The 54,213-nt window shown below is 58.3% G+C and carries 56 protein-coding genes and 6 pseudogenes (2 of these 62 running past the window's edge); 31 read left to right on the top strand and 31 right to left on the bottom strand.

All coding sequences use genetic code 11. The annotated features are described in order from the left end of the window. The 4 genes from ACYZTX_RS20140 to ACYZTX_RS20125 all read right to left on the bottom strand — a co-directional run. Positions 1 to 769 carry the 5' portion of a putative selenate ABC transporter substrate-binding protein gene (locus ACYZTX_RS20140; RefSeq protein ID WP_462035561.1) on the bottom strand. It extends 83 nt beyond the left edge of the window, so only the first 769 of its 852 coding nucleotides appear in the window; its start codon is at positions 767 to 769; the stop codon falls past the left edge of the window. A 176-nt stretch (positions 770 to 945) separates the two neighbouring features. Beyond that, a complete protein-coding gene (locus ACYZTX_RS20135; RefSeq protein ID WP_462035560.1) occupies positions 946 to 2,661 on the bottom strand; it encodes an amidase in 1,716 nt (571 codons plus the stop codon). Between the two features lie 152 nt (positions 2,662 to 2,813). Continuing rightward, on the bottom strand, positions 2,814 to 3,242 hold the full coding sequence (locus tag ACYZTX_RS20130) for a nuclear transport factor 2 family protein (RefSeq protein WP_462035559.1): 429 nt from the start codon (positions 3,240 to 3,242) through the stop codon (positions 2,814 to 2,816). A gap of 35 nt (positions 3,243 to 3,277) precedes the next feature. Then, a complete protein-coding gene (locus tag ACYZTX_RS20125) occupies positions 3,278 to 3,850 on the bottom strand; it encodes a chorismate mutase (protein WP_462035558.1) in 573 nt (190 codons plus the stop codon). 271 nt (positions 3,851 to 4,121) lie between these two features. Between ACYZTX_RS20125 and ACYZTX_RS20120 the strand changes: the two genes are divergently transcribed. Further along, a complete protein-coding gene (locus ACYZTX_RS20120) occupies positions 4,122 to 5,795 on the top strand; it encodes a tetratricopeptide repeat protein (RefSeq protein WP_462035557.1) in 1,674 nt (557 codons plus the stop codon). A 132-nt stretch (positions 5,796 to 5,927) separates the two neighbouring features. On the opposite strand, the gene ACYZTX_RS20115 is transcribed toward ACYZTX_RS20120, so the two are convergent. The 4 genes and pseudogenes from ACYZTX_RS20115 to ACYZTX_RS20100 all read right to left on the bottom strand — a co-directional run. After that, on the bottom strand, positions 5,928 to 6,428 hold the full coding sequence (locus ACYZTX_RS20115) for a GNAT family N-acetyltransferase (RefSeq protein WP_462035556.1): 501 nt from the start codon (positions 6,426 to 6,428) through the stop codon (positions 5,928 to 5,930). Positions 6,429 to 6,519: 91 nt separating this feature from the next. Continuing rightward, on the bottom strand, positions 6,520 to 7,047 hold the full coding sequence (locus tag ACYZTX_RS20110; RefSeq protein WP_462035555.1) for a GrpB family protein: 528 nt from the start codon (positions 7,045 to 7,047) through the stop codon (positions 6,520 to 6,522). A 78-nt stretch (positions 7,048 to 7,125) separates the two neighbouring features. Continuing rightward, positions 7,126 to 7,631: pseudogene (locus ACYZTX_RS20105) on the bottom strand (PaaI family thioesterase). Between the two features lie 55 nt (positions 7,632 to 7,686). Beyond that, positions 7,687 to 8,270, bottom strand: a pseudogene (locus tag ACYZTX_RS20100) (tetratricopeptide repeat protein); the annotation flags it as partial. Positions 8,271 to 8,273: 3 nt separating this feature from the next. Here ACYZTX_RS20100 and ACYZTX_RS20095 point away from each other — a divergent pair. Beyond that, positions 8,274 to 8,678: pseudogene (locus ACYZTX_RS20095) on the top strand (MFS transporter); the annotation flags it as partial. Here the strand turns inward: ACYZTX_RS20095 and ACYZTX_RS20090 are convergent. Then, positions 8,565 to 8,792, bottom strand: coding sequence for a hypothetical protein (locus ACYZTX_RS20090; RefSeq protein WP_462037139.1), 228 nt, complete (start codon positions 8,790 to 8,792; stop codon positions 8,565 to 8,567). The pseudogene ACYZTX_RS20095 and the gene ACYZTX_RS20090 overlap by 114 nt on opposite strands. Beyond that, on the bottom strand, positions 8,789 to 9,112 hold the full coding sequence (locus ACYZTX_RS20085) for a hypothetical protein (RefSeq protein WP_462035554.1): 324 nt from the start codon (positions 9,110 to 9,112) through the stop codon (positions 8,789 to 8,791). Before ACYZTX_RS20085 ends, ACYZTX_RS20090 begins: the two co-directional genes overlap by 4 nt. Positions 9,113 to 9,326: 214 nt before the next feature. On the opposite strand from ACYZTX_RS20085, the pseudogene ACYZTX_RS20080 reads away from it, so the two are divergent. The 3 genes and pseudogenes from ACYZTX_RS20080 to ACYZTX_RS20070 all read left to right on the top strand — a co-directional run. Then, positions 9,327 to 9,593 (top strand): annotated as a pseudogene (locus tag ACYZTX_RS20080) (DUF2235 domain-containing protein); the annotation flags it as partial. 40 nt (positions 9,594 to 9,633) lie between these two features. Next, positions 9,634 to 10,290: a DUF2931 family protein gene (locus ACYZTX_RS20075; protein WP_462037082.1), complete on the top strand. Its 657-nt coding sequence runs from the start codon at positions 9,634 to 9,636 to the stop codon at positions 10,288 to 10,290. Positions 10,291 to 10,517: 227 nt separating this feature from the next. After that, positions 10,518 to 11,174 carry a DUF2931 family protein gene (locus ACYZTX_RS20070; RefSeq protein WP_462037081.1) on the top strand — a complete coding sequence of 219 codons (657 nt, stop codon included), beginning with the start codon at positions 10,518 to 10,520 and terminating at the stop codon, positions 11,172 to 11,174. Positions 11,175 to 11,238: 64 nt separating this feature from the next. Here ACYZTX_RS20070 and ACYZTX_RS20065 read toward each other — a convergent pair whose 3' ends face one another. Together ACYZTX_RS20065 and ACYZTX_RS20060 are read right to left on the bottom strand one after the other, a co-directional pair. Then, positions 11,239 to 11,931, bottom strand: a complete 693-nt coding sequence (locus ACYZTX_RS20065; RefSeq protein ID WP_462035553.1) for an RES family NAD+ phosphorylase — start codon at positions 11,929 to 11,931, stop codon at positions 11,239 to 11,241. After that, complete coding sequence (locus tag ACYZTX_RS20060; protein ID WP_462035552.1) at positions 11,925 to 12,329, bottom strand: antitoxin Xre-like helix-turn-helix domain-containing protein; 405 nt, start codon at positions 12,327 to 12,329, stop codon at positions 11,925 to 11,927. The genes ACYZTX_RS20065 and ACYZTX_RS20060 overlap by 7 nt, the downstream gene beginning before the upstream one ends. 264 nt (positions 12,330 to 12,593) lie before the next feature. On the opposite strand from ACYZTX_RS20060, the gene ACYZTX_RS20055 reads away from it, so the two are divergent. Both ACYZTX_RS20055 and ACYZTX_RS20050 read left to right on the top strand, forming a co-directional pair. Continuing rightward, entirely contained in the window at positions 12,594 to 13,064 is a 471-nt protein-coding gene (locus tag ACYZTX_RS20055; protein ID WP_462035551.1) for an anti-virulence regulator CigR family protein, read from the top strand. Between the two features lie 172 nt (positions 13,065 to 13,236). After that, positions 13,237 to 13,743 carry a hypothetical protein gene (locus ACYZTX_RS20050; RefSeq protein ID WP_462035550.1) on the top strand — a complete coding sequence of 169 codons (507 nt, stop codon included), beginning with the start codon at positions 13,237 to 13,239 and terminating at the stop codon, positions 13,741 to 13,743. A 116-nt stretch (positions 13,744 to 13,859) separates the two neighbouring features. Here the strand turns inward: ACYZTX_RS20050 and ACYZTX_RS20045 are convergent. From ACYZTX_RS20045 to ACYZTX_RS20025, 5 genes and pseudogenes are all read right to left on the bottom strand, one after another. Then, positions 13,860 to 14,878: pseudogene (locus tag ACYZTX_RS20045) on the bottom strand (methyl-accepting chemotaxis protein); the annotation flags it as partial. Between the two features lie 331 nt (positions 14,879 to 15,209). Next, a pseudogene (locus tag ACYZTX_RS20040) lies at positions 15,210 to 15,374 on the bottom strand (phage infection protein); the annotation flags it as partial. A gap of 208 nt (positions 15,375 to 15,582) precedes the next feature. Beyond that, positions 15,583 to 16,143 carry a lipid-binding SYLF domain-containing protein gene (locus tag ACYZTX_RS20035; protein ID WP_462035549.1) on the bottom strand — a complete coding sequence of 187 codons (561 nt, stop codon included), beginning with the start codon at positions 16,141 to 16,143 and terminating at the stop codon, positions 15,583 to 15,585. A 320-nt stretch (positions 16,144 to 16,463) separates the two neighbouring features. Continuing rightward, complete coding sequence (locus ACYZTX_RS20030) at positions 16,464 to 16,898, bottom strand: GFA family protein (protein WP_462035548.1); 435 nt, start codon at positions 16,896 to 16,898, stop codon at positions 16,464 to 16,466. A gap of 72 nt (positions 16,899 to 16,970) precedes the next feature. Further along, entirely contained in the window at positions 16,971 to 17,912 is a 942-nt protein-coding gene (locus ACYZTX_RS20025) for a carbon-nitrogen hydrolase family protein (RefSeq protein WP_462035547.1), read from the bottom strand. 104 nt (positions 17,913 to 18,016) lie between these two features. Here ACYZTX_RS20025 and ACYZTX_RS20020 point away from each other — a divergent pair, with 104 nt between their 5' ends. Continuing rightward, the gene (locus ACYZTX_RS20020) at positions 18,017 to 18,706 is read left to right on the top strand and encodes a winged helix-turn-helix transcriptional regulator (RefSeq protein ID WP_462037080.1); all 690 of its coding nucleotides are present in this window, start codon (positions 18,017 to 18,019) and stop codon (positions 18,704 to 18,706) included. A 12-nt stretch (positions 18,707 to 18,718) separates the two neighbouring features. Here the strand turns inward: ACYZTX_RS20020 and ACYZTX_RS20015 are convergent, their stop codons facing one another. The 5 genes from ACYZTX_RS20015 to ACYZTX_RS19995 all read right to left on the bottom strand — a co-directional run bounded on the left by ACYZTX_RS20015 (position 18,719) and on the right by ACYZTX_RS19995 (position 22,357). Further along, positions 18,719 to 18,856, bottom strand: coding sequence for a hypothetical protein (locus ACYZTX_RS20015; protein WP_462035546.1), 138 nt, complete (start codon positions 18,854 to 18,856; stop codon positions 18,719 to 18,721). Between the two features lie 51 nt (positions 18,857 to 18,907). Then, the gene (locus tag ACYZTX_RS20010; RefSeq protein ID WP_462037079.1) at positions 18,908 to 19,630 is read right to left on the bottom strand and encodes a nuclease-related domain-containing protein; all 723 of its coding nucleotides are present in this window, start codon (positions 19,628 to 19,630) and stop codon (positions 18,908 to 18,910) included. A gap of 238 nt (positions 19,631 to 19,868) precedes the next feature. Further along, on the bottom strand, positions 19,869 to 21,062 hold the full coding sequence (locus ACYZTX_RS20005) for a Fic family protein (protein WP_462035545.1): 1,194 nt from the start codon (positions 21,060 to 21,062) through the stop codon (positions 19,869 to 19,871). 244 nt (positions 21,063 to 21,306) lie between these two features. After that, positions 21,307 to 21,579, bottom strand: a complete 273-nt coding sequence (locus tag ACYZTX_RS20000) for a hypothetical protein (RefSeq protein ID WP_462035544.1) — start codon at positions 21,577 to 21,579, stop codon at positions 21,307 to 21,309. A 439-nt stretch (positions 21,580 to 22,018) separates the two neighbouring features. After that, positions 22,019 to 22,357 (bottom strand): hypothetical protein, encoded by a 339-nt coding sequence (locus ACYZTX_RS19995; protein ID WP_322177094.1) that lies wholly within the window; start codon positions 22,355 to 22,357, stop codon positions 22,019 to 22,021. Positions 22,358 to 22,738: 381 nt separating this feature from the next. Here ACYZTX_RS19995 and ACYZTX_RS19990 point away from each other — a divergent pair, with 381 nt between their 5' ends. Beyond that, positions 22,739 to 23,047 carry a hypothetical protein gene (locus ACYZTX_RS19990; protein WP_462035543.1) on the top strand — a complete coding sequence of 103 codons (309 nt, stop codon included), beginning with the start codon at positions 22,739 to 22,741 and terminating at the stop codon, positions 23,045 to 23,047. 325 nt (positions 23,048 to 23,372) lie between these two features. Here the strand turns inward: ACYZTX_RS19990 and ACYZTX_RS19985 are convergent, their stop codons facing one another. Further along, complete coding sequence (locus ACYZTX_RS19985) at positions 23,373 to 23,690, bottom strand: DUF6966 domain-containing protein (RefSeq protein ID WP_462035542.1); 318 nt, start codon at positions 23,688 to 23,690, stop codon at positions 23,373 to 23,375. Positions 23,691 to 23,989: 299 nt separating this feature from the next. Between ACYZTX_RS19985 and ACYZTX_RS19980 the strand changes: the two genes are divergently transcribed. The 4 genes from ACYZTX_RS19980 (at position 23,990) to ACYZTX_RS19965 (ending at position 28,007) form a co-directional block, all read left to right on the top strand. Next, complete coding sequence (locus ACYZTX_RS19980; RefSeq protein ID WP_462035541.1) at positions 23,990 to 25,348, top strand: MATE family efflux transporter; 1,359 nt, start codon at positions 23,990 to 23,992, stop codon at positions 25,346 to 25,348. A 26-nt stretch (positions 25,349 to 25,374) separates the two neighbouring features. Then, entirely contained in the window at positions 25,375 to 25,818 is a 444-nt protein-coding gene (arsN2, locus tag ACYZTX_RS19975) for an arsenic resistance N-acetyltransferase ArsN2 (protein ID WP_462037078.1), read from the top strand. A 608-nt stretch (positions 25,819 to 26,426) separates the two neighbouring features. Then, on the top strand, positions 26,427 to 27,074 hold the full coding sequence (locus ACYZTX_RS19970; protein WP_462035540.1) for a hypothetical protein: 648 nt from the start codon (positions 26,427 to 26,429) through the stop codon (positions 27,072 to 27,074). Positions 27,075 to 27,317: 243 nt separating this feature from the next. Further along, entirely contained in the window at positions 27,318 to 28,007 is a 690-nt protein-coding gene (locus ACYZTX_RS19965) for a phosphoribosyltransferase (RefSeq protein WP_462035539.1), read from the top strand. Between the two features lie 4 nt (positions 28,008 to 28,011). Here ACYZTX_RS19965 and ACYZTX_RS19960 read toward each other — a convergent pair whose 3' ends face one another. Beyond that, the gene (locus tag ACYZTX_RS19960) at positions 28,012 to 28,767 is read right to left on the bottom strand and encodes an SDR family oxidoreductase (protein ID WP_462035538.1); all 756 of its coding nucleotides are present in this window, start codon (positions 28,765 to 28,767) and stop codon (positions 28,012 to 28,014) included. A gap of 206 nt (positions 28,768 to 28,973) precedes the next feature. Here ACYZTX_RS19960 and ACYZTX_RS19955 point away from each other — a divergent pair, with 206 nt between their 5' ends. After that, positions 28,974 to 29,543, top strand: a complete 570-nt coding sequence (locus ACYZTX_RS19955; RefSeq protein ID WP_462035537.1) for a YceI family protein — start codon at positions 28,974 to 28,976, stop codon at positions 29,541 to 29,543. A gap of 205 nt (positions 29,544 to 29,748) precedes the next feature. Further along, on the top strand, positions 29,749 to 30,471 hold the full coding sequence (locus ACYZTX_RS19950) for a GNAT family N-acetyltransferase (protein WP_462035536.1): 723 nt from the start codon (positions 29,749 to 29,751) through the stop codon (positions 30,469 to 30,471). 264 nt (positions 30,472 to 30,735) lie between these two features. Here the strand turns inward: ACYZTX_RS19950 and ACYZTX_RS19945 are convergent, their stop codons facing one another. Further along, positions 30,736 to 31,404, bottom strand: coding sequence for a TetR/AcrR family transcriptional regulator (locus tag ACYZTX_RS19945; protein ID WP_462035535.1), 669 nt, complete (start codon positions 31,402 to 31,404; stop codon positions 30,736 to 30,738). A gap of 86 nt (positions 31,405 to 31,490) precedes the next feature. Between ACYZTX_RS19945 and ACYZTX_RS19940 the strand changes: the two genes are divergently transcribed. Further along, the gene (locus ACYZTX_RS19940; protein WP_462035534.1) at positions 31,491 to 32,141 is read left to right on the top strand and encodes an NAD(P)H-dependent oxidoreductase; all 651 of its coding nucleotides are present in this window, start codon (positions 31,491 to 31,493) and stop codon (positions 32,139 to 32,141) included. Here the strand turns inward: ACYZTX_RS19940 and ACYZTX_RS19935 are convergent. Further along, on the bottom strand, positions 32,098 to 33,219 hold the full coding sequence (locus ACYZTX_RS19935) for a DmpA family aminopeptidase (RefSeq protein WP_462035533.1): 1,122 nt from the start codon (positions 33,217 to 33,219) through the stop codon (positions 32,098 to 32,100). The genes ACYZTX_RS19940 and ACYZTX_RS19935 overlap by 44 nt on opposite strands. Positions 33,220 to 33,421: 202 nt before the next feature. Then, positions 33,422 to 34,525 carry an extracellular solute-binding protein gene (locus ACYZTX_RS19930; protein WP_462035532.1) on the bottom strand — a complete coding sequence of 368 codons (1,104 nt, stop codon included), beginning with the start codon at positions 34,523 to 34,525 and terminating at the stop codon, positions 33,422 to 33,424. Between the two features lie 111 nt (positions 34,526 to 34,636). On the opposite strand from ACYZTX_RS19930, the gene ACYZTX_RS19925 reads away from it, so the two are divergent. Further along, a complete protein-coding gene (locus tag ACYZTX_RS19925) occupies positions 34,637 to 35,410 on the top strand; it encodes a helix-turn-helix transcriptional regulator (RefSeq protein WP_462035531.1) in 774 nt (257 codons plus the stop codon). 97 nt (positions 35,411 to 35,507) lie between these two features. On the opposite strand, the gene ACYZTX_RS19920 is transcribed toward ACYZTX_RS19925, so the two are convergent. Continuing rightward, positions 35,508 to 36,446: a class I SAM-dependent methyltransferase gene (locus ACYZTX_RS19920; RefSeq protein WP_462035530.1), complete on the bottom strand. Its 939-nt coding sequence runs from the start codon at positions 36,444 to 36,446 to the stop codon at positions 35,508 to 35,510. A 166-nt stretch (positions 36,447 to 36,612) separates the two neighbouring features. On the opposite strand from ACYZTX_RS19920, the gene ACYZTX_RS19915 reads away from it, so the two are divergent. From ACYZTX_RS19915 to ACYZTX_RS19885, 7 genes are all read left to right on the top strand, one after another. Then, complete coding sequence (locus tag ACYZTX_RS19915; RefSeq protein WP_462035529.1) at positions 36,613 to 37,233, top strand: cytochrome b/b6 domain-containing protein; 621 nt, start codon at positions 36,613 to 36,615, stop codon at positions 37,231 to 37,233. Continuing rightward, positions 37,230 to 38,015, top strand: a complete 786-nt coding sequence (locus ACYZTX_RS19910; protein ID WP_462035528.1) for a molybdopterin-dependent oxidoreductase — start codon at positions 37,230 to 37,232, stop codon at positions 38,013 to 38,015. Before ACYZTX_RS19915 ends, ACYZTX_RS19910 begins: the two co-directional genes overlap by 4 nt. A 71-nt stretch (positions 38,016 to 38,086) precedes the next feature. Beyond that, positions 38,087 to 38,368 carry a pentapeptide MXKDX repeat protein gene (locus ACYZTX_RS19905; RefSeq protein ID WP_462035527.1) on the top strand — a complete coding sequence of 94 codons (282 nt, stop codon included), beginning with the start codon at positions 38,087 to 38,089 and terminating at the stop codon, positions 38,366 to 38,368. Between the two features lie 349 nt (positions 38,369 to 38,717). Further along, a complete protein-coding gene (gene fae, locus ACYZTX_RS19900) occupies positions 38,718 to 39,230 on the top strand; it encodes a formaldehyde-activating enzyme (RefSeq protein ID WP_008043405.1) in 513 nt (170 codons plus the stop codon). A gap of 10 nt (positions 39,231 to 39,240) precedes the next feature. Then, complete coding sequence (locus tag ACYZTX_RS19895; protein ID WP_056741901.1) at positions 39,241 to 40,275, top strand: aldo/keto reductase; 1,035 nt, start codon at positions 39,241 to 39,243, stop codon at positions 40,273 to 40,275. After that, entirely contained in the window at positions 40,272 to 41,705 is a 1,434-nt protein-coding gene (locus ACYZTX_RS19890) for an NAD-dependent succinate-semialdehyde dehydrogenase (RefSeq protein WP_462035526.1), read from the top strand. The genes ACYZTX_RS19895 and ACYZTX_RS19890 overlap by 4 nt, the downstream gene beginning before the upstream one ends. Positions 41,706 to 41,864: 159 nt before the next feature. Continuing rightward, positions 41,865 to 43,229 (top strand): MFS transporter, encoded by a 1,365-nt coding sequence (locus tag ACYZTX_RS19885; protein ID WP_462035525.1) that lies wholly within the window; start codon positions 41,865 to 41,867, stop codon positions 43,227 to 43,229. Positions 43,230 to 43,355: 126 nt separating this feature from the next. Here ACYZTX_RS19885 and ACYZTX_RS19880 read toward each other — a convergent pair whose 3' ends face one another. Then, positions 43,356 to 44,231, bottom strand: coding sequence for a LysR substrate-binding domain-containing protein (locus ACYZTX_RS19880; protein WP_462035524.1), 876 nt, complete (start codon positions 44,229 to 44,231; stop codon positions 43,356 to 43,358). A 207-nt stretch (positions 44,232 to 44,438) separates the two neighbouring features. Beyond that, the gene (locus tag ACYZTX_RS19875) at positions 44,439 to 45,617 is read right to left on the bottom strand and encodes a hypothetical protein (RefSeq protein WP_462035523.1); all 1,179 of its coding nucleotides are present in this window, start codon (positions 45,615 to 45,617) and stop codon (positions 44,439 to 44,441) included. A 184-nt stretch (positions 45,618 to 45,801) separates the two neighbouring features. Here ACYZTX_RS19875 and ACYZTX_RS19870 point away from each other — a divergent pair, with 184 nt between their 5' ends. The 7 genes from ACYZTX_RS19870 to ACYZTX_RS19840 all read left to right on the top strand — a co-directional run bounded on the left by ACYZTX_RS19870 (position 45,802) and on the right by ACYZTX_RS19840 (position 54,040). Beyond that, positions 45,802 to 46,734 carry a LysR substrate-binding domain-containing protein gene (locus tag ACYZTX_RS19870; protein ID WP_462035522.1) on the top strand — a complete coding sequence of 311 codons (933 nt, stop codon included), beginning with the start codon at positions 45,802 to 45,804 and terminating at the stop codon, positions 46,732 to 46,734. Positions 46,735 to 46,967: 233 nt separating this feature from the next. Further along, on the top strand, positions 46,968 to 48,392 hold the full coding sequence (gene aldA / locus ACYZTX_RS19865; RefSeq protein WP_462035521.1) for an aldehyde dehydrogenase: 1,425 nt from the start codon (positions 46,968 to 46,970) through the stop codon (positions 48,390 to 48,392). Positions 48,393 to 48,476: 84 nt separating this feature from the next. Continuing rightward, on the top strand, positions 48,477 to 49,796 hold the full coding sequence (locus ACYZTX_RS19860) for an MFS transporter (RefSeq protein WP_462035520.1): 1,320 nt from the start codon (positions 48,477 to 48,479) through the stop codon (positions 49,794 to 49,796). A gap of 1 nt (position 49,797) precedes the next feature. Beyond that, the gene (locus tag ACYZTX_RS19855; protein ID WP_046046632.1) at positions 49,798 to 51,015 is read left to right on the top strand and encodes a mandelate racemase/muconate lactonizing enzyme family protein; all 1,218 of its coding nucleotides are present in this window, start codon (positions 49,798 to 49,800) and stop codon (positions 51,013 to 51,015) included. A gap of 148 nt (positions 51,016 to 51,163) precedes the next feature. Beyond that, positions 51,164 to 52,771 (top strand): GMC family oxidoreductase, encoded by a 1,608-nt coding sequence (locus ACYZTX_RS19850; RefSeq protein ID WP_462035519.1) that lies wholly within the window; start codon positions 51,164 to 51,166, stop codon positions 52,769 to 52,771. Positions 52,772 to 52,886: 115 nt separating this feature from the next. Then, a complete protein-coding gene (locus ACYZTX_RS19845) occupies positions 52,887 to 53,294 on the top strand; it encodes a response regulator (RefSeq protein ID WP_462035518.1) in 408 nt (135 codons plus the stop codon). Positions 53,295 to 53,371: 77 nt separating this feature from the next. After that, entirely contained in the window at positions 53,372 to 54,040 is a 669-nt protein-coding gene (locus tag ACYZTX_RS19840) for an HAD-IA family hydrolase (protein WP_462035517.1), read from the top strand. Positions 54,041 to 54,077: 37 nt separating this feature from the next. Here ACYZTX_RS19840 and ACYZTX_RS19835 read toward each other — a convergent pair whose 3' ends face one another. Beyond that, positions 54,078 to 54,213 carry the 3' portion of a GlxA family transcriptional regulator gene (locus tag ACYZTX_RS19835; RefSeq protein ID WP_462035516.1) on the bottom strand. It continues 803 nt past the right edge of the window, so only the last 136 of its 939 coding nucleotides appear in the window; its start codon lies off the right edge, out of view; the stop codon is at positions 54,078 to 54,080.

Here is a 54,213-nt window from a genome sequence, read left to right as displayed (position 1 = left end):
CCTGCAGATCCAGAATCTCCTTGTCCTTTGGGTTCGCCGGATCGAGTGCGAGAAAGGCCGCCTTGATCTTGGCCGCCAGCGCCGGGTCGAGCGTCCCGCGCACGGTCCAGTTGTAGTCGAAATAGGCCGGGGTGGTCGCAAACACTTTGACCTTGTTGGTGTCGACCTTGCCGGCGGCAACCAGTTTTTCCCACACGCTGGCGTTCAGTACCCCGGCGTCCACCTTGCCGGCCTGAACCCAGGCGGCGGTGGCGTCATGGGCACCGGAGTAGCCCACGCGACTAAAGTACGTTTCCGGCTTGATGCCATCCTTCAGCATGAAATAGCGCGGCATGAGGCTGCCCGACGTGGAGGACACCGAGCCGAAGGCGAAGGTCTTGCCCTTGAGGTCGGCGAGGGATTTGATGTTCGGGTCAGCGGTGATGAACTTGCTGGTGAACTGGGCGTCCTGTTCGCGCTGTACCAATGGAATGGCATTCCCGGTTTTCAGGCGTGCCTGTACGAACGTGAAGCCGCCCAGCCAGGCCAGGTCGATTCGGTCGGTGGCCAGCGCCTCGACCACGGCCGGGTAATCGGTAACGGGCACGAATTCGACCTTCATGCCTAATTTTTCTTCCAGATAGGCGCCCAGGGGTTTGAACTTGCGGAGCAGTTCGGTCGGGGCTTCATCGGGAATCGCGCTGACTTTCAGGGTGTCGGCGGCCTGCGCCAGCAGGGTACAAAAAGACAGGGTTAAGCCGATGGCCAATGCCAGGGTACGCTTGAGCATGTAAGTTCTCCGTTTCAATAGCGCAAGAATGACGCTGCGCTAGGCACACGCTGATTGCTGAATGGCGCTTTGTGAGGGTAGACGAAACGCAGTGAATATATGAACTCCTGCGTCGTTGGCCTGCTTTGTCGTCAGTGTGCGGGATTGGAGCGTGTAATGCCCCAATCCCGCCACTTCTATTTTTTGCCAACTGGCAAGGGTGGGGTGCGAGGCGGGATCAATCGTTTTGTCCCAATCGACTCGAACGCCGACGCCAAGCGAAGCAGCGTCGAATCGTCATAGGCACGACCGGCAAAGGTCAGCCCGACGGGCATGCCGATGTCCGGCATGACGCCCATCGGTACAGTGACGGTGGGCACACCCAAGTGCCGGATAGCAAGATTGCCGTTGGCAACCCATACGCCGTTGCTCCACGCGATATCCGCAGACTTCGGATCGACATCGGCATTCGCCGGCCCAACGTCGGCTACTGTCGGGAATATCACCGCATCGAGCGCCAGCCGATTCATCCAGTCCTCAAAATCGATGCGACGCGTCTGTTCAAGTCCGCGCAGTCCGTCAGGCAATGTGGTGATCTGGTCCCACGGTGTGATGCCGCGCTCGGCCATCTTCACGTACTCGTCCATGCCAGCGGCAAGGTCGTCCTCCCGGTTGGGGAGCGTCCCGGGGTCATGCGGGAAAATCAGCGGTCCATCGACATCGGCCAGACGGTTCAACTTGGGATCGCCATTGGCCCGCAGAAAATCATCGAACGCCCAGGCCGACAGGTCCCACAACTCATGATGAAGGAATTCTTTGGACACCAGGCCCCGCGTAAACACGGTTGGCGCACCAGGACGATCACCTTCGCAATTGGAGACCAGCGGGAAATCGACTTCGACCACTTCGGCACCGGCCGCTTCGAGTGCCTGGCGAGCGGCTTCCCAGAGACCGATCACGGAAGGACGAGTGTTGATTTTCTGCCCCGTCGGGCCACCGATGCCTGGCGCATCGGCCGTACCGGCTTCGGGATCCGCGTTGATGTACATACGCGGAACACCAAAGCGCTTTCCGGCCAGTGCATCGGTATTCGCTGCAAGCGACCCATAGGAGGCTGGACGCACCGAGGCGACACTCGGAATCGGCACCCAGGGTTGCATCCGCCACAGATCGCCCCGGGTTTCGGGATCATCCGCCACCACCACGTCGAGCACCTCGAGGAGGTCGGCCATGGATCTGGCGTACGGCACGACAACGTCCATCGTCGGCGTCAACGGCCAGTTCCCGCGCACCGAGATCACCCCGCGCGAAGGCGTATAGGCGCACAAACCATTGTTCGATGCAGGGCCGCGTCCGCTCGACCAGGTTTCTTCCGCGAGACCGAATGCCGCAAAACTGGCGGCGGTGGCAGTACCGGCGCCGTTTGATGAGCCCGATGCGAAAGGAGCGGTGAGATAGTCACCGTTGTACGGGCTCTCCGCACGGCCGTAGACCCCGCGCTGCATGCCGCCGTTTGCCATGGGCGGCATATTGGTCTTGCCCAGGCAGATCGCGCCAGCAGCGCGAAGCCGTTCGATCGTGAACGCATCGCGATAAGCAATCAGGTTCGCGAACGCGGGACTTCCCGAGGCGGCGGTGAGCCCCTTGACCAGATAACTGTCCTTGGCCGTGTAGGGAATGCCATCGAGCGGACCCAGCGTCTCGCCCTTGGCCCGGCGGGCATCGGACGCCCGCGCCTCGTTGAGCGCCTCGGTGTTTCGAACCACCACAGCATTGAGGGCGGTGGGCGTGTCGGGTCCGTCGTAGGCATCGATCCTGGCGAGGTAGGCCTGGACCAGCTCAACCGCAGTGGTTCGGCCAGACTCGAGCGCAGCACGCAGTTCGGCAATGGAAACCTCGGTGACCTCGATCATGCTGTTACCACCGACGGCTGATGGGGGAGGGGGTGAATGTTTCCTTCTCGCTGAATGTTGGGCTCAGGGGCATCACTTACTTCAAAATGGGTATTCATCGGTGTTCTCGTTGCGCGGCTTTATGCGTTCTATTTAACACCAAGCCGGGGTCATCAGGCTTTGCTGGCCGCCAGGTAAGCGCCAAGGCGTTGTCCCATTTGCTCGCCCAAGGCTTGCAGGCCACTCAAGGGACGGACCATCACCTCAAATTCAACGATTTTTCCTTGTTCATTGAACCGGATCATATCAATGCCCTTCAGCTCTTTTCCGCTGACGTTGGCGCTGAACTCAAGGACGACGTTCAACCCGTCGGCCGTCGACAGCTCCCGGTGGTAGACAAAATCCTCAAATACCTCGATGACCGTGTTGAGAATCTTCGATACCACGCCCGCACCCGAGTAAGGCGTGTGAGCCATCGGCGAGCGGAATATCGCCTGTGGGTCCAACAAACCGGGCAAGGCGCTCAAGTCACCCTTGCTGATCATGTCGTGCCATTGGTTCAGGGATTCTGCGGCGTTGGGGTGCAGTTTCAGTTCAGACATTTTCAACTCCTGTATTTTTGTTGTTTTGCAAACGCTCATCGATCAGCGACACACAGCTCTCCGGTGGCGCGTATCAGTGCCTGACCATGCAGACCGTCCTTGATCAGGCTGGATCGTTCTTTGGCTAGCCAGTTCGCGCATTCCGGGTCTTTGCGATAGGGCGCAAAGTCCGCGTACTGCTGCAACAGACGGTTTTGCAGCTCATCCAGCTGTGGCCGGATTTGATTGGCGAGGTCCGGCCTTGGCGTGTCAGGCGCCTTGCCAGCCGCTCGCCAATGAGCGAGCAGTCCGTACTGCAACAGCTTGCTGGCTTCTATCTGTGCCGCGATCAATTCGGCCACTTCGTCCGGGTTCAGTTTGCGGTCCACGGCCATCTTCCTGGCGCTGGCAATGACTTGCGTTTCCCGGGCACTGTCCTGGATCGGTTTACCACTGTCCCACTTGGTCAGCGCCACGAGATCACCAATGCTCAGGCGCTCGTTCAACGTCACCAGCAGCGGTCGCAAGCTATCGGGCGCCGGGGAGGGCGCGCTGGCGTGTGCACTGCAGGCGAGTAACCCGAGGATGGCGCAGGTCAGCAGGTGCGGTAGGCGTGAGGAACGGGGCATCGGCAAACCTCATTGGGTACGGGACTCACAATCAGGTGTTATGTATCACAGGTGTGGCAGAGGCATTAAGTGGGGAATGATTTATTTTTTGCACGAAAAAGCCCGGCTTGTCAGGCCCACACCTGCGCACGCCGGCAATGAACCTCCTGTCGTCGGCTGTTCCGCCCAGCCAGAACCGCAGGGGTATGCTGGACCTTTTGAACTGTCGGGGTTCTCCAGGTCCGCAAGGATTTCCTGCGAGGTTCCATGCTCTGGTCGAGAGGATAAACCGATGCATGACTATTACGATTTGGGCACCTACAGCCGTCCGGTGACGACCCACTCGTCCCAGGCCCAGCGCTGGTTTGATCGTGGATTGTTATGGTGCTACGGCTACAACCACGACGAATCCATACGATGTTTCCACAAGGCGATCGAACACGACCGTGATTGCGCGATGGCCTACTGGGGCATCGCCTACGCTTCGGGCCCGAACTACAACAAGCGCTGGGATGCCTTCATCGAACAGGAGTTGAAAGAGGCCGTGGCCCAGGCCCGACTGGCGACGCAAGCCGCGCTGGCGCATATCGACGGCGCAACACCGGTGGAGCAGGCGCTGATCCGGTCCCTGGAGCAACGCTACCAGGCCGATCAGGCGACCAGCCTTGAGCAACTCTTCACCTGGAACGATGCCTATGCGGCGTCCATGCGCGATGTCTACAAAACCTTTCCCGAAGATCCCGACGTCACAGCGCTGTTTGCCGAAGCGATGATCGACCGCACACCCTGGCAATTGTGGGACCTGAAAACCGGTGAACCCGCGGCGGGCGCCGACACGCTCGAGACCGTGGCCGTGCTGGAACAGGCACTGCGGTGGATGGAGCAGCACGGCGATGCGCCGCACCCGGGCGTGCTGCACATGTACGTCCACACCCTGGAAATGTCGCCCTATCCGGAGCGGGCATTGCGAGCCGGCGATGTCCTGCGTGACCTGGTGCCGGACGCCGGACATTTGCGCCATATGCCGTCGCACATCGACGTGCTTTGTGGTGATTACCGTGGGGCCATGGTCACCAATAGTCGGGCGATCCTGGCCGACAGCAAATACCTGGAACAGGAAGGGCCACTCAACTTCTACACCCTGTACCGAAGCCACAACTATCACTTCAAACTCTACTCGGCGATGTTCCTCGGGCAGTACAAACCGGCCCTGGAAGCCGCCGATCAGCTGATTTCGACCATCAAGGAAGAACTGCTGCGCGTGGAACAGCCACCCATGGCCGACTGGCTGGAAGGCTTCGTGTCGATGAAGGTCCACGTGCAGATACGCTTCGGCAAATGGCAGGACATCCTCGCCACCCCGCTGCCGAACGACCAGGCGCTGTACTGCGTGACCACGGCCATGTTGCATTACGCCAGAGGCGTAGGGCATGCGGCCACCGGGTACATAGCCGCCGCAGAAGCCGAACAGCGTCTCTTCCTCGAAGCCTGGACCCAAGTGCCGGACACACGCTACCTCTTCAACAATACATGCACCGACATTTTGGCCGTTGCCGCAGGCATGCTGCGCGGGGAAATCGAGTACCGCAAAGGCAACTACGACGAGGCTTTTGCTCACTTGCGCGAGGCGTTATCACTGGACGACAACCTGCCTTACGACGAGCCATGGGGCTGGATGCAACCGGTCCGGCATGCGCTGGGTGCGCTGCTGCTGGAGCAGGGCAGGGTAGAAGAAGCCTTGCAGGCCTATCGGGCCGATCTGGGACTGGACAACACACTCAGCCGTGCGTCCTGGCATCTGGACAATGTGTGGAGCCTGCACGGTTATGTGGAATGCCTGAAACGACTGGGTCTGGATGCCGAGGCTGCTGCCGCCCAGACTCGGCTTAATCTGGCAATGGCCCGGGCTGATGTGGAAATCACGGCATCGTGTTTTTGTCGGGTTGGAAAGCGTTGTTGCGAGTAATGCCCGGCATGACTCACTTGACGAATGAGCAACAGCAGGCGGCAAGTGAGGGCATCGCCCACTTTGCCGTCGCCCTGCAATCACATCGACCGGGTACAGAGCAGCGGCCGGCGCCGCTGGACATTCACTCATCTAAATCGAAAGGCCAAACCGATATTCGTGCTCTGTCCCATCGTGCCCAGATACAGGTTCGATCAAGAAGCCACAGCGTTTGAGCACTTTTGCCGAGCCGATATTTTCAGCGTATACGTTGGCAACCAGTTGTTTAAGGTCCCAATGCAACTGCGCCTCCTGGATCAGATGCCTCACCGCCAGCGTCGCCAGTCCTTGTCCGCACGCGCTTTGAGCAATCCGATAGCCGATTTCTGCCGAGCGCTCGGACGTGTCGATGCCTTTCAGGTTCGCTCGACCCACTATTTTTCCATCAGGATCTTCGATGACAAAGGGGTGCCAGGTTCCAGCGGCAAAATCAGCTAAATAAGCCGCAATGTGCTCGGTGACGCCCTTCATCGAGTAAAAAGCCGAACCGCGCGCATCAATGTGGCGCTCGAACCATTCGCGGTTGTCCAATTCAAATATCAGCAACGCCTCAGCATCGGTGCTTTGCAGGGTACGAATTTTGATGGGCTTCATAAGGTCTCTCCTTTCTGGAAAATGCGTCCAGGCAAGGCCTATCGTTTGTTCCGTTTTGCCTCTCCCTGGTAATCATCAAAAAACGGAATATCTACGTGGATGTTCGAATGGCGCTTGATATCGAGACCGACCCCACAAGCTCGTCGATAAATGGGGCCTTCTGTACCAGGTATTCACCAATGCCGCTGGTGTTGCTCGCTTCCAGTTCGAATTTTAAGTCTTGATACCGCTGACGAATCACAGGGTCACCCCTGAGCAGATCACGAAAGCGGAGCATTCTTTCGATTTGATCGTGGCCGATGATACAAACGTGGGCCTTATGTGTTCGCACACCACCAACATCGCGACGATAAAAATGATGTCCCGGCGAAAGATCGCTGCCTCGCGCGTAACCTAGTCCATGCATGACATTGTCTCGGGAGGATTCGTCTCGATGTCGCGCAACCTCGACCAGGAGGTCGATCTCTGGCTTGGCTGCGAGCTCGGGAACGGCGGTGCTTCCGACATGATGGATGGCAACAAGCTCAGTGCCAAACGCCTTCGCGATCTGCTCCTTGGCGCTAAAAAATTGCGTGGGCCATCCACTGTCATAGAGGAAAATCTTGCTAGTTAACGCCATGGTGCTGCTTCCTTATATCCGCAGGCTCGGCAATATGGATATGAGTCTCCTCGTTTCCAGCCCCGGTGTGTTGTCCAGCTACCGACTATGAGCGACGGCTGCCAGTTGCTCGGTATCCACGCGAACAAAAATGGAGTCTCCAATCGCCGTGAGCACGTCCCCGGCGTAGACCTCACAGATGACGCGACTTTTGCGTCCGACATCCCCTTCTACTTTTGCACGCAGGGTCAGCGGTACACCCATCGGTGTCGGCTTGATGAACTTGATGCCAAGGTTGCCAGTGACGCAATTAATGCGGGGGAGGCTGCCGACTTCACGGTGTTCCATACGGTAGTGATAGGCCATCGCCGTCCAGTTTGAATGACAGTCAACCAGCATCGCGATCAGCCCGCCGTAAACCAGATCTGGCCAGCCGCAATACATGGCATCAGGCATGTGCTCGGCCATGACATGCACACCGTCCTCATGCCAGAGCTCTTGATGTGCAGCCCGTGCGGATTACTGCTGCCGCAGCCGTAACAAACGCCTTCAGGCGCGGCGGTGTCTTGCAGGGAGGTTTCGAGACTGGGACATAACGTGGTCATCCTCAAACATGTGAACAAAAACCAGCCGGATTTTAACGCTGCAAACGGGCCGCGGTCACTCGGGTAATCCTGCCAGTCGCAGTCCATCCGCGAACCGCGCGAGATCCTCGGGCCGCTGGATGGGCAGCCAGTCCTTCAGGTTGGAGACGTGCAACGATGCATCCAGCTCGTGCAGGCGCTGTATCGCCTGCTCGCTTTGTCCATTTGCCCGGTGAGCGCATGACTGGCCGCCATCAGGGCAACCGAGGGCAGGAGCGTGGGCAGGTTTCCCAGCGCCTTCTCCGCCCAGGTCGAAGCGGCTTCGAAGCGCCCGGCGAAGAAATGCGCGAGCGCAATCACGACCTGGATCCGGAACATTTCCGGATCCAGCGGACTCAAGCGAACGGCATGGGTCAAATGCTCAATCGCGTCGTCTGTTTCGCCGCGCAACGCGCGCAGGATACCGCCCAGGAACCAGGCGGGTGCGAGGTTGGGATTGAGCAGGCGTGCCCTGTCGAGCAGGGCAATGGCGCCATCGACATCGCCGGCGAGATGGGCAAGCGCATGTCCGCCTCGCGTCAGCGCCACCGCATCATCCCGGCCGAGCGCCACCGCCAGCCGCGCCAGCCGTACGCCCTCGGCGATCTCTCGAGTACGATCGATCTATCGATCACGCTGATCGCTTTCAGCAACCTCAACCGCCGAAACCTTCCCTGCGCAATAGGCCTCTTCAATACGGGTCGCCAACTGGGCGGCCTGATGGGCGTCGCAGGACTCCAGACACTGATCGAACATAACGTTGCCGCCAATGCAGTGGTCCTCGGCGCCAGCGTCACCCCCGGGGGAAGCGCGGTCATTGAACGGCTGACGACCACGACAGCCATGCTGTCGATGAAAGGGATGGATGCAGTGGCCGCAGGCCGGGCAGCGACAAGCCTTCTTGGCCGTGTCGTGTCAGGTCAGTCCACGGTGATTGCCTTCGACACGGCGTTCCTCGCCGTTACGCTGTTGTTCGCAATCGCCGCTCCAATGCTGGTCGGCATCAAGATCGGGCTTTCGCGGTATGCGCACCGTAGCGATGCCTGGCCCTGTGAATGGAGACTGATTTATTTTGCACACGAAAAAGCCCGGCTGATCAGGCCGGGCTTTTCGTTGAGTACCGCGGTAAAGCTCTTCATTCATGCAGCGCGGTTCTGGATCAGACGATCGGAGCCACCTTCAGCGACGCGGTTTTCGATCAGACGGTCGGAACCACCTTCGGCAACGCGATTCTCGATCAGACGATCCGAGCCGCCTTCAGCGACGCGGTTTTCGATCAGACGATCCGAACCACCTTCAGCCACACGACTTTCGATCAGACGATCCGAACCACCTTCAGCCACACGACTTTCAATCAGACGATCCGAGCCGCCTTCAGCGACAACCGGGTGAGCAGAGGTGGCGGCGAAAGCGTTAGCTGCAAAAACCGAGAAAGCGATGCTGAGGAGGATTTGGCGTTTCATGAGGGTGTGCTCCGGGGTGTAGTTGTTTGGTATGGAGGCGATGTTACGCCCCGGAGTTTTTAAGAGAACTTCATTGAATTGATGGTGACTATCGACGCCGGCAATGTATGGATGAGACCACTCTCTGGATGATGGCATCCGGCTACGCGTTGCTTGATTGGATCCGCAATGACACCCTCATCACCCGTTGCACCAAGGAGCAGGTGATCAAGGAATGAGTGGATACGTACCCAACCCCCCGAAAAACTATCGATACGACAAAGCCAAACCCGTCGATATCCATGCCCTGCGCTGGGCCGAGTATGAGAAGCACGGCAAAGTAACTGCGCCTGAGAAGCAAAAAATCAAGGTAGCGCTGCGCATTGGGGTGTTCTTTGATGGAACGCTCAACAATGCCAGCAACTCCGAATCAGGATTAGTGTGCGGCGCCCACCATCCCATCCGACCGGAAGACGTCGATGCGAGCTGTAAGCCGTATATGTTCATCCTCGTGTAGCTGATTCCCCTTGGAGAACATTTTGTTGCGCGTATTCTTTTTTTTGCTCGGTGCATTGTTGGTCTCAGGCTGCCAGGCAGGAGAACCTCTATCCGGTAAAAACGACCCGAAGAATCCATGGTGGAGCCTCAGTTTTGTTGAGCCCACCTACATGAAGGTTTGGGTGGAAGACACTGCTGTCGAAGACATCAACGGAAAGCTGTTTCGCCGCACCGGCGGCGGCACGGCAGCGAGTGATGAGTCCGCAGGTGACGCTGAATATGCTCGCGGCTGGAGTGAAAAAATCAGCAGTAGCACTCGCGGCGTAGTCGGTGCGGGTTTACCCAAGCGGATTTATGTTCGTTGGCAGTCGGTAGTCGAGCCGCAAACTTATCGTGCATGGGTCGACATTCCTGAAGAGGCTCGGCAAATTTTGCACGCTTCGGTGAATGAGCGTTGCCCTTCTCGAGTTGCGGAACCTGCCAATTACAGAGCCAAGGTTTATCTCGGACTTGCACCTGGCGGCATCGTGCAAGTGTGGGTACTGGACAGATGTATGAAATCGATCAAAGTCGCACGCGCTCAAGCAGAGATAGAGCCTTTAGGACCGCACCTTGGAAAATCTGACGGCAACTACTATCCGCTGTCCGAGAAATCCAAAAGCTACGTTGAGACATACGGCATTCCTTACGGCAGTTGGTGAGAGCTCAACGCATAAAAAAACTGGCGCCACTACGACGCATTTTACCGATGTTGTTCAACTGTCAGCCCGTGATGAACTCCGTGCGAATTTCGCGTTGAGTACCAGAGCAATCCAATAGGGTCAAGTCGAGAGCGCGGCGTGAACCTCCGCTACACCAATGCACCGACTGAAGATGGCGTGCGCGTGCGTCATCCTCATGTGCAGGATTCAAGCTGGAGAACGTTTTGATGCGTGTTTTGGGGATGTTGTTGGGGATGTTGTTGGTTTCAGGCTGCCAAGCCACAAACCTTGCATCACCCGATACGGAACTCACAAGAAAGTGGTGGAGCCTCAGCTTCAACGAGCCGTACTACATGAAGGCTTGGGTTGAAGACAGCACGGTCGAAGACATCAACGGCACGCTGTTCCGCCGCACGGGTGGCGGTACGGCAGCGGGGGGGGAGCCAGAAAACGACACGGAGTCCGCTCGAGGTTGGGGCGAGATAACCGGAGGCATTCGTGAGGTTGAGGGTGCCGACTTACCTAAACGGATCTTTGTTCGCTGGCAGTCAATAGTTGAGCCGCAAACGTACCGCGCGTGGGTCGATATTCCCGAAGAAGCCCGGCAAATCATGCGCGCTACGCTTAATGAACGTTGCCCTGCATCGCCGGATGAGCCCGCAGGTAATGTTGCGTTGGTTTATGTGGGTGTAGCGCCTGGAGGCATTGTCCAAGTGTGGGTGGCGGATAAATGCATGAAAGCAGTCAAGGTTGCTCGTGCCCAAGCAGAAAAAGAACCGATGGGCCCAGACCAAGGCAAAAGTCAGGGGCAGTATGCCTATCCCGTCAGTGAAAACGCCAAGCGCTACATCGAGCGATTCGGCATCCCATACGGCAGCTGGTAAACATCGCCGCACAAAAAAAACGGGCGCCTATCAAGGCGCCCGTTTTCATTTCGGCATGATGCAATCAAGCCTCACTAATCTTACTGACACTCGTAATCTGCCCATTCCAGATCATCTCGTAATGCGCCGTCTGAATAACCGATAAAACCGGTCTCGGCGTCATCAGCGCCCAGCAATAACCGCCCTGCATCCGCACAGAGTTGTAACGAATGCCCGGACATCTCGCCTCTTTGATCGACCTCCCCAAGCGATGGGAATGCGTGTAATCGTCAGGATCGTAAACAGGATCAGTCATCGCAATGGCAGTAGCATCTTTCATCGCCACGTCCACGAAGGAGCAAGACAGCCCGCGGAAAACAAAGCGCTCATAGTTCAGGCTCGGGACATTCGACCAATACAGGCTCTGGTGATGCCGCACCTCGGCCAGCGCCGTTTCCATGGAGTCTGCCAAATACAGCACCCCAAAACTGCCATCGCTGAACCGCGAACCCGCCGGGTTGACGTGGGTAAAAGGCGCCGTCGCGTAGGAGCAGCCAGGAATACCGAACGGGATCTGATCTCGCGGAATCAACTCAAGATGACCCACTTCATTTTTCAGCCTGGGGTTCGTCAGCGCCTGTATCTGATACAGCACCTCAAACTCATCCGCGTCCGCAACGTCATCAAACATCGCGATCGGTGGAAACTTCGAATTGACCAGTCGATAGGCCTGTTGCTGCTCTCCGGCAAGGTCTGCCAGTTCATTCACCTTTACCATTGCGCGCCACGCAGCACGTCAATGCGCCGGAAGGTTTCATACAAGGAAATCATATCGCCCTGAGACATGATCTCGAGCGGGCTACGCCCATTGAAAAACTCGTTGTCGTTGGCCATCGACGGGAAGCCGTAGACGTTCTCCGGGTTATCGAAAACCAGGCGCAGCGCGGCGTGGATGTTGAGCACAAAACTGATGCGCTGCATCTGGTCCGAGTCCAGCGTCACCGCCCAGTCGGGATCACGTTGCCGGACGCGGGTGTAGGTGCTGCGGGAAATGCGCAGGATGCGGCAGGCCTGATCACTGGACGCACCCCATTTTTCGAGGATGCCGACAGCGGCGCGCAGACCCGTCACGCACTGACTCTTGGTAAAGGCTTGTTCCTGGAGGGCAACGGCCATGTTCAATACCTCATCGCGAATCTACAGATTCAAATATAGGTTGATTGAATCTACAGATCAAGGCTGCCTCGACCAGCGGGCCATTAAGGCACTGTCAGCGCTTCAACGCAGTTGGGCGAGCCGGGCGCTTTTACACGCGCTGTACCGAATGCACGAACACCGTACTTCAATTGCCTGTGTCGCCTTGGCAGTAGGAGAAATGGAACCAACATCGTCAATAGCGTCTAAATTTCAGAGGGATTCCCCCTCCGAAGGAACGACTCAATGTTCAGATATCGCTCGTTGATTGCCGCTATTACAAGTCTTGCACTGGTCTGCGGCTCGGCTACTGCATTGGCCGATCCTGGTAATGGAAAGGGTCAGGGAAATGGCAAGGGAAATCCGCAAAACAGCCAGGACCATGGCAACCAGGGAGGTCATGCAAGTAAAGGCAAAAATTCCGGGGGCGGCGATTGGGATAATGGCCCAAGTATCAATCATGCAAGTGTGCTGGGGATTGTTGGTGGATATCGGGACTACTGGAGTCCCGGACCTGCTTTGCCACCCGGCATTCAAAAGAACCTCGCTCGTGGTAAGCCTCTTCCACCCGGGATTGCCAAAAAGCTGGATGGCCGATTGATCAGCAGTCTGCCTCATTATGATGGGTACGAATGGCAGCAAGCAGGTACCGATTTGATACTGATCGCGCTGGCAACCGGGCTCATCTATGAAGTTCTAAGCGGTGCTTTTGATTAACGCTTCAGTGGTGAATGCGATTGAAACCCACTTCCAAAGGCGCTTTTTTGAGCCATTTCTTGCAGGGTACTTATCAGGTCAGTGCACACGGCATTCCGCCTGTCGCAGGGAATTGAACTGTCAGGGGCCTGATGCGTCATATGGCATGCGATATCAACCAACGGAAGCCATCATGCTTTTAAAGAATAAGAGTCTCGTTGCTGTCATGTCCTGCGCCATGATGCTTGCAGCTGCTCCATTACTCCCCATTGAATTGTCCGTCATGAACTCCGCCTATGCGAAGGATGGTGGTGGTGGTGGTGGTGGTGGGAATGGAGGAGGTGGTGGTAACGGAGGCGGTAACGGCGGTGGCAATGGAGGTGGCCATGGCGGCGGTACGAGTGGCGGTCACAGCGGTTCAGGCCACTCCGGGAAATCCGACAGTAATGGCCGCGGTAAGGGACTGGCCAGCGATCATGCCGGCAAGGCTGTTCGCGATCATGGTGAAAGCGGAAACCACTACGGTAATGATCGCGGTGATGATCGCGGTCATGGCTCAACGACTTCAGGCATCGCCAATTCCAAAGATACTCGCGGCGTGACCAAAGCCAGTGCCATTTCGACCTCGACTCCAGGCGATCACAACACGAAAGGGTTGAGCAAAGCCGGGACGTCAAGATCAAAAAGTCGTACTGATTAAGAAGCTGAGCAATCCCTGCGCGATCGACTGAAAGATCAAACAGGGATTGCTGACAAGCCGGCATAACAGTCAGCCAACCGACCAGGGTGGTCGTCGCCCTGGAGAGGCGGTTTCGGGTCGGCGATACTGCTGATCACCTCCAGGACGGTACCGATTTGCTCTGCTTGTCCCGCCAGCACCTGCACGGTTTCGTTCGTGCTTTTGAGGCGCGACGCCAACTGAGTGATTTCATGCTGTGCCCGGTTCACACTTTCTTGCCCTCGCGTGATTTGCACGCTGGCCTGGCCGGCATGTTCAACGGCCTGTTCGACGTGCACGGCGATATGCCCCATCGCGTCCCCATCCGCTGCATCGAACCCGTCATCTGGGCAATTTCCGTCAGCTGATGCTTGGCCCCTTTCTCCAGCGTGTTGCTCGCCTTGGCCAGCTCCTGGCCCAGCTGACCGAGGCCATGAGAGTCGCGAACCACCCCGTCAACCAGGGCGGTAATCTGCAGCAGGAATTGATCGAAACGCTCCGCGAGCGAGACATGCCCCCCGGCCCTATCACCCTTGCCGGCATCGACGGTGAGCTGGGACGTGGCCGCGAGCATCTTGTCCAGCATGTCCTGGCTCTCCACCGCGTCGGCCTGACTGTGCACGGCCAGATAGAGCAGGGCGACCGTCTCCATCACCACATAGAAGGCGTGAACGAACACCATCGTCCACCCACCGTGATGCGCCATGACGTAGACCGGAAAATCTTGATGCTGCAGCGCATGGAAGACCACGTGATGAACCGCGATCGTTGCCGCAGCGACCAGAATCGGTAACCAGTCGCGATAAAACGTCAGTACCGCCAGCAACGCGAAAATACCGAAGTGGGATTCAATGACGCCCTCGGCCTGATTGATATGCAATGCGGCCATGACCATCAAACCGATCGCCAGGCAACACCGCATCAACCGCGTCCCGCCCATTGCGCGATAAAACACCGTCAGCAGCAGGCTCGTGCCGCCACCCACCAAAAGCGACTGCATAAAGGTGTCGTGCCAGAAAGCCAGACCCAACGCGAAGAGAAACATCAGCCAGATCAAGCCCAGCATGATTCGGTCGGCTTTGCGGTAATGCTCGAGAAAACGAGGGGGGAAGGGCATGCACGCTTACACCATGTCATTGAGCCAGAACAAAGCAAACCTATGGTCAGTGCGGGTCAGCCAAGCCAGACACTACCCCTCTGGCTCGTGCCTTGGTCGAGGCGTACTTGAGAAACCGAGAAGAGAGTAGCCGTATGCCATCATCCTTGACGTGTTCGACGAGGCACACGGGTAACAATGTCAGAAATAGAGGTAAGTAATGCTGAAGTGACGCGGCCAAAGTCTGCACCTGTGCCGGCCAGGGTCCATTGCTGGCGTTCGCGACACACGAAAAAGCCCGGCTTGTAAGGCCGGGCTTTTCGTTGAGTACTGCGGTGAAACTACGCATTTATGCAGCACGGCTTTCGATCAGACGATCCGAACCACCTTCAGCCACACGACTTTCAATCAGACGATGCGAGCCGCCTTCAGCGACAACCGGGTGAGCAGAGGTGGCGGCGAAAGCGTTAACTGCAAAAACCGAGAAAGCGATGCTGAGGAGGATTTGGCGTTTCATGATGGTGTGCTCCGGGGTGTAGTTGTTTGGTATGGAGGCGATGTTACGCCCCGGAGTTTTTAAGAGAACTTCATTGAATTGATGGTGACTATCGACGCCGGCAATAGACGCGCCTCACGCCCAGCATCGGCAGGGTTACGGGCGGTCATGAAGCCCAACAAGACGGGCGCCTGACAAGGCGCCCGTTTTGACTCACTCCGTCGCGGTTTTAGCGCTTGATCAGGGAAATCTTCGATCCTTCGATGCTGACCCCAGCCATTAACCCCTGCTGGTCGAAAATGAACGCGTAGGCATCGTCCTTCAGCGTCGAGCTGGACAGATTCTTCGCAACGCCTTCATCAACCACAACAACAGTGGGCCCTACGCCGATTTCCCAGCCCTTGGTTTCGCGTACATAGTTCACGGCTTTATCGGTCATCAGGAACACCACATAGCCATACGACTGAGCGCCTGCCTGCAGCCCCCATGAACCGGTTACGGAGTTGTAATAACCCTCTGCTGTCTTGCCTTTGAACAACACGCCTTCGCCATAGGCGCCACCAAACACAAGGCCCGCCTTGATGATTTTTGGAAAGACAAGGATCGCTTTGGCGTTGTGCGAAATGGTTTCGGCAAAGGGCGTGGCCTTGTAGAGCGTTTGCAACGCTTGCCGAGAGTCGGCATTCAGATCCTCGGCGGTTGCCGCACCTGCAGTGTTCAGCAAGCTCGCCGATGCCAGTGATGCAGTCGCGAGGACCATCGATAAAAAGAAGCGCATTGACTGAGTCATTTTCGTACTCCGATACGGGAGCATTGGATATGAGCAGCAGTCAGCGCCTGCCCGGGGCAGAATCCGAACCTACTGAAAATTATCCGGCGCACCCTAAAGTGTGTGAACCACTGGCTTCGCCCTTGAATGAAGCAGGCCAGAGGCCTTGGATCATTCGCGATGCCGCCACCTGCTTTGACCACTGTCGATGAGCCGGGTTCGCCGTCGGAGATCGCTATGGCCGAACCCTGTAGGTAATGGGAATACCACTGTTTTACCAACAGGTAGGTATCCCGCGTAACCAGGCAAGACGGGATCGCCAGACACTTACCTTGCTAGCGCTATTCGTCCACGCTGATGCCCGATCCCCCTAGTTCGTTGGGGACATCCTTCAGCTTGGGCAATCCATCTTTGATGCGCAGCACGGTCTCCTGATAATGGACGTGAACACCTGGCGAGTACGCGAGATCCGGGATGAGCGCGGCATACACGTCGATGAGCCCCATCTCCGGGTGTTCAGTGAAGAGGTGTCCGCCGCACGTCTTGCACCACTTGCGGTAACTGCGCGGTGTCTTGTTGTAGGTGCCGATGTTGTCAGCACCCCGTGTCACTTGCACCGCCTCGGGTTTCCACAGCGTGAAGGCGTTGACCGGCCCTGCTGACCAATGCCGACACGACTCGCAATGGCAATAGCCCATTCCGGCCGGCTCGCCGCTGACGGTGAACCCGACCGCGCCGCAAAAACAACTGCCCTTGTAAGACCGTTCAATGCTCATGGCATGACTCCTTGATCAATTGCCAGGGGATACCGCCGGACATGGCGTGGATCGCCTGAACGTTGGCTACCTTCACGCGTCGATGTAGCGCACTGCTGTCGCCGGCGTGCGCCGCACCTGCAGTTCGAAAATATCCGGGCGCGCGTAATGCCCGGTGACGTCGAGCGCCCGCCGCGCTGGCGCCACGAGTGCGACGTCGATGTCCGCATACAAAATGCCGGCCTCGCGGTGTAATGGACCGGCCACGATCCGGCCTTGAGGATTGACCACCACCGAGTCGCCGTCGTTGATCCATTCGTCCGGATCGGGAAACAGTTGCGCACGCGCCGGGAAGTCGTCGGGAATGTCGCTGCCGCGCAGCGCGCTGCCACTGCCGAGCACCCAACAGCGGCCTTCGAGTGCAATGTGACGCATCGTGCTGATCCAGCCCTCGCCAGTGTCGTACGTGGGGGCGACGTAGATTTCCACCCCTTGGGCATACAGTGAATAGCGGGCCAGCGGCATGTAGTTTTCCCAGCAGATGAGCGCACCCACGCGGCCGACCGGTGTATCGACCGTACGCAACCCGGAGGCATCACCGAAGCCATGCACCATGCGCTCGGGATTGGTGGGCATCAGCTTGCGGTGGCGGTTGAGCACGGCGCCGTTCGCGCCGATAACGACTACGCTGTTATAGAGCGTGCCGCCTCCATTGCGCCGGTCGCATTCATTGATGCCACACACGATCGTCACCGCGTGAACCATGGCGGCCTCGCACAATTGGCTCAGGTCACCGTTGGTGATATCGACGGCGTTGGCCAGCAGCCGCGTGTGCAACTGGCCCATGACAGCCCCGTCCTTTCCCGCCGCCAGCCGCCAGATCCACGCCGGGTAACCGGGAATGTACGATTCGGGCAAAACGATCAGCGAGGCTCCCGCCGCCGCTGCCTCAGCGACCGATTGCACGGCCCGGGCGATCGTCGCGCTGCGATCGAGCAGCACGGGCGGGCGCTGAATAATGGCTACCTTGGTCATGGCGTTCACCTTTGGCTTTTGGCTTTCGAGGGCTTGAGCGTGCGCGTGGCGAAGTGGCGGGGCTAGTTCAAAAAGTGAAGCGTTGCAGATGCGGAGTACAGGCGATGGAAGACAGCTACGGTCAGTTCTGCACGGTCGCACGCGGTGCTGAAGCCCTGTGCGAGCGCTGGACACCCTTGGTGGTGCGCGAGCTGCTGTGCGGCAGCAAGCGCTTCAATGAACTGCACCGCGGCGTAGCACGGATGTCCACCAACCTGCTGGCACAGCGGCTGCGTCACCTGGAAGAAATCGGCGTCATACACCGCACGGCCACCGGCAAAGTCTGGGAATACAGCCTGACCGAGGCGGGCGAGGAATTGCGCCCCATCATCATGGCGCTAGGTCATTGGGGCGCACGCTGGATCGGCAGTCGCCTGCGCGATGACGAACTCGACGCGGGCTTGCTGATGTGGGACGTGCGCCGGTTCGTGCGCATCGAGACCTTCCCGTCCCGACCGGTGGTCATCCACTTCAAGTTCCGCGACGCACGGCCCGGCGAGCAAGCGTGGTGGCTCGTGGTTGAACAGGGCGTGGCGGATCTATGCCGCGACGACCCTGGCCGCGAACTGACACTCGTTGTGGACTCCAGCGTGCGCGCGTTGACCGAGGTGTGGACGGGCGACCGCACACCGCGGGAAGTTCTTCAGTCGCGAGAGCTGCGTGTGGATGGCGCGGTGAAGGATGCGGAGAGTTTGTGGCGCTGGCTGGGTACGAGTGCGTTTGCGGGGACTCGGAGTGCGGTGGTGACTCGGTAATTTCGCTCAAGCTCAACTCGACTTCTTCGGTGGGTAGTTGCCGCGTAAGCCCCCGGACTTGTTGCCGGTTTTGCTGGGCAGGTTAGGGACAACCGGACGGGACCTGGGCTGAGGGTTGGAGCGGCTGCGGGGTTGAGGTTGTTTGCTCATGTTTCGCCTCCCGACTTTTCAGCGTTTCGCATAGCGGCCTCTTGATAAAGCTTAGCTGTTGGGCGCTATGAGCTGTACCGTCCGGCACTTGGGGAATGTGCTGCATCCCCAAAACTGCTGGCCGGTGTTGGCACCGCTTTTGAATGTACGCACCACCAGCGCACTGCCGCAGCGCGGACATTGGCGGGAAGCCGATGGATCGCTGCGCTGCTTCAGGCGTTGCACATGCTCACGGCGGGTAGCTAACGTCGGCGCCAGACGACCTGCTTGCAAGGTTTGTAGCATAGCCGTCACCTGCGCCTCGCTGAACACCGCTTGCTGGAACGACTTGATATAGCGGATTGCCCCCATGCCTTGGGTGACATTGGCGGACATTTTGGTCTTGAAGGTGCTGCCGCCGACAAAGGCGATGACCGAATGCACATACTCCGGCCCGATTCCCAACACGGCTTGCAGTGCTTTCAAATGCTTGTAGTTCTGGTGAATCGGGTTCTGGAACTTGAAACGCTTTCTGTAAAGCTGTTGCGTCCACTGAGCCTGCTTTTCACCGCCGAAGATCCAGCCGCTCATGTTCTTCGTTTCCAGCACGAAAATGCCGAAGGGCGAAACGAACACATGGTCGATCTGTGTAGTGCCGTCCGGGGTGGTGAGCGTCACGTCATGCAGGCGGCGGTAGACGTGACGATTCAGTAGAAAGTGCGTGAACAACCGGATTAGCTGCTCACCGAACCAGCCTTTGAGCAGGCGCGATTTCAGCAGCGCCAATACCAGCATCGGCGGCAGTAGCCATTTCAGGATGTCGAGTAAGGGTTGCAGGATAAGGGCGGTGTTCACATGGCAATCCTTTGCAGTGAGAGGTTCTTTTGGCTGTGCTGCCTGATACTGCCTTCCAGTCAAACTTTCGGGGGAGTCCCCAGTTTTACCAAGGGACGCGTTCAAACTACCAAAATCCGCAGCTCACAACCTTAAACAAAACGGGCGCCGTCATGGCGCCCGTTGTCATTCAATCCAATTACTGAAACCGTCGATGCAAATCCGGAAAAATATCTTGGGCAAACCAGGCGGGCAGGCCGGGTGTGACGATCCGGGATTTAGGCGTTTGGCTTTCCACCAGACCGACTTTGATTAGCCGTGAAAGCTCATCGATTGCCGGGCGTGGTGTAAGGCCGGTGAAGGTTTTTATTTCGTTGCGCGGCAGGCTTCCTTGGGTGATGAGCGCAATGATTGCTGGCGCACTTTCCGGGCGAATGCCTTGTTGTATAAGTTTGTCGTTGTAGTGAAACGCGCGTATCACGCGTTCTCGAAGCTGAGACGGGTCCACCGCGGCGGTCATGTAATCGACCTGATCGTGACAAACCTGCAGCATGAACTCGATGAATTCGAAATAGCGTCGCTGAGACAGCTGGCCTCGTCCGTCCAGATCACCCTCTCTTGGGCGGTCCGCCATGGTCAGGGCGGCGTAGTAATTCTGATGTTGCCTTGCAAGGCCACGTGACAGTGACCAGAGCGTTGGCTTTAGCCCCAGGCTCACTAACTGTAGGTGAGTGACCAACCGAGCAACCCGACCATTCCCGTCTGCAAAGGGATGAATCCAAGCGAGGCGATGATGGTAGGCAAGCGCAGAAATAAGCTGACGGCGGGAGTCTGTCTGTCGGCCAAAGCCTGCCTGAAGGTGTCGCAGCATTCCGTCTACAGCACAAGCGTCCGGTGCATCATGATTGCCAACGATAACGTTCTGACCTGTCACCGACCGCAGGATGCCGGGCTGCATGATCGAGCCATCTGACAGTGTTCGTTCCGCGTCACTTGCACCCCTAAAAAGCCGTTTGTGTGCTGTGCTCACAAGCTCAGGTGCAAACATGTCACCCCAGGCAAACGGCGCGCGCTGGCGCAATGCCCGTTCGAGCAACGCTTGCACCGCCATCTGTTCAACCGCCAGGTTTTTAAGCTGTTTGCGATCTTTGACCGGTGCCGCTTGTGCTTTTTGCATTTCGGCGGGCTCGGTGTATTGCCCTTCGATCAGGTTCGAGTAGTACGTATTGGTGATTTGCAGCAGACGGCCGAGACGTGCAGCGGTTTCAGGCGGCAGGCGTCCGGCCAGGAATTGTGTCTTTCTGGGCAGCGCGTCCGCGAGCGCAACGATTGACGGAGGCAATGCGTCAGGGAGAATCGGGTCGAGCCAGGCTTTTGATGTGATCAGGGGCATAGCGGCTTGTACCGTATGAAAGGCTTCACATTTTATTTCACATATTGAATGGATGAACAAGCGCTTATTTACTGGGCTTCAGGGGTTTTTGAGGCTTTCTAAAGAAAATTATCTTCACATTTTATTTCACATATTTTTTGTGAAATGACTTCGGTCAGTGGGCTCACGAAAGGCTCCGTCAGCCGCGTTTACGCACAGATCGCAGTTGCAGAAAACGGGCGCCCATTGAGGCGCCCGTTTTTACTTACTCCTTCACCTGCGCTCGTAAGCGTCGACTGATCACGTCCATCAAGTCACAGCCGTCGCGTAACGGAATGACTAACAGCTGAGAAAAGTCTTTCAACACCACCGTGTCGCAACCGAGTTCCGCGCGGTAGGCGATGTTTTCCAGCACCTGCGTGACCGTACGAATGCGGTAATCGGCCATGGCTTGCAGGACGTCGAGTGGGGCTTGGGTGTCGATGAGCAGGGAGGCCGGGATCAGGTCGATTCCGGTGAGGGGCATGTATCTTTCCATAGGTGAGATCTCGTTCAGATTAGATGAGACCGCCAACAGATCGACGCCAAACGAATAGGGTGGCAGTTGCGCGCAGGTTGGCGAACCGGGAACGAGTAACCGGCAGACCCGAAGGTCTCCCGCGCGCAACCGCCATAGTACAGCGGTTTTGCGGCTGCGACGACGCCTACAAATGAGCAGACGGCCCTCGCATTCGTATCTCGGGTCGCCAAACCCGAATCGCCATTATGGGCGACGAGATGGACTATAGGCCTCATCAGAACGGCGGGAAAGGTGAGGGATTCCGAGGTTTGTGTAGGAATTTTTATGGTGGTCCTAGGACCGTTACGCCCCTTCCGCGGGCGACGGCTATCGACCCAGAGCGGCCATACACGAAGGCTCAGTTACAAAACGCGTAAATGCGGTTTAGTGGACGAGATTGAGTGCGTTGTTGGCCCGCTCACCACAGCAATGCTTCAACTTCATCATATTTCTCAGCCACTTTAAGGAAGGGGGCCGCCCAACCACTGCTCAGACTGACTTCTTGCAGTGGACCGGTTGGAGCAAACAGAACAGCAAATTTTATCCTTTCGGGTAACACGCCAGATTTCAGCGTGCTGACCAAACCTAGCAATTCTCTCTTTGCCTGTTCTTCGCCCTCCCAACTTGACCAGCAGAAGTCATTGTCCGGAAGAGAAATCAGCTCAATGGCAGCTTCAAGTACATGGATGAGACTTTCAATAGGGAAGTCATGATTTAACTCTCCATGAATCAGCTGCTTTGCACGATCCAAATTCATAGGGTGACTGACTCTTCCTGTTCGTGGAGGTTAAAACAGCATTGAGGCTAGCGCGTACAGGATGGAGAAACAAGGGAAAAGACCCTACTGCCGAACGTCTGCTTTTAGCCGTTTTTCTGCCTGTGGTGACGGGCTGAAAACGACCCATAACAGCCATTCACCATAAGCTCTACAGATTCGGCGGTACTTGAACGTCTGAACCATGGATATTAGCGAATGGGCAAATTCACACGGAAAATTGTGCCCTGCTCCAGCGTCGACTCGACCTCTATCTTTCCTCTGATGACGGCTCTGCCAGACCTGACTCAATTGTTGTAAAGTACACAATTGACGGTGAAGCGAAAACCAAGCGCTTTCTAAACCAGAAGGGTGGGTAATGTTATGAAAGAACAGTTAGAGATTTTAAATTCCTTGGCCGCCCTCATTTATGAAGAGGCGCCGAAAGCCTGTGAAGAAATTGTTTATAAAGCTGAGCTGGATTTAGATGAGGGTTGGGTTGAGTCCAGTTTTTCATATTGTAAAAATGGAGTTCGGCATTCGGATTTTTTATCCGATTCGTGTGAGGTGGAGGTTTCGGCGTTGGTTTCGAAGTTGAACGAGCTTATGTGTCAGCATACGGGCGGTAGATGGCGTTGCTTTGTTATGAAGTTTGACCGCGATTTTGAGGTGTCTACCGATTATGAGTATTGAACAGGGGTAAACGGGGACAGATCACGTTTTCTGTGCGCCACTCTCATCAAGTAAAGCTACCCGTTGTGCTTTTGTGCCCCTGCGCTTTGCTTCACCCATACATTGCCTCGTTAGTGAGCGCACTCAGTATCGATTAGTTAAAAATGCATTTCTAACCTGTTCTACATTACAAGTCAGCAGCCTTCTATCACCTAAGGCTTCGACAGGCAGCAATTGGCCGATTACTGCCCGTCGTGAGGGGCTGCAATCGACCCATAGCGGACCTTGGCAAAGTGGATGCGGAGTTTACGCGCGCGCATTAGCCCGTTGCTTCGACGATTCGTCATCAGTCTTGTGATCGCTTTATTTCATCGGCGAGCTGCGCAGCTTCGTTGCGTAATTTATCGAATTTTTCGTTTAACTCTACATGGCCTGATTTCCAGGAAACAACGCCATCGTCATAGCTCTGTCCAAGAATCAGATCATTGAAAGAGCCCATTCCTCCATAGGCCGACAGTAGGTAAGTAATCCCAGAGTAATCAGAGTCGAGAAGGAGTGCTCGTGCCTTTCGCATCCACAGGCTCCAGCGAGCATCTCCATCGCTTTCAAGTGCCGTAGCAAGCTGGTCAAGAACACAGATCAGCTCTTCGGTTTTCGGTCCCATCTCTTCTAATCATCCAAGGTTATTTACGGAATGGCAGGAAAAAACTGTCGAGTATGACTCGCCATTCTCACTGAATAGGCTACCGTTTCGCGATTATTCTATCCACGGATTGCTCCTGGCCGGTTACTGCAAGTCGTGAAGGGCTTGGCTTTATTGCGCACAAAAAATTGTACGAGCGTCTGCGTTTGGCCGAAAGCAGACATTACTCATGCTACTCAAGTCTGCGAAATCGAATCGGTGGTACGCAGTCCCCTAGAGTAGAATTTGCAAACCGCGATCGCACCCGAGACGGACCCTCAATGCAAACCCCCGCCACCCAACACCCCCTCTGGAAAACCTACCTCCTTTTCCTGGCCCCCATGGTCCTCTCCAATTTCCTCCAATCCATGTCGGGCACCATTAACAGCATCTACATCGGCCAAATGCTCGGCACCCAAGCCCTGGCTGCCGTGTCCGGCATGTTCCCCATCGTCTTCTTCTTCATCGCCCTGATCATCGGCCTCGGCGCGGGCGCTGGTGTGCTCATCGGCCAGGCCTGGGGCGCGCGTGAACCGCATCTGGTGAAAACCATCGCCGGCACAACGCTGCTGTTAGGCGCAATGATCGGCCTGACAGCAGCAGTACTCGGCAGCGTCTTCGCAAGACCAGCCTTGCAGGGTTTGGGGACCCCGGCAGACGTAATCGACGACGCAGTGTCCTACGCCCACGTGATGATGTGGATCATGCCGTCGCTGCTGGTCTACGTGCTCTTCACCCAACTGCTGCGCGGGGTGAGCGATACGGTGTCGCCGCTGATCGCGTTGGTGGTGTCGACGTGTATCGGGTTGGCGCTGACGCCGGCGTTGATTCGGGGTTGGTTCGGGCTGCCGATGATGGGGATTCAGAGTGCGGCGTATGCCGGGTTGGCGGGTAATTTGTCGGCGATGGGGTGGCTGGCGTGGCGGTTGATTCGCAAGGGGCATCCGTTGGCGCCGGATCGGGAGATGTTTGCGGCGATGCGGCTGGACCTGGTGATTCTCGGCAAGGTGTTGCGCATCGGGTTGCCGACCGGGTTGCAGATGGTGGTGTTGTCGGTGTCGGAGCTGGTGATTCTGGCCCTGGTGAATCAGCACGGTTCGCAGGCGACGGCGGCGTATGGGGCGGTGACGCAGATCGTCAATTACGTGCAGTTTCCGGCGCTGTCGATTGCGATCACGGCGTCGATCCTCGGGGCTCAGGCGATTGGGGCAGGGCGGCTTGAGCGCATGGGGCCGATTCTGCGCACGGGGCTGTTGATCAATGTGTGCCTGACCGGTGGGTTGGTGGTGTTGGGTTATCTGTTGTCGCACTGGTTGCTGGGGTTGTTCCTCACGGAGGATTCCACCCGGGCGATGGCGGAACATCTGTTGCACATCATGCTCTGGAGCCTGTTGGTGTTCGGCTTCCAGGCGATCGTCGGCGGCATCATGCGCGCCAGCGGCTCGGTGCTGGTGCCGATGGCGATTTCGATTGTTTGCGTGGTGCTGGTGCAGTTGCCGGTGGCGTATGCGTTGGATGCGCGGTTCGGGTTGCAGGGTGTGTGGATGGCGTTTCCGGTGGCGTATCTGGGGATGCTGGCGTTGCAGACGGCGTATTACAAAATGGTCTGGCAGCATCAGAAGATTGAGCGGTTGGTGTAGGCGGACAGGAGGTAACGGTGCTGAACATGCAGATGATTAAAGTAGACGATAAAGGTCTGGATCAGCTCCGTGATGCCCTGCGTCAGGCAGCATTGCCTTGCGATGATGTCAGCGAACCAGGCCGGCAGTTTTACCGTTTCGAAGTGGCGGGGAAATGGGTGGCGTTTGGAGGGCTGGAGGGTTCGGCTCCCGACCTGTTGCTTCGTTCAATAGTGGTGTGTGACGCGCGTCGTGGAGAAGGGCTGGGCCAAGCTGTGTTGTTTGCATTGGAACAGTGGGCGGCCTCACAAGGCGCGCTTCGACTGCATTTGTTGACCCAAGGGGCAGCCGGTTTTTTTGCCGCCAATGGTTATGAACAGTTCGACAGGCAGGCCGCGCCTGTTGCCATCACCCAAACAGCCCAGTTCAAACATTTATGTCCGGCGTCTGCGAGCTATCTACGAAAAACGTTAAGTGCGCCGGTTCCATAGACCGGCGACGTTGTTCGAACAACTCATCTTAAAGCGACAACGTTGGCTCCCGCATTGGCGCTGGTGATGTTGTCATCCCTTACAAAAGTATGACTGTTTCAGTGAGGGCAGGTCCTGAATGCGAGCAGCTCGCTATTGCACTTTTCGTAAGTCGCCTAACAACTAATGGATCCATAAACACTATTGGAAACCCCTGTAATTCACCAGCCCAGTTGTCATGGGGCTGACAGAGAAGTTGATGAGTTAGTACCGACGTGCGGGGTGCTCACAATGGCCGCCGTTTGTCGGTAGTGTGATCAAAAAATGAACATTCCAGGACTCCAGGCCTCTGATCCTGCAGCACGTCACCCAAGACCTGCTCCTGCAGCCGCATAAAAGAAGTGGAAAATTATCCTCATGTGCATTGAATGCTAATGGGGATTTTTTTACCTGACATTCAGGAGGCAATAATAAGCCGGTCATTGATTTGCCATGCGAATCAAGAGGCTAAGCAGTGTCAAGTCTATGATTTGGCATACTTTATAAAAGTAAGGTCGAATAGGGTTTCGAAGTGTTGAATGCCCTGTTAAGTATCGATCTGTACTATCGAATAAGGTGGAGAAAGTACCGTGGCGATAAATACAATTATGAGCCTGCTAGAAAATAAAGAGTTTATGGAGTTTTTGCGAATGGGCGTGATTTACGTTCATTTAGTGTCGTGTTGTGTGGCCATCGGCTTGGTATTGACCAGTGATATTGCGATGGTCAGAGACTTGTTCAAACGAAAAACATTCACTGAGCATGATAATGCTCACATGGAAAGTCTTCAGAAGTCTGTCATCACTGCATTGATAGCGTTGTGGGTGACTGGTGCCGCTATCATCGGGATTGATTACCTGGAAAAAGGTATGAATTACTTTATGAATCCAAAGCTTCACGCCAAAGTGATTATTGTCGTGTTGCTGAGTTACAACGGTCTCTTGTTGCATCGCCTGGTGTTGCCCGCGCTGCAAAAGGCAGGCTCGTTGCTCAATCTTGGCTTCAATGCACGGATGCTGGCGCTGTTCTGCGGCTCGCTGTCGGCCGTGTCCTGGATGTATGCGGCCATGCTGGGGGTCGGGCGCCCGTTGGCCTGGAAATACTCCCTTTCCGAACTGTTGATGGCGTATCCGCTGCTGATTGCACTGGGTTTCCTGACGATGCTGGCATTGACTCAGCGTTTGAAACCACAAGACTCCGTTGTTATTTCTCCGCGGACAGTTGCGAGCGCATGTTAGACCGGTTCACTGCGTAAACCTTGCGGGCTTGTCCTGAGCCTGACAGGCGCGACCTTCTTTGTGCCGGTGCTAATAAAAGCCTGCATCAGGGAGGTCGCTTTGGTTTGAGTCGGAAGGCCGGATGCTTCCAGACATTAAACTGTGAAAAGCCCTGAACTTGATGTCAGCCACCGTCAGACCGACAATCCTGGAGTGACCGTGTGATGCGAACCGACAGGCGTGATCGCCTGAGGAGGTTTTCAAATGAGTCCCTCATCGTCACCCCTCTTGCAGGACCGTGCCGCGGCCGGTCGACGTCTGGTGGAGCCGCTACTCAAATACGCGCATAGACCCGATGTCATCGTCCTCGCCTTGCCCCGTGGCGGTGTGCCGGTCGCCTATGAAGTGGCCACCGCCCTGGAGGTTCGCCTCGACCTGATGCTGGTGCGCAAGCTCGGGGTTCCGTCCCATCAGGAGCTCGCCATGGGCGCCATCGCCAGCGGCGACATCCAAATCCTCAATGAACACGCGCTGCGGGCCCACCCGATTGATCAGGCCACGTTCGACACCGTGGTCGCACGGGAAACCCGGGAGCTGTTGCGCCGCGAGCAGGCCTACCGGGGAACGCGCGCGCCGGTGCAACTCGAGGATCAGGTGGTGATTCTGATCGACGACGGCCTGGCGACAGGCGCCTCGATGATGGCGGCGATCCACGCGGTGCGTGTGCACGCGCCGTCTCGCATCGTCGTCGCCGTGCCCGTGGCGCCGATTGAGACGGCGGAGGCGCTGCGCAGCGAGGTGGATGAGCTGATATGCCCGCTCATTCCCGACTGGCTCATGTCGATCGGCCGTTGGTACATGGATTTTTCCCAGACCTCGGATGCCGAGGTCATCAAGCTGTTGCAGCGGGCGTGGTTGCGAGAGTCCAGCGCCGCTGATCATCATCGCCACTAGCGACTCAAGACGGATGCGCGGTCTCCAGCCAGTCTTCAAACCGGGTCGCTCCGACAATGGGCTTATCGCCTGGCGTGAGAGATTTGTCATCGATAGGCGCACCGAAGTAAGGAACCGTGTCGTCCGACACCGCCTCGCGCGGGTCCTTGGTGTGTTTCAGGTATTCACTCACGAACTCGACAATGAGGCGGCGATCCGGCCCGGCCACTTCCACGGTCTGATTGATCGGTGCTTTTAGAGCGATAGCCGTCAGTGCGGCCGCGACATCGACCGAGGCCACCGGTTGCAACGCGGCGGACGTTAAATGGATAGTGTTGCCGTCCTCGCGACCTGAATAAGCGATGGCACCAATGAACTCGAAGAACTGCGTGGCGCGCAGGATGGTGTAGGGAACGCCCGACGCTTTGATGAGTTTTTCCTGGGCCATCTTGGCCCGGAAATAACCACTGCCGAGCATCCGTTCGGTGCCGACGACTGACAGGGCAACATGGTGTCGGGTGCCGGCTACCTTCTCGGCAGCGAACAGGTTATGCCCGGCGGTCTCAAAGAAATGCAACGCCGCGTGATCCTCGAATGAGGGTGAGTTCGCCACGTCGACCACCACGTCGGCGCCCTTGAGCGCGTCCGCCAGGCCTTCGCCGGTGATGACATTGATGCCGGTACTCGGTGACGCCGCTATGACTTCATGCCCCTGATTCTGGAGGTTCTTGCAGACATTGCTGCCGATCAGCCCAGTTCCTCCGATGATGACGAATTTCATGGCCAGTCTCCCGATGCGGTGAGTCGGACAGTCATTAAACACCCGGGCGTCAGGCCGTATCGGGCGGCCACTCGCGTTGGCCGACAGGTGGTCGGAAGCCTGAGCACCAGGTGGAATAAGCGGCGTTTTTTTGCTTTAGTCCACCTATCGCTGGCTAACGTGTGCGGCACCTCAGTTCATGACGGGAGCCCGCCCCGGAGAACCCCATGAAACATCGATTCCCGACCTGCGCGGTGCTGGTTGCCGCCCTTGCATTCGGCGCGTTGCCTTGCGTCCAGGCGGTCGAGTACACGCAGGTAAATGAAACCGCCAGCACGATCTCCTTCACATATAAACAGTTCTCCTCGCGGGTATATGGGACGTTCGGCAAGTTCGAGGCCACGCTTGATTTCGACACGGCGAACCCGTCAGCCGCCCACACCGCGCTCACCATCCAGCTCGACAGCATCGATGCCGGAAGCAGCGACGCCAACAACGAACTGCAAAAGCCTGCCTGGTTCGACTCGGCAACGTATCCAGTGGCGAGGTTTGAATCGACCGGTGTGAAGGTACTGAGCGACAACCGTTACTCGATCACCGGCAAACTCACGCTCAGGGGCATCACGCGTGAAGTGGATGTACCGGTGCTCCTGAAGTCCGAGAACGCCATCGGGATTTTCGATGGCCAGTTAACGCTCAAACGCAGCGACTTCAAAGTCGGTGAAGGTGAATGGGCCGACGGCGTCGTCTCCGACAAGATCAATATCCGGTTTCGCATGGTTGCGCCGGAGCAGTAATTTGCGCGTGGTATTCCACGTTGCTTGCTCCGCCGTGGTTTCGAATTCGAAGACCCAAGGGGGCATCGCCGCGGCGTTCCGACGATGGGGCCGGGACATCCAGCATTGCTGTCGAGTGTCACACCACCTTCGGTCACGTCAGCACGTTATGATAGGCACGCCCGCGAACACACTCTTCACGTCCGCCCCAGAGTCAGAGCCACGAATGCCCCAGATCACCCACTTCAAAACCCCGTGCCCCGAGCACATCAATAGCCAGATCCTGCAGATGGTGGTCGATTACCTGACCGACATCAGCATGGTCGCTATCGCGCCAAGCAACCTGTTGTACAACGTGTACCAGTACGCGATCGGCTACGAGGTTCACCTGTGTCTGGAGGCGTTGAACGGTGTGAAAGGGATTGCCGTGGAGTTGCTCGTTGCGACCGACGATGACGACCCGGAGAAGGTCGTTGGTTTCTTGCTGTACTTGCCGGTAAAGGACGATCCTGATGCATGCGGCGTGGCGTATATGGCGGTGCAGGCCAGCCATCGGCGTCAGGGTGTCGCCCGAAAGATGCTGCGGGAGATGGTCGGCCGTTATCCTCATGCCGAGTTGACGTGCGCCGTGGCCAAGGTTCCGTATTTTGAGGCAATGGGCTTTCAGGTGGTGGGCGCGCGCGGTACTCAGGTGCTGATGAACACCCGTGACCATGGCACCGATGGCTTGATGGCCCTGCTGGATGTGGCATCAATCTACAGCTCGCTGGAGGTGCGGCAGATTCATACGTACCTGCTGCAAAAACACGGCAAGCGCGCGATGCTCGATGCGGAAAAGCAGCGTGACCGACACCTGGACCAGATGATGCGCAAAGCCAATGAGTTTGTCCGCGAGCGACTGGGTGACGGTGCCGTACCAGCCCATTCCCCTCGACTGCGGTTGGTTTAGTCACCTTCGACTCGACGCAAAAAAAGCCCTTGGTGCGGACAACGCGCCAAGGGCTTTTTGGTGTCTGGAATTGGTGCAGATAAAAAAAGAGCCTCAAAGCTCTTTGATGGGGAGGAAGTAGAGCCCTCGAGGCTCAAGATGCGCATGAAACAAGTGGTGAGCTTGGTAGGGGTTCATTTCACCCACCACTTACGCAACGGCTTGAGCAAACAAGCGGCTGCGTAAATTCATCGTAGAAAAATGGGGGTTCGCACTCAAGTACCGCTAGTCGCATGCTGTTTCAGGCATCACCCCAGCGACTTCTCCCGCGTCACCACGCGCACTTCTTTCAACCATCCCCACGATGGTTTCATACAGTTCGTCCTGGGCCTGCACGGCCGTGACTTCTCCATTTGTCGCGGCGTGGGACAAGGCTTCTGCCGCACCGAGCATTGCCCGCAGGCCCGCTGGCTTGATCTCACCCATGCCAGCGAAAGGGGCGAGGGCGGTCCGGCACTTGTTCAGGAAAATCGCTTCGTACTCGCGTTTGATCTTCTCCAGTTCCGGGGAGCTGGCCAGTGCCGCGATGACGCCGGGGATTTCGTTGCCTTGAAGCAGTACGCAGTCGACGTACGACGAAGCGATCACTCTGGCGGTGCCGGGCAAAGTCGGTTCGCTGTTCTGAAGCGCAGCATCCATCAGCGCTGTCTGTCGGGCATCGAAGTCCTGGTAGAGCGCCGCCAGCAACCCGGATCGCGTGGTGAAGTGATCGTAAACCACCGGTTTGGTCACCCCGGCTTGCTCGGCGAGCCGCCCCAATGTCAGCGCGTCCGTGCCTTCTTCCCGAACGAGTTGCCAGGCGACGTCCAGCAACTGGCGTTGGCGGTCCTCCCGGGACATTCGTCGTCGCGGTGGCGGGATGGGATCCTGCGCGTCTGTTTCGGTGCTTGACATGGCTATGTACCAAAAGTAACTTACTGATCGTAACTTACCAAGAGTATATAAGGTTCGCCTTGTGCTCTCAATCAGGAGTTTCCAGCATGCACGCGCTTATTGTTGTGGCTCATCACGATCCGCGTTCGCTCACCCACAGTCTGGCTGCCCAGGTCGCTCAGGGGTTCAACCTGGATGATCCCAGTCATACCGTTGAAATCGCCGACCTCTCGGCCGAAGGGTTCGATCCGAGGTTCAGCGCCGCTGATCTGGCGGTGCATCACCGGGAAGCGCCGCCCCCTGCGGATGTGGTTGCCGAGCAAGCGCGGATAGAACGCGCCGATGCGCTGGTGCTGGTTTATCCCGTTTACTGGTGGTCGATGCCGGCGCTGCTCAAGGGCTGGATTGATCGGGTGTTCGCCAACGGCTGGGCGTTCGATTTCGGTGCAGATGCCGACTTGGAGAAGAAGCTTGGCCATCTGCGGGTTCACCTGATCGGTGTGGGCGGTGCCGACGCTGCAACCTACGCTCGGCACGGTTATGCCGAGGCCATGAAGACGCAGATTGACCATGGAATTTTTGACTATTGCGGTGCGCAGGTGGTGACGTCCAAGCTGCTGCTCGAATCGGAAGTTCAGGATCCAGCTGTGCACTTGGACGCCGCGAGAAGCCTTGGTCGCGAGCTCTTTGCGGCCTCCAGACACCTCAATCCGGCTAGACCTGTTCACCCGGCCAGCCAGCCCGACGCAAGGCGTTGAGCAACGCTCCGGCATCCAGTCCCGGCACCGCATGGCCATTGCCTTCGGCAGTATCGGAGGCCAGCAAGGCATTGATGATCGCTTCCTCCACCGCTTCGGTGGCGGCCAGGAACAGCTCGCTGATGTGGTCGTTGTTGACCATGCTCAGGTTGTCGCAGGTCGGCGCGCCTTTGCCTTCATAAGCGGCGGGTGGCACGTGTTGGTTGCCGGTGGCAAACGCGATGAAAATGTCACCGCTGTGGTCTTCATTGCCGCCGCCGGTGCGGGCTAGGCCGAGGCTGGCGCGCTGCGCGAGGCGCGTGCACTGGTGTGGCAACAACGGCGCATCGGTGGCCAGGCACACAACGATCGAACCCATGCCAGGGTGCGGCAAGGACGCTTTGAGGAACGGCGAGTCGGCCTTTTCCATGTAGCGCCCGACCGGGTAACCGTCGACGCGCAATTCGTTGCGGATGCCGTGGTTGGCCTGGACGATAGCGCCGACGGTCCAGCCGCCCTGAGCACTGTTCAGACGTCGCGAAGCAGTGCCGATCCCGCCCTTGAATTCGTGACAGATCATGCCGCTGCCGCCGCCGACGGCGCCTTCACTGACTGGGCCACCCACCGCCGTGCGCAGGGCTTGGGCCACATGTTCAGGCTTCACGTGGAAACCGTTGATGTCGTTGAGCAGACCGTCAAAGGTCTCCAGCACCACGGGCATGTTCCAGTAGAGGCGCCCGTCATCGGGCTGGTTCTGGCGATCCAGCGTCACCAGCGCATCGCGCACCACACCCAGGCTGTGGGTGTTGGTGAAGGCGATCGGGCTGGTCAACAGGCCGGCCTCGCGAATCCATTCAAGCCCCGTGGCATCACCGTTGCCGTTGAGCACATGGACGCCGGCAAAGCACGGTTGCTGATTGGTGGAACCAGTACGCGGCTCGATCACGGTGACGCCGGTCAGGATGTCGCGACCGTTCGCGGTGCGTCCTCGCACATTGCTGTGGCCGACCCGGACGCCGGGCACATCGGTAATGGCGTTGAGCGGGCCGGGTTGCAGTTGGCCGAATTGGATGTTCAGGTCGCGGGCACGTGGTTTCATCGCTTCTCTCATCTTCAGCAAGTTATTGGCTATCGCAATCCGTGTAGCAGCTGTCGAGCTTGCGAGGCTGCGTTCGACTGCGAAGCAGTCGTGAAATCAGGCAATGCGATGTATCAGGTAGTCCTAGATTTCAGGATTTACGACTGCTTCGCAGCCGAACGCAGCCTCGCAAGCTCGACAGCTGCTACAGATTCCATCGGGTTTACTGACCGTTTTTGACTTTGCTCCAGATCCGCGTCCGCACGCGCTCAGTGGCTGGCGGCAGAGGTTGAAGGGTGAATAACGTGGCCATGGCCTCGGCCGACGGATACACCGCCGGGTTGTTGCGGGTGGCTTCGGCCATCAATGGTGTCGCGCTGCGGTTGCCATTGGGGTAGGAGAGGTGATCGCTGACGGGGGCGATGACTTCGGGGCGCATCAGATAGTCGATGAAGGCCAGGCCCTGTTCCGGATGCGGCGCGTCCTTGAGCAACACCAGCGTGTCGAACCACACCGGCGCGCCTTCCTTCGGCAGGCTGTAGGCGATCTTCACGCCGTTGTTGGCCTGCTCGGCGTTGGTCTTGGCTTCCAGCATCGCGCCGGACCAACCCACCGCCACGCAGATGTTGCCGTTGGCCAGGTCGCTGATGAACTTGGACGAGTTGAAGTAGGCGATGTGTGGACGCAGCTTGAGCAGCAACGCTTCGGCCTTCTTGTAGTCCTCGGGGTTGGTGCTGTTAGGTGGCAGACCGAGGTAGTGCAGGGCGACTGGCAGCATCTCGGCCGGCGAGTCGAGCATGGCCACGCCGCACTGGCCGAGCTTGGCCAGGTTCTCTTCGTTGAACACCAGGTCCCAGGAGTCCACCGGCGCCTTGTCGCCCAGCGCAGCGCGGACCTTGTCGATGTTGTAGCCGATGCCGTTTGTGCCCCACAGATACGGCACGGCGTACTGGTTGCCCGGATCATTGTTGGCCAGCTTCGCCAACAGATCAGCGTCCATGTTTTTGAAATCAGGCATCTGAGCGTGCGGCAGGGGCGCAAGAGCACCGGCCTTGATCAGGGTTGGCAGACTGAAGTTACTGGCCACTACCACGTCGTATCCGCTGCGGCTGGTGAGCAATTTGCCCTCCAGTACTTCGGCGCTGTCGAAGGTGTCATAGACCGGCGCAATGCCGGTGTCACGTTTGAAATCCTGCAGGGTCGTGGGACCAATGTAGTCATACCAGTTGTACACGTGCACGGTGGGCTCCTCGGCGGCAATCGCCGATAGCGAGACCGACAGACAGGCGCCCAGTCCAAGATTGATATACGCGCGGTGACGACTCATGATGCGGCACTCCTGGCCTGCTGCAGGCCGGTGATGATCAGGTGCTTGCAGCGTATCGGCAGGGAGTGGGCTCACCCATTCCCATCATGGGTTACTCGAAAGGGGTAGTGCGTGGACGCGTTGTTGAAAGAGTTGCCGGTGCACCAAGGGCTGGCGCGAATGTTTGGAGCAGTGGGGCAGGACGGGTTCTGGCGCGTGCTGGTCGACACGCTACGCCTGCTGGTGCCGCTGGATAATGCGTTGGTCGCGGTGATGCGGGCCGGGCGGGTGCCGCGCCTGCTGATTGATTTCGACTCTAAAGGTGGCGCGTACGAGCATGAAGAATTGGCGGACTACAGCGCTGGCATGTACCTGCTCGATCCGTTTTATCAGGCCGCCTGCGCCGGCATTGCCGACGGTTTGCACAGCCTCGATTCGGTCGCCCCTGACCAATTCCAGCAGAGTGAGTACTACCTGAGCTACTTTTGCACCGTGGTGGGCGGTGACGAGTTGCAGTTCATGGTCAACGTCGATGGCGCCGTGCTCGGTTTGTCCCTGGGTCGCTCAACGCGGTTCAGCCCTGCAGAGCAGGGCCGCCTGCTCTGCGTGCGTGATTGGGTGCTGGCGGCGATGCGCCGTCACCTGCAATTGCTGCCGCCGGAAGGACCGGCTGCCGAGGCGGTGGCCGGGGATCTGGCGACCTTGCTGGATCGCTTCGACGCGCGCCTGTCCGTACGGGAAGTCGAAACGGCGCGACTGATTCTCCAGGGCTTCTCAAGCAAGGCCATCGCCCAACAGATGGGCATTTCCCCGGAGACGGTGAAGGTGCACCGGCGCAACCTCTATCACAAGCTCAATGTGAATGGGCATGGTGAGTTGTTTGCGTTGGTGTTGCAGCCGCGTTGAAATCAACATCAAAAGATCGCAGGCTTCGCCAGCTCCTACGGGATGTACGCCATCCCAACGTAGGAGCTGGCGAAGCCTGCGATCTTTTGATCTTCAGCTAACCCAGCCTGAACACCAACGCCTTCAACCCACAGGCCTCGTCGGCGTCCGGAAACTCCGGCGGATTGTCCAGCCGTTGCTCGAACCGCAGGCTCGGTGCTTCGCGGGTGACGCCGTCGATGAGGAAGTCCGGACCGAACGCCGGATCGTTCATGCACGCCAGCACCGTGCCCTGGGAGCTGAGCAATTCCGGCAGTCGGCGCAGCACGCGCTGGTAGTCCTTGGTCAGCAGAAAACTGCCTTTCTGAAAGGACGGTGGGTCAATGATCACCAGGTCGTAAGGGCCCTTGCCGATCACCTTGCCCCAGGACTTGAACAGGTCATGACCGAGGAACGTCACCTTGCTCAGGTCGTGGCCGTTGAGCCGGTGATTGTCGCGGCCACGGCTCAGGGCCGGGCTCGACATGTCCAGATTGACCACGTGCGTTGCACCCCCCTCGATGGCCGCCACCGAGAATCCGCAGGTGTAGGCGAACAGGTTCAGCACGCGCTTGCCCTGGGCATTGGCCCGCACCCAGTCGCGGCCGTAACGCATGTCGAGGAACAGGCCGGTGTTCTGTTTGCGGCCCAGGTCCACCCGGTAATGCAGACCGCCCTCGGTGATCGTCATCTCGTCGATCGCGTCCCCCAACAGCCACTCGGTCGTGCTTTGCAGCAGGTAGCGATGTTGCAACAAGAGCGTGTGCGCTCCGGATTGCGTCCACGCAGGCGATTGCGTGACGTCCATCAGCTTCTGTTTCAACGCGTCCAGTTGTGATGCTTCGGGTTCCTTGAACAGCGACACCAGCACCACGCCCTGCAGCCAATCGACGGTCAATTGCTCCAGCCCCGGCCAGCACCGGCCACGGCCGTGGAACAGCCGGCGGGTTTGCGCGGGGGCCGCTGCCAGGGCCGTCAGTAAATGGTCGTGGAGGGTGGAGAGGGCGTCTGAGTTCATCGGGCAGCGTCGGCAATGGGAAGGGGCGGCATTTTAAACACAATTGCGGCGCGAGGACCGCTGCAAGGCGCCGAGAGTTATCACATTTAATTTAACTTTACGTGAGGATTTGGCGATCTATCAGCTCACATAATCGGCTCCAACGATCAACCGCCGGGAGCCCATCATGTCGCAGTTACCTGCTTCACCCACGGTCAGCACCCATCCCCGCTGGCTACGGCTGACCCATTGGCTGAACGCCCTGGCGGTGCTGGTCATGGTCACCAGCGGTTGGCGAATCTATAACGCTTCCCCGCTGTACGACTTCAGTTTTCCCAAGACGATCACCTTGGGTGGCTGGCTCGCTGGCGCTTTGCAATGGCATTTCGCGGCGATGTGGTTTCTGGCCGCCAACGGCCTCATCTATCTGATCATCAACCTCGTCAGTGGCCGTCTGAAGCGGCGCTTTTTCCCGGTCTCGCCTAAAGGTGTCCTGCGTGACCTGTGGGCGGCGTTGCGAGGGCGTTTGGGGCATGCCGACCTGAGTCATTACAACCAGGTGCAACGGGTGGCGTACCTGTTCGTGATGGTCGACATCATCCTGCTGGTGATTTCCGGGCTGGTGTTGTGGAAGTCCGTCCAGTTTCCTCTGTTGCGTGAACTGATGGGCGGTTACGAAGGCGCACGGCATGTGCACTTCATCGCGATGGCGCTGTTGGTGGCCTTTGTCGCGGTTCATCTGGTGATGGTCGCGCTGGTTCCCAAAACGTTGTGGGCCATGATTGTCGGTCACAAGGAACCCGTATGAAAAAGCGCATTCAAGGCTCAGGACTGGACGAGTCGTCCATCCTGACAGACGCCAGAAAAATCATTGCACCGCAGATCGAGGATCGCTCACGACGCTCGTTCCTGATGCGCGGCCTTACCCTCGGCGGTGTGGCCATGTTGTCCGGCTGCAACCTCACCGACAACGAAAGCGTCGAAACCGCGTTGTCCTCCATGTCCCGGTTCAACGATCGGGTGCAGGGCTGGTTGTTCAACCCCAATACACTGGCGCCGACCTATCCCGAATCGATGATCACCCGGCCGTTTCCGTTCAATGCCTTTTATGGCGTCGAAGAGGCGCCGACGGTGGAGGAAGAGAGTTATCGACTGGAAGTGACCGGGCTGGTCGCGGACAAGCGCAGCTGGCGGCTCGAAGAGCTGCGAGCCATGGCCCAGACCGAACAGATTACCCGGCACATTTGCGTCGAAGGCTGGAGCGCGATCGGGCGCTGGGGCGGCGTACGGTTCAGCGACTTCCTGACGCGGGTCGGTGCCGATACGGATGCCAAATATGTCGGCTTCAAATGCGCGGACGACTACTACACCAGCATCGACATGGCCACCGCACTGCATTCGCAAACCTTGTTGACGCTGACCTATGACGGCGCGGTGCTGCCTCGCCAGTATGGCTTCCCGATGAAGCTGCGCATGCCCACCAAACTGGGCTACAAGAATCCCAAACACATTCAGGCGATGTTCGTCACCAACACCTATCCGGGTGGCTACTGGGAAGACCAGGGCTACAACTGGTTCGGTGGCAGCTGACGGCGCCTGGCCACTTCACTGCGTAGCGCTCGCTGCGCTCATTCGCAACCTGTGCTTCAAGGAGTTTCATCATGAAAAAGTTAGCGACCACCGTACTGTCCATGTGCCTGGCATTTGGCGCTGCCAGCGTGTTTGCCGCCGATACAACAACCCATGACGGCATGAGCAACGACAGCATGAGCAAGGACTCGATGTCCAAAGACGCCATGCAAAAGGACACGATGAAAAAGGATGGCATGTCCAAGGATTCCATGAGCAAGGACACGATGAAGAAAGACACCATGTCCAAGGACGCCATGAAAAAAGATGCCATGTCCAAAGACACCATGAAAAAAGACGCCCCCTCGTACTAAGCAGAAACAACGCAAACCTTGTGGGAGCGAGCCTGCTCGCGAAGACGGAGTGTCAGTCGACATCATCGTTGCCTGATACACCGTCTTCGCGAGCAGGCTCGCTCCCACAGGTTGCGCAAGGGTATGACTTGAAGTCATGCCCTCATGACTTTTAATGGTTACAGCCCCGCAAACCCCCAGTGTTAAAAAATCGCAAACACAGCTCATCAACAACAAAAAAGAGCGTTTGCACCCATGACACATCCTCACTGCCACGTCCTGCGCTCTTCATCCCCCGACATTTGTCACGCGACCTCCAGGGTCTGCGTGCACTTCTGATCAACCCCAAATCCCTGAAGAGTAATGACTCATGAAAGAACTCGACCTGTACATCGGTGAAGGCTTCGAAGGCCCTGGCGTGAATGCCGCGCACATCAACATTCTGATCGGTCCGCGCAACGGCCCGGCAGGGCAGGCGTTTGCCAATAGCCTGGCATCGCCAAGCCAAGGGCATTGCCCGTTCATGGTGATCGCCCAGCCGAACATTCCGGTCAAGCCGATGACCCTTTACGTCAACAAAGCCGCGATCAGCAGTGACCTGCACGGCAACGCCACGTGGGGCGCGTCGCAGGCCGGGATCGCCAAGGCTGTGCTTGAAGCGCTGCTGGACGGCACCTTGCCGCCGGAAGCCGAAGACGAGTGGGCCATCGTGACCGCGAACTGGGTCAACCCGGCCTGCGATGACCTGGATGCGGTCTACCTGAACAACTACAACGCCTGCCGCACGGCGATTCGTGCGGCGTTGACCGGCAAGCCGGAAACCGCGCAACTGGCGGATGTGGTCAATCACATCAGCAACCCTTTCTACACGCCAAAAGCCTGAGGTCCGCGCCATGCAATACATTCGTTTGGGCAACTCCGGCCTGCAAGTCTCCCGCCTCTGCCTGGGCACCATGAACATGGGCACCCCGGACTGGAAGCCGTGGATCTTCGATGAGAAGAAAAGCGAGCCCATCGTCGCGCATGCGCTGGACAACGGTGTGAATTTCATCGACCTCGCGGACTTCTACTCCGCCGGTGTCGGCGAGGAAGTGGTGGGGCGCATCGTCAAGCGCCTGGCCCGTCGCGAAGACCTGGTGATCACCACCAAGGTCGGTTACGGCACTCGCACCGGGATCAACGCCAGCGGTCATTCGCGCAAGCACATCATGGACAGTATCGATGCGTCGCTGAAGCGTCTGAATATGGATTACGTCGATGTGTTCATGCTGCATTACTTCGATGTGAATACCCCGGTCGAAGAAACCATGAGCGCCATGAACGACATCGTGCGTTCCGGCAAGGCGCGATACATCGGCGTCTCGACCATGCTCACCGGGCAATTGGCGAAAATTCTCATGGCCTGCGAGCGCAATGGCTGGGTCAAGCCGATCAACATGCAGCTGCAACTGAACTGCGCCTACCGCGAAGAAGAACGGGAGATGATCCCGTTCTGCCGTGATCAGGGTTTGGGCGTGTCGGTGTTCAGTCCGTTGGCTCGCGGGTTGTTGACCGGAGATGTGCAATCGACTCGCAACCAGACCGACTTTTTCACTCAGCAGATGTACAGCGACGAAGCTTCGTTCGAGATCGCGCATTCGGTGCAGCGTGTGGCCCGTGCTCGCGGCGTGTCCAACGCACAGATCGCGCAGGCTTGGGTTGCCAATCATCCGGGCGTGGATTGCATGCTCGTGGGCGCCGACACCACAGAACAGTTCGACAGTGCCTTGGCCGCACTGGAGACCAAACTCGATGCCGATGAGCTGTACGAGCTGGAACGCAATTACACCCCGTGCGACGTGATCAACGATTACACCGCCGGCAAACGTATCTTGCGTTCGGCCCGTCCGGGTCTGGAGCGCTTCAACCTGACTGAGGCTGTGGCATGAGCGCGCTGATCCGCAACGGCAACTTCATCGACGGCCAATGGTTCAGCGGTGGTTCGACCTACTCGGTGTTCAACCCGGCCAATGGCGAGTTAATTGCCGACGTACAAAAGGCCGGCGCTGAAGAAACCAACCGAGCCATCGACGCCGCCAACCGCGCTTTGCCAGCCTGGCGCAAATTGACCGCCAAGGAACGCAGCCAGAAGCTCAAGCGCTGGAGCGAATTGATGCTGAGCAATCAAAAGGATCTGGCGACCCTGCTCAGCCGCGAACAAGGCAAGCCGCTGGCCGAAGCCATGGGTGAAGTGGTCTATGCCGCGAGCTTTCTGGAGTGGTTCGCTGAAGAAGCCAAACGCGCTTACGGCGACGTGATTCCAAGCCACAAGGCCGATGCGCGGATCATCGTGGTCAAGGAAGCCATCGGTGTCGTCGCTGCGATCACCCCGTGGAACTTTCCGCTGGCCATGGTCACCCGCAAGGTTGGCCCGGCACTGGCGGCGGGTTGCACGATGATTCTCAAACCGTCGGAAGAGACGCCTTTGTCGGCCTTCGCCCTGGCGGTGCTGGCTGAACAGGCAGGCATTCCGGCCGGTGTGTTCAACGTCGTTTCCGGCGACGCCGTGGCCATTGGTGGTGCGCTGCAAGCGTCCGGCATCGTGCGCAAACTCTCGTTCACCGGTTCCACCCGCACTGGCAAATTGTTGATGCGACAGGCCGCCGACACATTGAAAAAAATCTCGCTGGAACTGGGCGGCAACGCGCCGTTCATCGTCTTCGACGATGCCGATCTGGACGCAGCGGTCAAAGGCGCAATGGCCTCGAAATTCCGCAACACCGGGCAAACCTGCGTCTGCGTGAACCGCTTCTTCATTCAGGAGGGCGTCTACGAAGCCTTCACCGGCAAGCTCGCCGAGGCGGTCGCCGCAATGCGCGTGGGCAGTGCGCTGGCGGGTGAAACAGAGCAAGGTCCGCTGATCAACGCAGCGGCGCTGGCCAAGGTCGAGCTGCATGTGGGCGATGCGCTGGAGAAAGGCGCCACGTTGCTATGCGGCGGTCGCCGTCACGCATTGGGCGGCACGTTTTATGAGCCGACCATCCTCACCGAAGCCAACAGCGACATGCTGATCGCTCAGGACGAAACCTTCGGCCCAGTGGCTGCGTGCTTCCGCTTCAAGGACGAGGCCGAGGTGCTGCAACGGGCCAACGACACGCCGTACGGTTTGTCGGCCTACTTCTATAGCCGCGACATCGGCCGGGTCTGGCGCATGGCCGAAGGCCTGGAAGCCGGCATGGTCGGGATCAACGAAGGGATCATCTCCACGGAAGTCGCGCCATTCGGGGGCATCAAGGAATCGGGCCTCGGTCGCGAGGGTTCGAAGTACGGTCTGGAGGACTACCTGGAAATCAAATACCTGTTGATGGGCGGCCTGTAACGGCGCGCCCCCCCTGTGGGAGCGAGCCTGCTCGCGAAGGGGGAGTATCAGTCGACACTTGTGTTGCCTGGCCCACCGCTTTCGCGAGCAGGCTCGCTCCCACAGGAACAAAAGCTATCGGTTTCATTTCTCCGTCAATAACAACAACTGGAGACGAACATGTCCGCTCAATCGATAAAAATCGACGACCTGCCCATCGGGCGCTTCCACATCAAAATCGCCGGCCTGACGTTCGGCGCGCATTTCACCGACGGCTACATTCTCGGTCTGATCGGTATCGCGTTTACGCTGCTGAGTCCGCAGATGCAGTTGGATGCATTCTGGCAGGGCCTGATCGGTGCTTCGGCGCTGATCGGTTTGTTTCTCGGCAGTCTGTTTTTTGGCTGGATTTCCGACAAAGTCGGTCGGCAGAAAATATTCCTGGTCAGCTTCGTGTTGATCACCATCGCTTCGGTGATGCAGTTCTACGCTGAAACGGCCATGGGTCTGTTTCTCTGTCGGGTGCTGATCGGTATCGGGTTGGGGGGTGACTTCAGCGTCGGCCACGCCATGCTGGCCGAGTTTTCGCCGAAGAAACATCGCGGTGTGCTGCTCGGTTCGTTCAGTGTGATCTGGACGTTCGGTTACGTCGCCGCGACCTTCGTCGGCACCGCCATGCTCAGCCTCGGCGACGACGCCTGGCGCTGGATGCTGGCCTCGTCGGCGATTCCGGCGGCATTGATTCTGATCGCCCGTATCGGCACGCCGGAGTCGCCGCGCTGGCTGGTGAATCAGGGCCGGATCGCCGAGGCTCGGGCTATCGTGAAGAAACACTTGGGCGATAACGTCGAACTCGATGAAACCCAATCCACCGAAACCCGCTCCGGTTACGCGGTGTTGTTCAGTCGTGAATACCGCAAACGCACTGCGTTCAACTGCCTGTTCTTCGTTTGCATCGTCATGCCGTACTTCGCCATCTACACCTTCCTGCCGTCGATCCTGCAGAAGATGGGCCTGGCCGAAGGTTTTGGTACCGAGTTGATGCTGAACATGCTGTTGATTCTGGGCGCGCTGATCGGGATCTGGTGCACGATCAAATTCTCTCGCCGGGGATTTTTGATCAACTCGTTCATCATCCTCGCCGTGGCGTTGTTCCTGCTGGCGGTGCTGCCGGGCAGTGCGGCGTTTTTGATGGTGTTGGTGTTTGGACTGTTCACGCTGGTGCTTTCAGCCGTGAGTAACCTGGTGGGCGTGTTCCCGGCGGAGAGCTTTCCGACTGAAGTGCGGGCCAGCGGGATTGGTTTGGCCACGGCGGTGAGTCGCCTGGGTTCGGCGGTCAGCACCTTCCTGTTGCCGGTGAGTGTGGCGGGGATTGGCTTGAGCCCGACCATGGGCATACTGGCGGCGATTCTGGCGATGGGGGCGTTGCTGTCCTGGGCTTGGGCGCCGGAGACAAAATCGCTGACGTTGAGCCAGGCGTGCAAGGCGCAAAGTCCGGTGGAGGGGAGTGCCGCGGTGGTGGTGAAAGTGGCTGCCCCGGTTTAAGGAACTATCACAAATCCAAATGTGGGAGCGGGCTTGCTCGCGAAGACGGAGTGTCAGTCGCCATCAATATTGACTGATCCGCCGCCTTCGCGAGCAAGCCCGCTCCCACATTAGAATGTCGTTTTCTTAGGGATTACTGACCAACCCCAACCACTCGGTAAACAACCGCACCTTCGACAACCCCAGCTTGTCGTTCGCCACATCCAGCCAATAACCATAGGGCCCCACCACCTCGACCGGGGTGATTGGCAACAGGCTGCCATTCGCCAGTTCCTTTTCGATCATCTGCCGATCAATCACCGCCAATCCGCCACCGGCCAATGCCGTGTGAATCACCTGATCCAGGGTGCTGAATTCCAGCCCTTGCCCCGCATCAACATCGTCGCGGCCCATCGCGGCCAACCAGTTCTCCCAGACCTTCAAACGCTTGCCGTCGTGCAGGATGTGCAGCAATGGAAACTGGCGCAGGTCCGGCGGTTGGCCGTCGTTGAACAGCTCCGGGCTGGCCACGGCAATGTGACGCTCCATCACCAGCAACTGGCTGCTGCAATGGCTGGCGGCATCGAGGCCGAAGCGGATGTGGCAATCGACTTCGGCGAAGCTGTCGTGGCTGGTCTGGTTGGTCACGCTCAGGCTGATGTCCGGGTAGCGTTGGCAAAACACCCGCAGGTGCGCCGATAGCCAACGAGTCGCCCAGGTCGGCGGCGCCAGAATCCGCAGGCGCTGACGCAGGTTGGGCACGCGTACCGCTTGCAGGGCGCGTTCGATGTGGTCGAAGGCCTCCGCCAGATGCGGGGAGAGGGCGGTGCCGGTTTCGGTCAGGGACAAGCCTTGAGGGGTGCGGATGAAGAGTGCGACACCGAGGTAGTCTTCAAACTGTTTGATCTGCCGGCTGACGGCGCCCTGGGTGACGTTTAATCCCAAAGCCGCCTGGCTGAAGCTGCGATGCCGCGCAACCTCTTCGAAGACGCGCAGCATGTTGAGCGAGGGCAGTTGACGCATGGAAGGATGACTCCGCACCGGCCTCGGTTGTCGGGTCGGTTTATTGTTTTTGGATTGTTTTATGGTGCCTATCTGACTATTGGGGAGGGTTTGATGCAAGTGTTGTTTGGGCTATTCGCGAGCAGGCTCGCTCCCACAGAATACTCACTCACCTGTGGGAGCGAGCCTGCTCGCGAAGGCGTCCTCAAGGGCAACAAAAACGCTGGATCAGAAGTAATACCCAATGTTCATGTACAACTGATTCTCCCACTGGTTACTACCCCCAGCCCCCAGACTCTGGGTATAGCTGCTGCCACCGGTGTACGGATCATTCTTGCCATACAACCACTCAGTCGCGATCCACAGTTTGCTGAAGGAAAACGAGGTGCCCAGGATCAACCGCTGCGAAGTCTTGAACTCATCGGCGGATTTGTCGAAGGCGCTGTAGTTGGCGTACAGCTTCACGCCGCTGATCTGGTCGAACAGGTACTTGCCGCCGATGTCGTAGCTCAGGTCTGCCACGTATAAATTGCCGCGACTGGCGACGTTGTAAGTGCCGTCGTAACCGCCGAGGGTGACCACTTCATCGGTGCCGGCATTGCGCGGTGACATCTGCTGCCGCGCTGCCTGCAACTGCACGCCCCAAGGCCCGTTCTTGCCCAGGTAATGCACGGCCACGGCGTTACGCCGGCCATCGTCATTGGTGTCCCTATTCTGAAGCGACGACGTCAGGCCGGAGAGGCCGATTTCAGACTTCCACGGGCCCAGGTCCAGCCCCTTAGCCGCGCGCAGAACCACGGTGTTGCGCTCCTGGTTGTTGCTGCCGTCGGCGACGTAACTGTCGGCTTCGGACACCACGCTGGAGTAGGTGACCCCGTTGCTGGTGCCTTTGCCTTGCCATGCCGGGCGCAAGTAGTAGCCGGCCTGGATATTCCAGTCGCCACTTTGCTGGATGTACTTGGCGCCGACCTGTTGCACATCTTCCAGGCCGATGACGTTGCCCAGTGTTTCGTAGAACGTGCTGCCGAAGTACGGCTGCAAACCAAACGGCACCGTGTTCAGGCCCACTTGCACCTGCTGGTCGGTGTTGAACTTGTAGCCGGCCCACGCGAACTTGGCGAACTGGATGTCACCGTAGTTCCTGGTGTACTGGTAAGGGTAAGACCGCCCGTAGAAACGGTACTGAGCCTCACCGATCCAGCTGTCGGAGTTGTACTTGGCGCTGAGGAACACCGTGTCGAGGCCGAACTTCTGGATGTCTCGATCCGGATCGTAATCCCAGCGCGCACGAACAGCGCCGCCGAGGTCGAGGTTTTCGGTCACTTGCACGGCCATGGCAGGGGCCGCAAAGGTGCAGAGTAGAGCGATGTGCAGAGGACTGAGGCGCAAAGAAGCAGGGAAGGGCATGGGGTGGCTCTCGGTTTTTTTTATTAGAGATGCCGGCAAGTCTTGCTATGAGCGAGGTGATGAACAAACGATAAAAAATGCGAGTAAACCTTCGTCAGATGCATGTTACTGAGAAAATCCTGTAGGACAATGCACAGCGAGCGTGGGATGCTTTGCGTCTTGTCACTCATCCCGAGAGCCCTCCATGAAACGAAAAATGCCCGGCCTCAACGCGCTGAAAGCCTTTGAAGTCGCTGGTAGCACGGGCAGCTTCACCCGTGCCGCCGAGTTGCTGAACGTGACGCAAAGCGCCGTCAGCCGGCAGGTGCGTCAGCTGGAAGAACAGCTCGAAGAAACGCTGCTGGAGCGCCGACACCACCACCTCGAGCTGACCAGCGCCGGTCGGATTCTGTTGCGGGCATTGCATCAGTCCTTCGACAAGATCGAACTGACGGTGCGCAGCATTCAGCAGAAGACCCATTCCAATCGTCTGCACATCAACGCGCCGCCAACCTTCACCAGTCGCTGGTTGATGCCGCGCCTCGGACGCCTGCGGGAGAAGCACCCGGAACTGGAGTTGAGCATCACCACTCGCTTGCAGGACAGCCTGGCGGAAACCAGTACCCTGGACTGTGCGATCCGTTTTGGCGATGGCGAATGGGATGGGCTGGATAGCTCGCTGCTGATCCAGGAGCGGCATATCGCGGTGTGTGCGCCGTCGTTGTATGCGCGGGAATGGAGCGAGGGCGGCATTGACCTCAATCGCCTGACCCTGCTGCATGTGCTGGCCCGGGAAGACCAGCGCTACCTGACCTGGAAGCACTGGCTCGACGCGGCGAAAATCAGCGGCGTCGACACCCAGGGCGGTTATGAATTCGACCTGCTGGACCTGGCGATCCGCGCGGCCACCGACGGTTTGGGCATCACCATTGCCGACTGGCACATGGTCGCCCCGGAGCTGGCCAGCGGGCAGTTGACCCAGGTGCTGAACGTGCACGTGGAAGGGCATCAATCCTACTGGCTGGTGACCCGGCCGGAGCAGACCTTGATGCCGCAATTGCAGGTGTTCAGCCAGTGGTTGCAGGAGGAAATCTGGTTGGCGCAACGCCAGCTCGAACCCTCCACCGCCGCCAACTAATCTCCCCAAAACCCATGTGGGAGCGGGCTTGCTCGCGAAGGCGTCGTGTCAGTCAATATTGATATTGCTGACCCACCGCTTTCGCGAGCAAGCCCGCTCCCACAGGGGAAATCATCGCCCATAGGGGTAACGTGCAATTTTCGAATGTTCCTCCGCTCAATAAATCGTTTGTTCAACCCGCCCAGGATGCCAAGACTGGGGGAACTGGATAAAAACAACGATGGGCGATGCACATGCGACTCGAGCGAAACTTTGTAAACGGTCACTTCATTGAGCCTGCCAGCGATGCGCTGATTGCAGTCTACAACCCGGCGACCGAAGCCTTGGTCGGCCAGGTTTCAGCGGCCACCACCGCTGAAGCCACCGCAGCTGTCGATGCCGCCGCCGCTGCCCAGAAGGTCTGGGGCAAGCTCACGAGCATCGAACGCGCCGAACACTTGCGTTCATTCGCCGACGCCCTTGAAGCCTGTGCCGAAAATATCGGTGCAGCGCTGGCCGCCGAGTCCGGCAAGAGCGCAAGCGACGCCAGCAACGAAGCCCGTTACGCCGCGCAGATCACCCGTTACCACGCCGAGTGGGCGCGCCGGATCGAAGGCGAGATCATTCCCAGCGACACCCCGAACGAAAACCTTTTCCTGCACCGCGAGCCGATTGGCGTGGTCGCTTGCCTGATACCGTTCAACTATCCGGTCTACACCTTGCTGCGCAAAATCGCCCCGGCACTGATTGCCGGCAACACCGTGGTGGTGCGCCCGAGCAACAACACCCCGACCTCGGCGTTCGAGATCGCCAAGGCTGTGCAGCAATCCGGTTTACCGGCGGGTGTCGTGAATATCCTGACCATGGACCACGCCACGGCCGCAGCGGTGTGCACCCACAAGGCCGTCGGTTTGATCACCCTGACCGGCAGCGTCAACGCCGGGCGCATCGTGCTCGACTATTGCAAGGCCAACATCGCCAAGCCATCGCTGGAGCTGGGCGGTAAAACCCCGGCGATCATTGAAGCTGACGCCGACCTTGAAGCCGCCGCCAGCGCAATCGTGGCCTCCAAGACCACCCATTGCGGCCAGTTGTGCACGGCGGTGGAGCGGGTCTATGTGCAGGAAAGCGTCTACGAGCAATTCCTCGCGCTGCTTAAAGCCAAGATCAGCGCAGTGAAATTCGGCGACCGCGCCACCGACGACAGCCTGATGGGCCCGTTGGTCAACGCCAGTTCGCAGCAGAACATCCACGCCATGGTCGAGCGCGCCGTCGCCGACGGTGCTGTACTGGAAACAGGCGGTTTTATACCGCAAGGCAACGGTCATTTTTACCCACCGACGCTGCTCAGCAACTGCCGCCAGGACATGGAAATCATCCGGGAAGAAATCTTCGGTCCGGTACTGCCGGTGCTCAAGTACCGCGACATCGACGAAGCGCTGGCCATGGCCAACGATCATCAGTTCGGTCTGTCGTCGGTGCTGTACACCGAGAATTACCGCACCACCATGAAAGTCGCCAACGCCATCGAGGCCGGCGAGTTGTACGTCAATCGCACCCCGGCCGACCCGTATCAGGGCTTTCACGCCGGCTGGAAACGTTCCGGTCTGGGCGGCGATGACGGCAAGCACGGCATGCTCGAATTTACCCAGACCCGTTTGGTAGTGATGAAGTACTGATCCACCCGCAACACGCCTCACGCCACGCCTATAAAAACAATTATTTGGGGCGCCCGGACCACCGGGCTGCCCGAGGTCCCACAGATGTCCAAGCCTGCAACCACTGTTGCCGCTGTTCAGGGTTCGAACGCGGGTGCAAAAAGCCACAGTGACAAGGGAAGTCGCTACTTCCAGTTGATGCTTTTGGTGCTCGCCGCCGGGGCGATCTACCCGATCCTGTACCTGCGTCAGGTCTACCAGACCACGATGCTCGAAGTGTTCCAGATCAACCACAGCGAGCTGGGTTATCTGTACTCGATGCTGGGGACGATTTTCTTGCTCAGCTACTTGCCGAGCGGCTGGCTGGCGGACCGGATTGCGCCACGGTTCCTGATTTTCTTCTCGCTGGTCGCCACCGGAGCCCTGGGGCTTTGGTACTCCACGGCGCCGTCGATGACCGGTTTGATGATCATCTTCGGTTGCTGGGGGCTGACCACTGGCCTGACGTTCTGGGCTTCGGTGCTCAAGCGGGTGAAGATGATTGCCCATCACACTGAACAGGGCCGGTTTTTCGGCATCCTCGACGGCGGTCGCGGCCTGGTGGAAGCCCTGCTGGCGACGGTTGCTCTCGGTCTTTTCGCCTTCGCCACCGAAACCCGTGGCGAGTCGGCCGCCGAAGGCTTCAAGCACGTGGTCTACCTGTATGCCTTCACCTGTATCGCCATCGGCTGTGTGCTGGTGCTGATCAAGGACCCGAAGTCGATGGAAGACACGGCGGCGGTGGAGAAGGGCAAATACAGCTTGCTCAGCGACCTGACTACGTTGGTGAAAATTCCTGAGCTGTGGCTGGTAACGGCCATCGTGTTCTGCGGCTATCACATCTTCTGGGCCACCTACAGCTTCTCCGATTACCTGCAAGGCGGCGGCATGACGGCGGTCATGGCCGGGACCATCACCACCATCAAATTGTGGATGCGCCCGATCGGCGGTATCGGCGGTGGCTGGCTGGGTGACAAGTTCTCGAACATTTCGGTGCTGATCGTGGCGCTGTTTTTGGCGACATTGGCGATGGTCGGCCTGATCGTGTTCCCGGCACTCAACAGCATGGGTCTGCTGATTGGCACGGTGATTTTCATCGGTTTGATGACCTACGCCATTCGCGGCTTGTACTGGGCGATCCTCGACACCTGCAATATTCCGCTGCGCATCACCGGCCTGGCCATCGGCATTGTCTCGGTGGTCGGGTACCTGCCGGATGCTTTCATTCCCTTGATCAACGGCTACCTCACCGAACATTTCCCCGGTGCCTTTGGTTACAAGCTGTATTTCGGCTACATCGCCTTCGTCGGCCTGCTCGGGACCCTCGCGGCCCTGACCTTGCGCGCGCGTATCAATCGTAAATCTATGAAGCAGACAGGTGCCTGAGATGAAAATCGTCGCCCTTGAAACCCATATCGTTGCCGTACCGCCACCGCACATCGGCGGCATGTACTGGCTGTTCGTCAAGCTCAAGACCGATTGCGGCATTGAAGGCGTCGGCGAAATCTACGCCGCAACCTTCGGCCCCAAAGCCATGCTGCCGATCATCGAAGACGTGTTCGAACGCTACTTGCTCAACCACGATCCGCACCACATCGAACGCTTCTTCCGTCAGGCCTATTCGAGCGGTTTCACCCAGCGTCCGGACCTGACGATGATGGGCGTGGTCAGCGGCCTGGAGATGGCCTGCTGGGACATCATCGGCAAAGCAGCGAACAAGCCGGTGTATGAACTGCTGGGTGGCAAGGTCAATGAACGCCTGCGGTCCTACACCTACCTGTACCCGGTCAACAGCAAAGGCGAGTACGACTACGACGACCCGGACCTGGCCGCCGAATGCGCCATCGAGAACATGAACAAAGGCTTCACCGCCGTGAAGTTTGACCCGGCCGGGCCGTACACCGCGTACTCCGGGCATCAGATCTCGTTGGAAGTGCTGGAACGTTGCGAAACCTTCTGCCGCAAGATCCGCGAAGCGGTGGGCGACAAGTGCGATTTGCTGTTTGGCACCCACGGGCAAATGGTGCCGTCCTCGGCGATCCGCCTGGCCAAGCGCCTGGAGAAATACGATCCGCTGTGGTTCGAAGAACCGGTGCCGCCGGGTCAGGAAGAGGCCATGGCGCAAGTCGCGGCCAAAACCAGCATCCCGATTGCTACCGGCGAACGGCTGACCACCAAGTACGAGTTCTTCAAGCTGTTGCAGGCTGGCGGAGCGTCGATTTTGCAGATGAACGTGGCCCGCTGTGGCGGTCTGCTGGAAGCCAAGAAAATCGCCAGCATGGCCGAAGCCTATTACGCGCAGATCGCCCCACACCTCTACAACGGGCCGATTGGCGCAGCGGCGAGTTTCCAGTTGGCCACGTGTACGCCGAACTTCCTGATCCAGGAAAGCATCATGACCTGGGGCGGTTTCCATGCCGAAGTCCTGACCAAACCGTTGCAATGGGAGGACGGCTACATCATCCCGTCCACCGAGCCGGGCCTGGGGGTGGAGCTGAACATGGATGTGGTGCGCAAGCATTCGCCGTACACCGGCGAGCGCCTGCACCTGCAAATGGCGCCAACCCCGGCTGATGTCAAAGACACATCGCCAGCCAGAGGCTGACGAAAATGGCGCAGTCCCCTTGTGGGAGCGAGCCTGCTCGCGAAAGCGCCGGCTCAGACAACATTGATGCTGAATGTGCTGGCGCTTTCGCGAGCGGGCTCGCTCCCACAGGGTTTGCGCCTGACGGTTTATTTGGACAACGACTTACATGACTTACGACTACATCATCGCTGGCGCAGGCGCCGCAGGTTGCATCCTTGCCAATCGGCTCTCGGCATCGGGCAAACACTCGGTGCTGCTGCTGGAAGCGGGCGGCAAGGACAGTTCCTTGTGGTTCAAGATCCCGGTCGGCTTCGCCAAAATGTATTACAACCCGACTTTCAACTGGATGTACTACAGCCAGGCGCAAAAGCAGCTGAACAACCGCGAAATCTATGCCCCAAGGGGCAAGGTGCAGGGTGGATCGGGCTCGATCAACGCGATGATCTACGTCCGTGGCCAGGCCCATGACTTCGACGACTGGGCGGCCAACGGCAACGACGGTTGGGGCTTCAAGGAGGTGCTGCCGTACTTCCGCAAACTGGAAAACCATCCGTTGGGCGACAGCGAGTACCACGGCGGCAGCGGCCCGATCAGCATCACGCCAATGAAGGGGCAGACCCATCCGATTTGTGACGTGTTCCTCAAGGGTTGCGATGAACTGGGTTATCCCCATAGCGACGACTTCAACGGCCCAAAATTTGAGGGCTCGGGCATTTATGACGTCAACACCCGCAACGGTCAGCGTTGCTCCAGCAGTTTTGCGCATCTGCATCCGGCACTGAGCCGGCCGAACCTGACGGTCGAGCATTACGCGCTGGTGGACCGGGTGTTGTTCGATAACGGTCGGGCGACCGGGATTTCCGTCACCCAGCACGGCGTGGTGCGCACCTTTACCGCCAACAAGGAAGTCATTCTTTGCGCCGGTGCCGTGGACACGCCGAAGATCCTGCAATTGTCCGGTGTCGCGGATCAGGCGTTGCTGGTCAAACACAACATCCCGTTGGTCAAACACCTGCCGGCGGTGGGGCAGAACCTGCAAGACCACCTGTGCGCCAGTTACTACTACAAGGCCAACATCCCGACGCTCAACGATCAACTGAGCTCGCTGTTCGGTCAGTTAAAACTGGGTTTGAAGTACCTGTTCACCCGCAAGGGCGCACTGGCGATGAGCGTCAATCAGGCCGGCGGGTTCTTCCGTGGCAACGAACTGCAGGCTAATCCGAACCTGCAGTTGTACTTCAATCCGCTGTCGTACCAGATCCCGAAAAACAACAAGGCCAGCCTCAAGCCCGAACCTTATTCAGGCTTCCTGTTGTGCTTCAATCCCTGCCGCCCGACCAGTCGCGGGTACATCGAGATAGCCTCGAAAAATCCGCGGGATGCGGCGCTGATCGACCCGAATTACCTGAGCACGCAAAAGGACATCGACGAGGTGATCCAGGGCAGCCGCTTGATGCGCAAAATCATGCAGGCGCCTGCGCTCAAGGGCATCACCGTTGAGGAAGTTTTGCCGGGGCCGGTCGTCGAAACGGATGAACAAATGCTGCAGTATTTCCGCGAAAACAGTGGTTCGATCTACCACCTGTGCGGCTCATGCGCCATGGGCGCGGACGAGCAGAAATCGGTAGTCGACAGACGCCTGAAAGTGCACGGCCTGGAAGGTCTGCGTATCGTCGACGCGTCGATTTTTCCCAACGTTACCTCGGGCAATACCCATGCCGCAGTGCTGATGGTGGCGGAGAAAGGCGCCGACCTGATTTTGCAGGACGCCTGATTTCATCGCTTGCCTGCATCAAAAATGAATTTTCCGCAGAGTCCGCTGCTCATACCTGATAAGCAGCGGATTTACACCCGCGAAATCATTGATGCAATCAGGGAGTGGCACAGTCATGAGTCCAGTATCGACGGCGGGCGAGAACCTTCCTGACGGGTTGATTCTTGTGGTTGAGGACGACCCGCTGATCCTGGAGTTTCTCTGCGAAATTCTTCAGGAAGAAGGCTTTGTGGTTGAAGCGCATGTCAGCGCGGATGCCGCATCGGAATATCTGGAACTGCATGCACAAAAGGTGGGCTTATTGCTCACGGACATCACTATGGCGGGCAACCTCAATGGCGCGGACCTGGCCAATCTGTTCGGCGACCGCTGGCCGAACAAACCCATCATGATCATGTCTGGCTTCGAAACGCCGGAAACCGCCGGAGTCAGGCATGCGGTTTCGTTCATCAAAAAACCGTGGGCGATTGGGCAGTTGCTGGACTGTGTGGACGGTGCCTTGAGGTCGAAACGTACCCTGTAGAACCTGCGGCAGCGCCTGCCTCGCAAATGCTACATTGCTCGGCGAACCCGCCTGGCACCTGCGAGAGGAAGCCCCCCTTGTCTGCTCACGACTCCGTCTTCAACACCCCGTACCGCGCTTTTCTGTTCGATATGGATGGCACCGTCCTCAATTCCATCGCCGCTGCCGAGCGCATCTGGGCGGCCTGGGCCTTGCGCCACGGCGTCGATGTCGACACCTTCCTGCCCACCATCCATGGCGTTCGCGCCATCGACACCATCAATCGACTGGCGTTGCCCGGGGTGGATGCCGAGGCTGAAGCGGCGTTCATCACAGAGGCAGAAATCGAGGATGTCGAGGGAATCATTGAGGTGCCTGGCGCGGCAGACTTTCTGAACTCGCTGCCCACCAACCAATGGGCGATCGTTACCTCGGCGCCGAAGGCATTGGCGCTGCGCCGGATGGCCGCGGCGGGCATTGCGGAGCCTTTGGTGATGGTCACTGCCGAAGACGTCAGTGCCGGCAAACCCGATCCCGCGGGCTATCGACTGGCGGCCAAGCGCTTGGGTGTTGAACCGGTCGATTGCCTGATTTTTGAAGACGCCACCGTGGGCATTCTCGCCGCCGAGGCAGCGGGTGCTGGCCTGATCGTGGTGACCTCGACCCACGACCATCCGCTCCAGACCCCGCATGCCACACTTGCCAGCTATGAGCTGGTTATCACGCTAGTGGACTCCGACGGGCATGTCCGCCTACAGAAAGTCTAATGTGGGATCAGCGTAGCCGCTGCCAGCAACAGGCATCCTACGCCGAACGGGCATTGCGCCGAATCACCTGTGGCGGCTGTCCGAACGCTCGAAGGAAGGCTTCGCGCATGCGGCGACAATCGCTGAAACCGGACTCTTCGGCAATTTGATCGAGGGTCAGGCGCCCGCGCTCC

The sequence above is a fragment of the Pseudomonas sp. MDT1-17 genome, from assembly GCF_054898105.1.
Note: the sequence above shows the minus strand (reverse complement) of the source record. Positions and strands in the feature narration are given on the sequence as shown.

Excerpts from the sequence above, each read along its gene's own strand:
- ACYZTX_RS19860 (WP_462035520.1), top strand. The coding sequence starts at position 48,477 with ATGTCCAAGCCTGCAACCACTGTTGCCGCTGTTCAGGGTTCGAACGCG.
- ACYZTX_RS20130 (WP_462035559.1), bottom strand. The coding sequence starts at position 3,242 with ATGTCTGAACTGAAACTGCACCCCAACGCCGCAGAATCCCTGAACCAA.
- ACYZTX_RS20110 (WP_462035555.1), bottom strand. The coding sequence starts at position 7,047 with ATGGCGTTAACTAGCAAGATTTTCCTCTATGACAGTGGATGGCCCACG.
- ACYZTX_RS19960 (WP_462035538.1), bottom strand. The coding sequence starts at position 28,767 with ATGAAATTCGTCATCATCGGAGGAACTGGGCTGATCGGCAGCAATGTC.
- arsN2 (WP_462037078.1), top strand. The coding sequence starts at position 25,375 with ATGCAGATGATTAAAGTAGACGATAAAGGTCTGGATCAGCTCCGTGAT.
- ACYZTX_RS20015 (WP_462035546.1), bottom strand. The coding sequence starts at position 18,856 with ATGAGCAAACAACCTCAACCCCGCAGCCGCTCCAACCCTCAGCCCAGG.
- ACYZTX_RS20065 (WP_462035553.1), bottom strand. The coding sequence starts at position 11,931 with ATGGTAAAGGTGAATGAACTGGCAGACCTTGCCGGAGAGCAGCAACAG.
- ACYZTX_RS19940 (WP_462035534.1), top strand. The coding sequence starts at position 31,491 with ATGCACGCGCTTATTGTTGTGGCTCATCACGATCCGCGTTCGCTCACC.
- ACYZTX_RS19995 (WP_322177094.1), bottom strand. The coding sequence starts at position 22,357 with ATGAATTTGGATCGTGCAAAGCAGCTGATTCATGGAGAGTTAAATCAT.
- ACYZTX_RS20090 (WP_462037139.1), bottom strand. The coding sequence starts at position 8,792 with ATGAATGAAGAGCTTTACCGCGGTACTCAACGAAAAGCCCGGCCTGAT.
- ACYZTX_RS20020 (WP_462037080.1), top strand. The coding sequence starts at position 18,017 with ATGGAAGACAGCTACGGTCAGTTCTGCACGGTCGCACGCGGTGCTGAA.
- ACYZTX_RS19855 (WP_046046632.1), top strand. The coding sequence starts at position 49,798 with ATGAAAATCGTCGCCCTTGAAACCCATATCGTTGCCGTACCGCCACCG.
- ACYZTX_RS19950 (WP_462035536.1), top strand. The coding sequence starts at position 29,749 with ATGCCCCAGATCACCCACTTCAAAACCCCGTGCCCCGAGCACATCAAT.
- ACYZTX_RS19965 (WP_462035539.1), top strand. The coding sequence starts at position 27,318 with ATGAGTCCCTCATCGTCACCCCTCTTGCAGGACCGTGCCGCGGCCGGT.
- ACYZTX_RS20025 (WP_462035547.1), bottom strand. The coding sequence starts at position 17,912 with ATGACCAAGGTAGCCATTATTCAGCGCCCGCCCGTGCTGCTCGATCGC.
- ACYZTX_RS19880 (WP_462035524.1), bottom strand. The coding sequence starts at position 44,231 with ATGCGTCAACTGCCCTCGCTCAACATGCTGCGCGTCTTCGAAGAGGTT.
- ACYZTX_RS20005 (WP_462035545.1), bottom strand. The coding sequence starts at position 21,062 with ATGCCCCTGATCACATCAAAAGCCTGGCTCGACCCGATTCTCCCTGAC.
- fae (WP_008043405.1), top strand. The coding sequence starts at position 38,718 with ATGAAAGAACTCGACCTGTACATCGGTGAAGGCTTCGAAGGCCCTGGC.
- ACYZTX_RS19930 (WP_462035532.1), bottom strand. The coding sequence starts at position 34,525 with ATGAGTCGTCACCGCGCGTATATCAATCTTGGACTGGGCGCCTGTCTG.
- ACYZTX_RS20060 (WP_462035552.1), bottom strand. The coding sequence starts at position 12,329 with ATGGCCGTTGCCCTCCAGGAACAAGCCTTTACCAAGAGTCAGTGCGTG.
- ACYZTX_RS19985 (WP_462035542.1), bottom strand. The coding sequence starts at position 23,690 with ATGGGACCGAAAACCGAAGAGCTGATCTGTGTTCTTGACCAGCTTGCT.
- ACYZTX_RS20010 (WP_462037079.1), bottom strand. The coding sequence starts at position 19,630 with ATGCTGGTATTGGCGCTGCTGAAATCGCGCCTGCTCAAAGGCTGGTTC.
- ACYZTX_RS19920 (WP_462035530.1), bottom strand. The coding sequence starts at position 36,446 with ATGAACTCAGACGCCCTCTCCACCCTCCACGACCATTTACTGACGGCC.
- ACYZTX_RS19845 (WP_462035518.1), top strand. The coding sequence starts at position 52,887 with ATGAGTCCAGTATCGACGGCGGGCGAGAACCTTCCTGACGGGTTGATT.
- ACYZTX_RS19980 (WP_462035541.1), top strand. The coding sequence starts at position 23,990 with ATGCAAACCCCCGCCACCCAACACCCCCTCTGGAAAACCTACCTCCTT.
- ACYZTX_RS19885 (WP_462035525.1), top strand. The coding sequence starts at position 41,865 with ATGTCCGCTCAATCGATAAAAATCGACGACCTGCCCATCGGGCGCTTC.
- ACYZTX_RS20055 (WP_462035551.1), top strand. The coding sequence starts at position 12,594 with ATGTTCAGATATCGCTCGTTGATTGCCGCTATTACAAGTCTTGCACTG.
- ACYZTX_RS20035 (WP_462035549.1), bottom strand. The coding sequence starts at position 16,143 with ATGACTCAGTCAATGCGCTTCTTTTTATCGATGGTCCTCGCGACTGCA.
- ACYZTX_RS20050 (WP_462035550.1), top strand. The coding sequence starts at position 13,237 with ATGCTTTTAAAGAATAAGAGTCTCGTTGCTGTCATGTCCTGCGCCATG.
- ACYZTX_RS19890 (WP_462035526.1), top strand. The coding sequence starts at position 40,272 with ATGAGCGCGCTGATCCGCAACGGCAACTTCATCGACGGCCAATGGTTC.
- ACYZTX_RS20070 (WP_462037081.1), top strand. The coding sequence starts at position 10,518 with ATGCGTGTTTTGGGGATGTTGTTGGGGATGTTGTTGGTTTCAGGCTGC.
- ACYZTX_RS19910 (WP_462035528.1), top strand. The coding sequence starts at position 37,230 with ATGAAAAAGCGCATTCAAGGCTCAGGACTGGACGAGTCGTCCATCCTG.
- ACYZTX_RS19895 (WP_056741901.1), top strand. The coding sequence starts at position 39,241 with ATGCAATACATTCGTTTGGGCAACTCCGGCCTGCAAGTCTCCCGCCTC.
- ACYZTX_RS19875 (WP_462035523.1), bottom strand. The coding sequence starts at position 45,617 with ATGCCCTTCCCTGCTTCTTTGCGCCTCAGTCCTCTGCACATCGCTCTA.
- ACYZTX_RS20125 (WP_462035558.1), bottom strand. The coding sequence starts at position 3,850 with ATGCCCCGTTCCTCACGCCTACCGCACCTGCTGACCTGCGCCATCCTC.
- ACYZTX_RS20030 (WP_462035548.1), bottom strand. The coding sequence starts at position 16,898 with ATGAGCATTGAACGGTCTTACAAGGGCAGTTGTTTTTGCGGCGCGGTC.
- ACYZTX_RS19990 (WP_462035543.1), top strand. The coding sequence starts at position 22,739 with ATGAAAGAACAGTTAGAGATTTTAAATTCCTTGGCCGCCCTCATTTAT.
- ACYZTX_RS19945 (WP_462035535.1), bottom strand. The coding sequence starts at position 31,404 with ATGTCAAGCACCGAAACAGACGCGCAGGATCCCATCCCGCCACCGCGA.
- ACYZTX_RS19915 (WP_462035529.1), top strand. The coding sequence starts at position 36,613 with ATGTCGCAGTTACCTGCTTCACCCACGGTCAGCACCCATCCCCGCTGG.
- ACYZTX_RS20115 (WP_462035556.1), bottom strand. The coding sequence starts at position 6,428 with ATGAAGCCCATCAAAATTCGTACCCTGCAAAGCACCGATGCTGAGGCG.
- ACYZTX_RS20120 (WP_462035557.1), top strand. The coding sequence starts at position 4,122 with ATGCATGACTATTACGATTTGGGCACCTACAGCCGTCCGGTGACGACC.
- ACYZTX_RS19850 (WP_462035519.1), top strand. The coding sequence starts at position 51,164 with ATGACTTACGACTACATCATCGCTGGCGCAGGCGCCGCAGGTTGCATC.
- aldA (WP_462035521.1), top strand. The coding sequence starts at position 46,968 with ATGCGACTCGAGCGAAACTTTGTAAACGGTCACTTCATTGAGCCTGCC.
- ACYZTX_RS19935 (WP_462035533.1), bottom strand. The coding sequence starts at position 33,219 with ATGAAACCACGTGCCCGCGACCTGAACATCCAATTCGGCCAACTGCAA.
- ACYZTX_RS19955 (WP_462035537.1), top strand. The coding sequence starts at position 28,974 with ATGAAACATCGATTCCCGACCTGCGCGGTGCTGGTTGCCGCCCTTGCA.
- ACYZTX_RS20000 (WP_462035544.1), bottom strand. The coding sequence starts at position 21,579 with ATGGAAAGATACATGCCCCTCACCGGAATCGACCTGATCCCGGCCTCC.
- ACYZTX_RS20085 (WP_462035554.1), bottom strand. The coding sequence starts at position 9,112 with ATGAAACGCCAAATCCTCCTCAGCATCGCTTTCTCGGTTTTTGCAGCT.
- ACYZTX_RS20135 (WP_462035560.1), bottom strand. The coding sequence starts at position 2,661 with ATGATCGAGGTCACCGAGGTTTCCATTGCCGAACTGCGTGCTGCGCTC.
- ACYZTX_RS19905 (WP_462035527.1), top strand. The coding sequence starts at position 38,087 with ATGAAAAAGTTAGCGACCACCGTACTGTCCATGTGCCTGGCATTTGGC.
- ACYZTX_RS19870 (WP_462035522.1), top strand. The coding sequence starts at position 45,802 with ATGAAACGAAAAATGCCCGGCCTCAACGCGCTGAAAGCCTTTGAAGTC.